The sequence below is a fragment of the Streptomyces sp. NPDC052301 genome, assembly GCF_044593395.1.
Classification (GTDB): Bacteria; Actinomycetota; Actinomycetes; order Streptomycetales; family Streptomycetaceae; genus Streptomyces.
Genome location: NZ_JBIUBE010000006.1, coordinates 308,263 through 363,240, shown reverse-complemented (window position 1 = coordinate 363,240; position 54,978 = coordinate 308,263). Strand labels below are relative to the sequence as shown.

The following is a 54,978-nucleotide window of genomic DNA, read 5'->3' as shown; positions in this document are numbered from 1 at the left end:
GTGCGGTCGGCGCGCTCGGCCAGCACGATGCCCTCGGTCACGAGCCGGTCGAGCACGCGCGTGGCGAGCCGCGGGGCCTCGGCGGCGGTGGCGTCCAGGTCGACGACGGTCTGGAAGGTGTCCCCCATGGCGCAGGACCGTAGCCGGTGCCACTGACAGGCGGGTCCTGGGTGGCGGGTCTTGATTGATGCAATCTTGCGGGAACAGGATGTGTGCTGCGTCACGTTCCAGTTGAATGAGGGCCAGTGAGCTGAAGGCCAGTGAGCGAACCGCGCGCCGTACGGGCGCCGACGCAGCCTGCAGGGGGTCCAGGTGAGTGCTTCCCGGCGGAGTGGGACCACCGACGAGCTGGGGCCGGACGACCCCGGTGAGTCCGGCGGTTCCGATCTGCTCGCCGCTCTGCTCGACGGCATGGACGCGGCGCTGTGCGCCTTCGATGCCGACGGGGTCGTGACTCATTGGAACCGGGAGGCCGAGCGGATTCTGGGCTGGACCGCCGCGGAGGCGGTCGGACGGCACGGCTTCGCCGGGTGGGCGGTGCGCAGCGCCGACGCCGAGGAGGTGCAGGCGCGGCTGATGTCCGCGATGCAGGCGCCCGGGCGGCAGGTGTACGAGTTCGCCCTGGTGACCAAGGACGGGGGACGGGTCCTGGTGCGGACGCAGTCCGCCGCCGTCCGTGGGCCCGACGGGAAGCCCGCCGGGGTGTACTGCGCGTTCAGCGAGGTGCACGCGCAGATCGATCTGGAGCGGTCGATCGCGCTGAGCGAGGCGCTGTTCGAGGACGCGGCCTGGGGTGTCGTCCTCGTGGACGCCGATCTGCGGCCCGCCGTCGTGAACGGGTACGCCGCCCGGGTGCTGGGGATCGGGCGCACCTCCGCGCTCGGCCGGCCGCTCGGTGAGCTGCTCGCGCAGGGCGTGGAGGAGTTGGAGGCCGCGCTCACGCACGTCCTGGCCGAGGGCGCGCCGCCCGCGCCGGCCGAGATGTGGGTGGCCGTGCGCACGGCCGAGGGCGACGAGCGGCGCTGCTGGCGCAACGGGTTCCTGCGGCTGGCGTCGCCGCTCGCGGAGGAGCCGGTGCCGCTGGGGGTCGGCTGGCTGTTCCAGGACGTCACCGAGGCCAAGCGGGGTGAGCAGGAGGCGGCACTGCTGCGGTTCCGTTCGAACCAGCTGCACCGTGCGGCGCGGGCCGCCGCCGAGTGCGAGGACCCGGCGGAGGCCGCCGTCGTGCACCTGGACTTCGCCCTCGCGGGCTTCGCCGACCACGCGTTGATCGACCGGGTGGCGGGCCCTGCGCGCGCGGAGGGGGAGGACACGGCCGTACGGCTGGTCCGGCTCGCGGCCACCCCCGCGGGGGCGCCGGGGCCGAGTCTGCTGACGGGGGCGGCCGGGCTGCCGGTGCGGTACGAGACGGGGCATCCGGCGCTGAGCTGTGTGGAGCGGGGCGGGTCCGTGCGCGCGGACGCCGGGGCGGTGCCGGCCGAGCGGGCGCGCGAGTGGGCGCTGGAGCGGCAGTGGCCGGACGACGTGGTGCACGCGCTGTGCGCGGTGCTGCGCAGCCGGGGGCGGACGCTGGGCGTGGTGACCTTCCTGCGCGGGGCCGGCCGGAGCCGCTTCGAGCGGTCCGACGCGGCGTACGCGGAGGACGTGGCGGTCCGGATCGCGGCGGCGCTGGATCTGGCGGAGGCGGTCCGGAAGTAGGCCGGGAGCGGGCCGGGAGCAGATCGGGACCGGTCCGGAAAGAGGGGCCGGGAAAGCGTCCGGAAGCAGGCCGGGAAGGGCCGGATGCGGGCCTCGCGGCGGTGGTGGCCGTCCGTCGGTTCAGCGGCGGTAGAAGATCCGGTCGCCGTACTCCCGCATCACCCGGCCGTTCCACTCGTGGCCGCCGTCGACGTTTCCGGAGCGCAGCAGCGGGGGCTCGATGCCGCGGTCCGCCAGGGCGGCCGCGGTGGTGGCCATGACGGCCTGCATCAGGGCGGCGGTGACGACCGTGGAGGCGGGGGCGAAGGGCGCCGGGATGGTGTCGAGGGTGAGTTCGGCGTCGCCCACGGCGATCTTCGAGTCGAGGACGAGGTCGCAGTGGTCCTTCAGGAAGGTGCCGGAGGAGTGCCGGGACGTCGTCTCCGTGGCGTACGCCACCGAGGTGACGCCGATGACCTTCACGCCGAGCGCGCGGGCGTTCACGGCCATCTCGACGGGGAGGGCGTTGCGGCCGGAGAGGGAGATGATCACGAGGGCGTCGCCGGCGCGCAGCGGGGAGCTGTCGAGGACGGCGCTCGCGAGGCCGTCGACGCGTTCGAGGGCGGAACCGAGGGTGGCCGGAGTGACGTCGACGCCGACGACGCCGGGGACGGCGAGCAGGTTCATCAGGGCGAGGCCGCCGGCGCGGTAGACGACGTCCTGGGCGGCCAGGGAGGAGTGCCCGGCGCCGAAGGCGAACAGGCGGCCGCCGGCCGCGACGGTGTCGGCGAGGAGGGTGCCGGCCGCGGCGATCGCCTCGGCCTCCTCCTCGCGGACCCGGTGCAGGAGGTTGATGGCGGCGTCGAAGAACAGGTCGGCAGGCGTGCCGTCGCTCATGCGGTGCCCCTTCGCAGCGTCTGTGTCGCGGATCACCGTGCGGTCTGGACCAGTGCGGTGTCAATACGGCGCCGGGGTATCGGGACGGCCATTCCGCCGGAGGCCCCCGCTTGTCAGTGGGATCCGGCAGAATTGACGACAGGGCCAGCGCACGCGCCGGGCTGCCGGCAGAGGTAATCGAGGGGCACGTATGTCCGGACTGATCGACACCACGGAGATGTATCTCCGCACCATCCTCGAGCTGGAGGAGGAAGGCGTCGTCCCCATGCGCGCCCGCATCGCGGAGCGGCTGGACCAGAGCGGGCCGACGGTGAGCCAGACGGTGGCGCGGATGGAGCGGGACGGACTGGTGTCCGTGGCCAGCGACCGGCATCTGGAGCTGACCGACGAGGGCCGCCGGCTGGCCACGCGCGTGATGCGCAAGCACCGGCTGGCCGAGTGTCTCCTGGTCGATGTGATCGGCCTGGAGTGGGAGCAGGTGCACGCGGAGGCGTGTCGCTGGGAGCACGTGATGAGCGAGGCCGTGGAGCGCCGCGTGCTGGAGCTGCTGCGGCACCCGACCGAGTCGCCGTACGGCAACCCGATCCCGGGCCTGGAGGAGCTGGGCGAGAAGGACGGGGCCGACCCGTTCCTGGACGAGGGCATGGTCTCGCTGGCCGATCTCGACCCGGGCGCGGACGGCAAGACGGTCGTCGTCCGCCGGATCGGCGAGCCCATCCAGACGGACGCCCAGTTGATGTACACGCTGCGGCGGGCGGGTGTGCAGCCCGGCTCGGTGGTGAGCGTGACGGAGTCGGCCGGCGGTGTCCTGGTGGGCAGCGGCGGCGAGGCGGCCGAGCTGGAGGCGGACGTCGCCTCGCACGTGTTCGTCGCCAAGCGCTGAGCAGAGGGAAGCCCCGGCGCCGTGTGGCGCCGGGGCCTGTCCTCCCCTGTGCTGACCCGGAGCCCCGAGCTCTCAGGGTCATTCCCCTCGGACCGTTTTTCCCCGAGCGGTCCGCCTCCCGCCAGTAGAGATCCCCTGGGCGGCGGCGATCATTCCTCGAGGGGTGTCACTCGAATGAGGGGTGTTGTCCGCAGAGGCACTATCTTCGAATGTGTATTCGATAGTCTGCGGCATCGAGCAGGACGTACGAGGCAGCCGGAGCTGGGGGGTACCAGGCCGATGGCACGGCGTATCGACGTGACGGGAGCGGGCGGGGTGCGCCTGGCCGCGTGGGAGTTCGTCGACCCTCCGAAGAAGGTTCCGGAAACCGTGGAACCCCCGGACCCCGCACCTCCGGACCCCACACCCCCGGACCCCGCTCCGGGAACCGCCGGCCCCGGCGTGCTCTTACTCCATGGCCTGATGGGTCGCGCCTCCCACTGGGCGGCGACCGCCCGCTGGCTCTCCGAGCGGCACCGCGCGGTCGCCCTCGACCAGCGCGGCCACGGCCAGAGCGACAAGCCCCCGCCGGCCGCCTACACCCGCGAGGCCTACGTCGAGGACGCCGAGGCCGCCCTGGAACAGCTCGGCCTCGCCCCCGCCGTCCTCATCGGCCACGCCATGGGTGCCCTGACCGCCTGGCAGCTCGCCGCCAGGCGCCCCGACCTGGTGTGCGGCCTGGTCATCTGCGACATGCGCGCCTCCGCGCTCGGCGCGGCCTCGCAGCGCGAGTGGGCCGACTGGTTCCGGTCCTGGCCCGCCCCCTTCGCCACCCTCGCCGACGTCCGCAAGTGGTTCGGCGAGGACGATCCGTGGGTGGAGCGGCCGAACCCCGCCCGCGGCGCGTTCTACGCCGAGGTCATGCACGAGTCCGCGGACGGCTGGCGCCCCGTGTTCGAGCCGGAGGAGATGCTGCGGACCCGGGAGAGCTGGGTTCACGACGCGCACTGGGAGGAACTGGCCCAGGTCCGGTGCCCCGCGCTCGTCCTGCGGGGGCTCGACGGCGAGCTGGGGCGGGCGGAGGCCCAGGAGATGGTGCGGGTGCTGCCGCTCGGCGAGTATGCCGAGGTCGCCGATGCGGGGCACCTGGTCCACTACGACCAGCCGCTCGCCTGGCGAGGCGCCGTCGAACCTTTCCTGGAGCGGGTCCTGCTGGGCTGAGGGCCCGCCGAGGCACCCCTCAGCCCTTGCTCACCGCCGCCAGGATCTCCGGCAGCCGGGCCGCCGTCCGTGGTGCCGCGAGCCGCAGGCCGAGCAGGGCGATCGTCGCCCCGTACCCGGCCCCCACCGGCAGCAGCACCCAGTTCCACGCCTCCCCGCCCGCGCTGACGTTCAGCCAGACGGTGAGGGCGATGACGGGGGAGGAGAGGAGGGCCGCCGCGACCATGCCGCCGAGGATGGAGATCCAGGCGAGCCCCGCCTGGCCGGGGACGACGTTCTTGTGGCCCTCCTGCGGGATGGAGTAGGGGAAGCGGGCCGAGGTCCACGCGCCGGTCGCCAGCATCGCGCCGAGCAGCGCGAAGGACAGCCCCAGCACCTCCGGCAGCCGCGCCCAGGCGCCCAGCAGCGCCGTCGTCAGCACCGTCACGAGCGCCGCGTACGGCAGGGTGACCAGCAGCAGGGCCAGCGCCCGGCCGCGCAGCTCGGTGTAGGCGTCCCGGGGCGAGGAGATGGTCGTGGCCACCATCCAGAACGCGGAGGTGTCCTGCCCGAACTGGTTGTACATCTGGATGCCGAGCATCCCGGCGGCGAAGCAGGCGAAGTAGGCCGACCCGGTGCCCTGCACCGCGTTGAACACCGGCACGATCAGCCCGATCGCCAGCGAGGTCACCCAGGCGGCCTTGGTCTTCGGGTCCCGCCAGACGTAGCGCAGGCTGCGCTCCATGACCGTACCCGTGCGGCCCTCCGGCAGCAGCCGCCCCAGGCCGGACGGCGCGCGGTCCCGGGCACCTCCGTCGGCGGCCTGGAGCGTGGAGCCGTCGGGTGCGGTCATCAGCCGGGTCAGGCTTCCCGCCCAGACCCGGACGAGAACCGCCAACCCGGCGGCGCAGAGGGCGAGTCGGGCCACGGCGATGCCGTACGACCCCTCGCTCGCCGCGTGCACCGCGCCCACCGCCGACGCCGGCGGCACCCAGGACAGCACGTCCGCGACCGGCTGCAGCTTCCCCAGCCCGGCCGAACCCAGCTGCTGCGCACCGAAGTTGACCACCTGCACGCCGATCGCGATCACCAGCCCGCTCAGGACGGCCAGATCCCGGCCCTTTCTGCTGGTCAACAGGCGTACGTTGGCCGTGGCGACGGCGCGGGCGAGGGCCACGCAGACCGGCAGGGCGAGGACGACGGCGACGACGGCGCACACCCATCCCGCCACGCCGTGGGCCAGGGACAGCGCGCAGCCGGTCAGGACCAGCAGCGTGAACAGCGGACCGATGCCGACCAGGGAGCCCGCGAGCAGGGCCCCTACCAGGGGCCGGGGGCGCAGCGGGAGCAGCACCAGGCGGGTGGGGTCCAGGGTCTCGTCGCCGCTGGGGAAGAACAGCGGCAGCACCGCCCAGCCCAGCGCCAGCACGGCCGTGCCGAGGACGGCGACCACGTCGGCGTGCGCCCGCCCGCGCAGCAGGAGCAGCCCCAGCAGCTGCGACAGCGCGAACAGCACCGCGACGACGGCCGAGGCGACGAACGCGGCCCGTCGGCCCCCGGACTGCCGCAGTCCGTTCCTGAGCAGGGAAAGCTTCAGCGTTACGACGGTGGAGGTGAGGTTCGTCATCGGGCCGCCCCGCCGCCCAGCCAGTCCAGGTCCGACCCGGCGTCCCGGGCCCGCGCCCCGACCAGTTCCAGGAAGGCAGCCTGCAGGGTGGGGTGTTCCCCGCGTACCTCGGCCAGCGTGCCCGTCGCCCTGATCCGGCCCGCCGCCATCACCGCGACCCAGTCGCACAGCGATTCCACCAGCTCCATCACATGGGAGGAGAAGACGACGGTGGCGCCGGAGGCGGTGTACCGCTCCAGCACGCCCCGGATGGTCTGCGCGGAGACCGGGTCGACGCCCTCGAACGGCTCGTCCAGGAACAGCACCTCGGGGTTGTGCAGGAGGGCGGCGGCGAGGCCGATCTTCTTGCGCATGCCGGTGGAGTAGTCGACGACGAGTTTGTGCTGGGACCCGGCCAGGTCGAGCACGTCCAGCAGCTGTGTGGCCCGTTTGTCGACCTCGTTCCCGGGCAGCCCGCGCAGCCGCCCCGAGTAGCCGAGCAGTTCCCGCCCCGACAGCCGCTCGAACAGCCGCAGTCCTTCGGGAAGGACGCCGATCCGCGCCTTGACGGCCACCGGGTCCCGCCACACGTCGTGGCCGACGACCTCGACGGTGCCGTCGTCGGGTCGCAGCAGTCCGGTCACCATCGACAGGGTGGTGGTCTTCCCGGCCCCGTTGGGCCCGACCAGCCCGATGAACTTACCGGCGGGCAGCTCGAGATCGATCCCCCCGACGGCGACTTGCTGCCCGAATCGTTTCCAGAGCCCTCGCACGCGCACTGCAGCATCGGTCATGCAGGAAGGCTACGGCGGCCGCGACGCTGCGAAGGAGGCGGGCGGCTACCGGTCCCGGCCGCACGCATAGGCCAGCGGCGAGATCACCTCCTCCGCGTCCGGCAACCACCGGTTCGCCGGGGTCGGCCGGCGGACCCACTGCACAGCCCCGCGCGACCCGAACCGGGTCGGAGGAGCGGCCACGTACGCACCCTCACCCAGCGCCACCAGATCCAGCGAGGACAGTGACCACCCCAGCGTGCGCACCAGCTCCGGCACCTTCGCGCAGGCCCCCGGCAGCACGAAGAAGTGCATCCGCCGATCGGGAGCGAGTGTCACGGGCCCCAGCGTCAGCTCCATCCGCTCCATCCGCGCCAGCGCCAGGAACCCCGCGCTCTCCGGGACGGACAGCGCGTCGAAGGTCCGCCCCGTCGGCAGCAGGATCGACGCCGTCGGCTGCTTCTGCCACATCCGGCGCGCGACGGTCGCACTGCCGGTCGCCTGGGTCGCCCAGTCGGGGCGCGCGGGGTGCGCACCCGGCGCAGGGCAGGAGGCGTCGCCGCACGCGCAGCGCTGCGTCCCGTCGACGGCTTCCAGCCAGGTGCCCGGGAACACGTCCCAGTGCCGCTCCTCGGCGTAGCGTACGGCGGTCTCCAGCAGCGATTCCCCGCGCTGCTGCGGAATCTGGGCGGCCTGGGTGCCGGCGATGGTCTCTTCCACGCACCTCTCAACTCCCATGCCCACCGGGAGTTACGCCCGTAGCGCGCGCGGGGGAGGAGCATCGATTCGGCAGTCGGGGCGCATGGGTGCACGTGTGGGGGCGCGCGGGAGGAGGACGGGTGTGAGGTGGGTAGCCAGGGAGGGGGTTGGCATCCATCTTTACCCCGGCAAACCGCACATGTCGTGCATTGACGGTATGTCAGCTGGGCAGTGATCTTCCGAACGGATCATCTCGGCCGGAACGTGACGCTCCGGAGGGTCACAACACGCTCCAGGGGACCGCAACGCAGGGGGTAAGCACATGGCCGCAAGGCCTCTCGTGGCGAGGCAGCCGAACGAACGGCTGCAGGCACTCATCCAGGAAGCGGGGTGCTCGAACGCCGGGCTGGCCCGGCGGGTCAACATGTGCGGTGCCGAGCACGGCCTCGACCTGCGCTACGACAAGACGTCCGTGGCCCGCTGGCTGCGCGGCCAGCAGCCGCGGGGCCGGGCCCCGGCGATCATCGCCGAGGCGCTCGGGCGCAAGCTCGGCCGTACGGTCACGATCGACGAGATCGGCATGGCCAACGGCAAGAACCTCGCCTCGGGGGTCGGTCTCCAGTTCTCGCCGACGGTACTGGGGGCCATCGAGCAGGTCTGCGAGCTGTGGCGCAGCGACGTGGGGCGCCGGGACTTCCTGTCCGGCTCCTCCGTCGCCGCCTCCGCGCTGGTCGAGCCCAGCCGCGACTGGCTGATCTCGGCGCCGGACGCCCAGGTGGCCCGGCAGGCCGGCCCGCGCGTGGGGCAGGCGGACGTGGCGGCCGTACGGTCCATGACGCAGGCGCTGACCGACCTGGACCACCAGTTCGGCAGCGGGCATGTGCGCCCGGTGGTCGTGCACTACCTCAACAGCGTCGTCTCCGGGCTGCTCGCGGGCTCGTACCGGGAGGTGGTCGGGCGGGAACTCTTCGCCGCCGTCGCACGGTTGACGGAGCTGGCGGGCTACATGGCGGTGGACACCGGTCAACCGGGCCTCGCCCAGCGGTACTACATCCAGTCGCTGCGGCTCGCGCAGGCGGCCGGGGACCGCGGGTACGGCGGTTACGTCCTCGCCGCCTCCATGAGCCATCTCGCCGCGCAGCTCGGCAACCCGCGCGAGATCTCCCAGTTGGCGCGGGCGGCGCAGGAGGGCGCGCGCGGACAGGTGACCCCGCGCGTGGAGGCGATGTTCCACGCGGCCGAGGCGCGCGGGCACGCCCTGCTCGGCGACGCGCGCGCGGCGCAGGCCTCCATCGCGCGGGCGGTGGCGGCGATGGAGCAGGCGGACGCCTCCTCCGGCGACGACCCGGCGTGGATCAGGCATTTCGACGAGGCCTATCTGGCCGACGAGTTGGCGCACTGCGCACGCGATCTCGGGCAGTCCGAGCAGGCGGCGCGGTACGCCGAGCAGTCGCTGGCCGGGCACCCCGAGGCCCGGGCCCGCCGGCGCGCCATCGGCTATGTGCTGCTCGCCACGGCCCAGGTGCAGCAGCGCGAGGTCGAACAGGCCTGCAGCACGGGCCTGAAGGCGGTCGAACTGCTGGAGACACTGCGCTCCAACCGGGGCGCCGAATACCTGGAGGACCTGCAACAGCGACTCGAACCCTTCCGGGAGGAGGCGGTGGTGAGGGAGTTCGGGGCCCGCCTCGACCTCCAGCAGGCTGCCTGAACACCGGCCCCGCGGTTGCGTGAACATGAGGAGAACGGCGCCCGGGCGCACGACGGGTGCCATGTACAGCGCACCGCGGGGCGGTTTTGTTACCACTGTCACAGGGAAGAAGATTGCGCCCTGAGCTGCGTGGCACCCGGCTCGGGGGACCCGGTAGCGTGAGCCCGATTCACAAGGTCCCCCATTAGTAGGAGTCCCGGTGACGCAGAGTGGACAGGGCGAGGAGCCCTCGGCGCAGCCCGCGCGCGAAGGCATCGTGCTGCCCTCCGACGGAGGCGAGCCCCTGCTGCCGGGCATGGCCGGCACCCCCGCACCGGCCGCCCCGGCCGGCGGGCAGGCCTGGGGCGGCTCGTGGGGCCCCGAGCAGCACGCCCCCCAGCAGGGCGGCCAGGGCTGGGCCCCCGCGCAGGCCCAGCAGTGGGGCGCCCCCGGCGCCCCGGACCAGCAGCCGCCGTCCGCCGCGAACCCCGGCCCGCTGCCCCCTGAGGGCGCCCCGGCACCGCCGTACGGCGGTCAGGCACCCTCCTACGGGGGCCAGGCACCCTCCTACGGCGCCCCGCCGCCGGCCCACGGCGCCGGCGGCGGCCAGGGCGGGTACGACGCCGGGCAGCAGCCCGGGTACGGCACGCCCGACCCGTACCAGCAGACCGGCGGGCTCCCGCAGGGCGGACCGCAGCAGCCGCCGTACCAGGCGCCGGGCGCCCCCGCCGCGCCGCTGCCGCCCGCCTACCCGGGCGCGAGCACCCCGCTGCCCCCGACCGCCGACGGCGCGACCCAGTACCTTCCGCCGGTCCCCGCCGCCCCGGCCGACGAGGGCGCCACCCAGTACCTCCCGCCCGTCCCGCCGTCCGCCTCGCCCGACGGCGCCACGCAGTACATCCCCCCGGTGACGCCCGGCGCGCTGCCGCCCGAGTCGGGAGGCGAGGAGACCCGGTTCCTCGGCCGCGTCCCGCACCAGTCGGCCGCGCCCGCCTCGGACGCGGATGCCACGCAGTACATCCCGCCCTTCCCGGGGCAGGCCCAGGGCGGTGACCGGCAGCCGCCCGCGGAGTTCGACAACCTCTTCCGCAGCGGCCCGGCGGGCGGTGACGGCCCGGCCGGAGCCACCCAGCAGCTCCCGGTCGTCCCGCAACAGGACGCCTACCCCGGCGCCGCCCAGCCCTCGTACGGCGCGCAGCAGCCCTCGTACGGCGGACCGCAGCCCTCGTACACGCGTGATCACGACGACGACGGCGGGCGGCGCGGGGGCCGCAGCGGGTCGCGGGTGCCGTTGATCGCCGCCATCGGGGTCGGCCTCATCGTGGTCGGCGTGGGTGCCGGAGCGCTGCTCAGCGGCGGGGGCGGCAAGGACCAGGGCAACGACGACAAGACCGTCGCCGCCGCGTCCCCCGCCACCGGACAGAGCTCCTCCGCGCCCGCCGCCGATCCGGCCCGGCAGCAGGCGGTGGCGCTGGACAAGCTGCTCGCCGACAGCGGCAGCAGCCGCGCCTCGGTGATCAGCGCGGTCGCCGACGTCAAGCAGTGCGACAACCTCGACCAGGCCGCCTCCAGCCTGCGCGGCGCGGCCAAGCAGCGCGGCGACCTCGTCACCCGGCTCGGCAAGCTGTCCGTGGACAAGCTGCCGAACAGCGGTGCGCTGACGTCCGCCCTGACCCAGGCCTGGCAGGCGTCCGCCGCGGCCGACAACCACTACGCGGCCTGGGCCGACCAGAGCAAGGGCCGCAAGGCCTGCCGCAAGGGCCACGCCCGCATCACCGGCGAGACCCAGGCCGGCAACAAGGCGAGCGGCACCGCCAGCGCGCAGAAGGTCAAGGCGGCGGCGCTGTGGAACGCGATCGCCACGAAGTACAGCCTCACCCAGCGCCAGCCCACCCAGCTGTAGCCCACCGGGCTGTGGCCCCTCCGGCCTGTCCGGCCGGGCGGGCGCGGGGCGTCACTGCACGTCGGCGTTCTCCAGCGTCTGCGTCATGTCGGCGATCCCGTTGATCCCGCCCATGCTCTTGCGGGCCGCGACCAGTGTGCCGTGCTGGACCATCTGCAGGCTGACGTCGGCATTGACCAGGCGGGGGAAGCCGACGCCGGCCAGCTTGCCCTCGTAGGGCCAGTGCAGGGTCGGGGTGAGTCCGCCCGTGGACACGCGCAGGCCGCCGTCGAGTGCCTGCCGCACGGTGTCGGAGCTCACCTGCCCGCCGGCGCCGATCTTCTCCAGGGCCGCCTTCAGCACGGTGTAGGCGATCCACGTGGTCTGCACGCCGGCGTCCGCGGGGTCGATGTTGTTGTCGCCGAAGGCTTCCTCGTTGATCACCTTCTTCATGGCGTCCCAGCGGGAGTCGGACGCGGGCGGGTACCAGCCCGTGATGTACGCCCCCTCGTACGGTCCGTCCGCGCCGCCGGTCGCGTTGATCACGGTCTGGTCGACGCTGCCGAGCACGGTCGCGGTGCGCACCCCGGGGAACTCCTCGCGGGCCCGCCGGAAGGAGTCCATGAAGGTGTCGGTGCGGTCCCCGAGCGCCGGCACCACGCAGCCCTTCCGGGTCACGTCCTTGGTCGCGTAGCGCAGCGCCTGATCGGCCTGGTCGTCGTACGCGGTGGCGTCCTCGGCGGCGAGCTGGTCGCCCGCCTCCGCGTGGCCGCCCGCCTTCAGCCCCGAGTCGAGCATCGTGGGCAGTTCGTCGCCGGCGATGGTGTCGGGGCGGACCAGGGAGACGTTGCCGCAGGTGGCGGCGAGGGCCTTGCCGAGACCGGCCAGGAGGGCGGGCTGGCCGCCGTTGACCGGGTAGGACAGCGTGCCCGTGAACTCGTCGTTGGTGACGCCGTAGCCGCCGATGTAGGGGATGCCGGCGCCCTCCAGCGGGGCGAGGAAGGAGTTGCCGAACTGGCTGTAGGAGCCGACGACCGCGACCACGTCCTCGTCCGCCGCGCGCCGGGCGCACTTCGCGGCGCCCACGCTGTCGTTGTGGTCGTTGCAGGTCAGGACCTCGAGCCGGCGACCCGCTATCCCGCCGTGCCCGTTGATCCACCTGGCGTAGGCGCGGGCCATCGCGGGCATGCCGGGCTTGTTCGTGGCGTCGGTGTCCTGCGGCGCCCAGGTCATCACCTTGACCGGGTCATCCCCGGAGCCCCCCGTGGCACCGGGGATGACCCCGCATCCGGCGGTGAGCGACGCACAGAGAGCCACGGCCCCGGCGGACAGGGCGGTGGCTCTGACGGGGCGGGAGGTCAGGAGCGGGAAGGTACTGCGCGTGCGTCGCCTGCCGGTCATGGACACGCACGATTCCCTCACACCACTAACCCAGGAGTGACCCTCGGTCAACGAAGGGTGACACGGAGGTGAATTACAGGGTCCTGTGTGACTGCCGGGACGGGGAACGTACGATCGATGACCGTGCAAGGTTCGGAGAACTCTTCCCGTCGCGGCCGTCGCTCCTCCACCATGGGCGGCATGCCTCTCAGCGACATGCCGTGGTGGCGCTGGCGCAGCAACGTGCGCTCGGCGCTGCACATGCTCTCCGACCCGGTGTTCCAGCAGGACGTCTGGCTGGCCGGCGTGGACGGCTACGGCGACGTCACCGACGCCGTGTACCGGCTGGTGGAGGACACCTGGCTGGACAACTGGTCGGCGGAGAAATACGTCGGCACGATCTTCCGGGACTCGCAGGAGGCGGCGCTCGTGGACACCGCCGTGCTGCGGGTGCTGCGGATCATGCACCAGGTGGGCCCGGACGCGCCGGTCGCCGTGTACCTGGACCACCCCGGATGGCCGGAGGCGGTGCGGGCGGCGCGGGACGCGCACCTGCGTCTGGCGGCGAGCGACGGCGACGATCCGGACACACCGCCGAAGAGCCTGGACGTGCTGCGGATCCTGACGCGGACCGCGTAGGCGACCGTCCCGTCCTGCGGGACGACCCCCCACGGCGGGCCTCCGGCGTGAGAACCTTTGGTGCATGAACGAGCAGTCCGCGCCCGCCGCCCCGGCCGACCAGTACGTCCTCACGCTGTCCTGCCCCGACAAAAAGGGCATCGTGCACGCCGTGTCGAGCTACCTCTTCATGACCGGCTGCAACATCGAGGACAGCCAGCAGTTCGGCGACCACGACACGGGTCTGTTCTTCATGCGCGTCCACTTCTCGGCGGAGGCGCCGGTGACGGTGGAGAAGCTGCGGGCGAGCTTCGCGGCGATCGGTGACTCCTTCCAGATGGACTGGCAGATCAACGAGGCCGACGCGAAGATGCGCATCGTGCTGATGGTCAGCAAGTTCGGGCACTGCCTGAACGACCTGCTGTTCCGGGCCCGGATCGGCGCGCTGCCGGTGGAGATCGTGGGCGTGGTGTCGAACCACACCGAGTTCGAGGAGCTGGTGGGTTCCTACAACATTCCGTTCCACCACATTCCGGTGACGCGGGAGACGAAGGCGGAGGCCGAGTCGAAGCTGCTGGAGATCGTGCGCGAGGAGGGCGTCGAACTGGTCGTCCTCGCCCGCTACATGCAGGTCCTCTCGGACGAGCTGTGCAAGCAGCTGAGCGGCCGGATCATCAACATCCACCATTCCTTCCTGCCGAGCTTCAAGGGCGCGAAGCCGTATCACCAGGCGCATGCCCGGGGTGTGAAGCTGATCGGCGCGACGGCGCACTATGTCACCGCCGACCTGGACGAGGGGCCGATCATCGAGCAGGAGGTCGAGCGGGTCGGGCACGAGGTCGGCCCGGACCAGCTGGTGGCCATCGGCCGCGATGTGGAGTGCCAGGCGCTGGCGCGGGCGGTGAAGTGGCATGCGGAGCGCCGCATCCTGCTGAACGGACGACGCACGGTGGTGTTCGCCTAGAGCCGGTCCGGGGCGCGTTTGTCGTTCGGCGGCTGCGCGTCCGTCGTGGCCGCGCGTGTCCCCACCCGGTGCAGCCGACCGCGACACCGCAACCAGCCCCTACATCCGGCTCAGCCCCGCCGCGGCGAACAGCACGTCTCTGATCGCCTCCCGGTCCCCGACCTGTCCCACCGCCGCCTCCTCCGGAGGAATGTGGCCCGCGGCCAGTCTGCAGAACTCCACGCCGTCCAGCGCGACATGGGCCACCTCCAGCTCGGCCGAGGCCACCGCCGCCGGTGAGTCCAGGGGGATCAGCCACTCGCCGCCCGCCGCGCCCTCGATCTCCAGCCGCAGGCTGCGGCCGGGTGCGCCCGCCGGGACCAGGTGAGGGGTCGTACCCGGTGCGGACAGGCCCGCGCGGCGCCGTTCGGCGAGCGCCACCGGCAGCATCCGTGCCGAGAGGTCGATCATCCTGTTCAGGTGGCGCGGCGCGGGCGGCTCGTACGGGTAGTCCACCGCCTCCGCGATGTCCTCCGCGTGCACCCAGCACTCGAAGGCGCGGTCCAGCATCGCGTCGCGCAGCGGCAGCTCGAAGTCGCCGTAGGAGACGCCGAGTCCGCCCGCGTGGCTGCCCGTGAAGGACACCGTCCGCACCAGGCTGTGGCTCTGCTCCCGCCAGGGCCCCCGTACGGAGCGGGTGGGCGGGAAGTGGGAGGTCCGCCAGAACGCCTCGGTGCGCCCGGCGGGGCCCACCGCGTCCCGCTCCGCCGCCCCGGTGATCCGGGCCAGCGGATCCGGCAGGCCGAGCGCCGTCGCGATCAGGCCGTCGACCGACAGCAGGTGCGCGATGACCCCGGCCACGGTCGTACGACGGCTCGTCGCGGTGTCGGCGTCGAACCACCGCAGCCGCACCGGCGCATGCCACTCCGCGTCCCCGAAGTCCTGCAGCAGGGCGTCCAGCCGCGCGGTCTCGGCGTCGTACGGCGCCGCCCACTCCGGCACCGGGATGTGCGGTGGCCGGCGGTCCAGGCAGCTCTTCAGGACGCGGGTGCGCAGTGCGGGGTCCAGGTCGAGGCTCTCCGGCTGGTGCAGCAGGCCGACCGCCTCGCGCAGCCGGCGGGCCTCGTCGGCGCAGCTCCCGCAGTCGCCCAGGTGCTCCTCCACGGCCGCCGTCTCCGCCGCCGAGCAGGCGGCCAGCGCCCAGGCGCCGAGCAGCGACTTCAGGACGTGGTGCGGCAGGTCGAGCGGCACGGGGGCCAGGTCTCCCAGGTCGGTGAGGTCGGGCAGGGGGCGCACGCCGTCCTCGACGGAGGCGCGGGGCAGCGGTATGCGCGGCGGGCCGTCCGGGTCCGGGCCGTCGGGTCCGTGCGGTACGTCACCCGAGCCGGTCCCGTCGCCGTCGGTTCCGCCGGTGTGCCCTCGCTCACTGCGACCGCCGCTCCTTTCCCGTCTCTCCGGCTCAGGAAGACGCTCGTTCCGCTCGTCCGGTGCCGGCTGCTCGTCGTGCGCCTCGAACCGTCCCGCGCCGCTCATGCCGCACCTCCGTGTCCCGGAGGTGTCCCGGCGTCGTGGGCGGTGGAGAGCAGTTGCAGTCCGAGGCGGAGCCGGCGGCGGGCCTCGTCCTCGGTGACGCCGAGGTCGGCGGCGGTCTGGCGGTAGTCGCGGCGCTGGAAGTAGGCCAGTTCGAGCGCGGCGCGCAGCGGGGCGGGCATGGAGTGGACGATGTAGTCGGCACGGGCGGCGACCGAGGCGCGGCGCACCTTGCCCTCCAGTTCCCGGGTGGAGGCGTCGTCCCGGCGGGGGAGCGCGGCGGTCTCGCTGTCACGCAGCCGCTGCACGGCGAGCCGGTGGGTCACGGTGGCGATCCAGGAGCGCAGGGGGCCCTGCTTGGGGTCGTAGGTCTCGGGGTGCTCCCAGACGTGGGCGAAGACCTCGCGGGTGATGGTGTCGGCGGCCTTCTCCTCGCCGAGGACACGGTGGGCGAGGCTGTGCACGAGCGAGGCGAACCTGTCGTACAGCTCGCCCAGGGCGGCCGCCTCGCCTCGGGCGAGCCGCTGCTGCATCTTGCGGTCCCAGCGGGGCGGTACGTCCGTGGTGGCCATGCGGTCCCCTCCCCTCGCGCGCGTCCCGGTCCGTCCAGCCTGTCCGCACCGTCTTCTCGAATGTAGTCGGCACGTCTGACAGTGCACGCTCCTTTGTGTCAATGTGCGCCCCCCGAAGCGCCGCAGGTGATAGTGCCCTCTTCACACAACCTTCACGCCAGGCGCGTGCATGTCAGATCGAACGGGATCGATAGTGACCGAAACAAGCCCCTTGTTGATCGCCGACGGTTTGTCGGCCGACGTTTCAGGGAACGGCCGGTGGGCAGCCGCGCGGAAAGAAACGTAGGAACTGCTTCCGTTTCCGGGCGGTTCCGCGAGATCCGGCGAGCGGAGGGGCAAGGCCGTGGCATTCAACGTGACCGGCGTCGAACAGGGCGAGTGGGCCGTGCTCCAGGTGACCGGTGAGCTGGACCTGATGACCTCACCGGTACTGCGCCAGCGGGTGCACGACGTCGTCGCCGAGGGACACCACAGTCTCGTCGTGGACCTCTCCGACGTCTTCTTCTGCGACTCCAGCGGGGTCGGCGTCCTCATCGCCGCCCGCCGGCTGATCCGCTCCTGCCAGGGCCGGCTGCGGCTGATCCTGCCCGACCGGGGCGCCGTCGACGGCTCGCACGTCAACCGGGTCCTCGGCGCGCTCGGCGTCCGCCGCCTCTTCGACGTCCGCCCCGACATCGAGTCCGCGACCACGGACGAGGCGGAGCCGCTCTCGGCCTGAACGTCCGGACGTCGCCCCTCCCGCACGCCGTGCGGAGCCGCGACTCGTCCACATTGTTGTCGCAGAATTCCCCCGGTCTTGGCACAACCGCCGGTTTCCCGCCGCCCGACGGCCATCCGCGTCGTACGCTCCCTGCCAGATCACCCCACGCACACGTAAGGCGGCCCGAACAGACATGGTCAGCACCGAGTACGAGCGCAGGATCGCCGCCCGGTTCGCCACCTTCGACCAGGACGGCAACGGCACCATCGAACGCGAGGACTTCAGCGCGGCGGCCAAGGCGCTGCTCGCCGAGTTCGCGGTGACGGCCCGCTCCGACAAGGGGCAGGCGCTGTACGCCGGCGCGGAGGCTTTCTGGCAGGGCATGGCCGGGATCGCCGACCGGGACGGCGACCAGCGCATCAGCCGTGCGGAGTTCGTCACCGGCGCGGTCAAGCGCCTGCGCGACAACCCCGAGCGGTTCGCGGAGATCGCCCGCCCCTTCCTGCACGCGGCCCTGGCGGTCGCGGACGCGGACGCCGACGGCCGGCTCACCGTCACGGACACCGCCCGCGTGCTGCGGGTCCTGCACGTCCCGGCGGAACTCGCCGAGGCGACCGCCGCCGCCCTCGACGCCGACGGCGACGGCCTGATCGGGGAATCGGAGATCGTCCCGGCCTTCGCCCGCTACTTCACGGTTCCCGAGTAGCGCTCCCGCAGCTTGTACTTGAGCACCTTGCGCAGGGTGTCGTTGCGCGGAAGAGCGTCCAGCACCTCCAGCCGTTCCGGCAGTTTGTGCACGGACAGACCCTGCGCACGCAGGTACGAGACGGCCTCCGCGAGCGTCAGCCCGGCCGCCCCGGGCCGCGGTTCCACCACCGCGCACACCAACTCACCCCGCTCCGCGTCCGGCAGTCCGATGACCGCCGCGTCCCCCACCGCCGGATGCGCCGCCAGCAGGTCCTCGATCTCCTTGGCCGAGATGTTCTCGCCCTTGCGGATGATCACGTCCTTCAGGCGCCCGGTGAGCACCAGATGTCCGGAGCCGGTGACACGGCCCAGGTCGCCGGTGCGCAGGAAACCGTCGGCGTCGAAGGCGGCCGCCGTCTGGGCCGGGTCCAGATAGCCCCGGCAGACGGCCTCGCCGCGCAGCCGGACCTCGCCGTCGACGATCCGGATCTCCATGCCGGCCGGCGGACGGCCCTCGGTCGTCGCCAGGTTCTCGGCAGTGTCCTCGGGGTCCCCCATGGTGATCATCGGGACCTCGGTCATGCCGTACCCGTGGGTGAGCTGGACGGCCATCTCGCGGACGACCGCGTGATACACCTCCGGCGGCTTCGGCGCACCGCCGCCCGCGAGGAGCCGGAGGGTCGGGATCACCTTCTCGTCCGGGCGTCTGCGCTGTTCGGCCAGGAACATCGAGTAGAAGGCCGTCGACCCCCCGGCCACCGTCACCCCGTGCCGGCGGTACTCGGCCAGCGCGTCCGGCAGTGCGAAGTGCTCGAACATCACCGCCGGGAAGCCGCGGAGCAGCAGCATCACCGTGTAGTCGGGGCCCGCTATGTGGGCGTACGGGAAGGCCATAGAGCCGACGTCGGCCGACGTCAGGCGCAGGGCGTGGGCGAGGCAGGAGCCGCCCGCGATCAGTGAGCGGTCGGTGTGCAGGACGCCCTTGGGGTCGGAGGTGGTGCCCGAGGTCCAGTAGATCCAGCGGACCGCGGTGCCGTCGGCGGGCGGGGCGGGCAGGACGGACGGGTCGCCGTCGGGCAGGGTGTCGTACGCCTCGAAGACGCCCTTGGCGCCGAGCCGGTGGGCCAGCTCCGTGTGGTCGTAGCCGCGCCACACGCCCGGTACGGCGAAGAACTCCGCCTTCGACTCCCGCAGCGCGAAGCCCACCTCGCGGTCCCGGTAGAAGGGGATCACCGGTGACTGCACGGCGCCCAGACGGGCCAGGGCGAAGGACAGCAGGGCGGTCTCGATGCGGGTGGGCAGCTGCCAGGCGACCACCGTGCCGGGGCGGACCCCCATGCCGTACAGGCCGGCCGCGACCCGCTCGGCGCCGTCCCGCAGGCCGCCGAAGGTGAGCGTCCGGTCGCCCTGGAGCAGCACGGGGCGGTCGGGGGTGAGCCGGGCGCGCCGGTCGACCAGCTCCCACATCGTGCGGGCGGAACTCAAGGAGTGCGCGGTCTCGTTCACCTGTGCCCCCTGCTTGGCTGACGACTCGTCAGGTGCCATGCTATCTGACGGCCCATCAGATAAATATCGTCCGACAGGCACCGGCCGGCGGAGGGGACCCATGGCGACCGAACTGCCCCGCATCATCAGCGTCGACGACCACGTGATCGAGCCCGCCCACCTCTTCGAGACCTGGCTGCCGGCCAAGTACCGGGACCGTGGGCCGCAGCCGCTGACCGCCGGTATCGGGGACCTGGCCTACGTCGGCGGGAAGTACCAGATCACCATGGACCCGGAGGGACAGCCGACGGACTGGTGGATCTACGAGGACCTGAAGTTCCCCTACAAGCGCAACATCGCCGCCGTCGGCTTCGACCGGGACGAGATGACGCTGGAGGGGATCACCAGGGAGCAGATGCGCCCGGGGTGCTGGGATCCCGTCGAACGCCTCAAGGACATGGACCTCAACCACGTCGAGGCCAGCCTCTGCTTCCCGACCTTCCCCCGCTTCTGCGGGCAGACCTTCGCCGAGGCGCACGACAAGGAGGTCGCCCTCGCCTGCGTGCGCGCCTACAACGACTGGATGGTGGAGGAGTGGTGCGGGGACAGCGGCGGACGGCTGATCCCGCTGTGCCTGATCCCGCTGTGGGACGTGGAGCTGGCCGTCGCCGAGATCCGGCGCAACGCCGCGCGCGGGGTGCGGGCCGTGACCTTCTCCGAGATCCCCACCCACCTCGGACTGCCGTCCATCCACTCCGGGTACTGGGACCCCTTCTTCGCCGTCTGCCAGGACACGGGCACGGTCGTCAACATGCACATCGGCAGCAGCTCCCAGATGCCCGCCGCCTCCCCCGACGCGCCGCCCGCCGTGCAGGCCTCGCTCAGCTTCAACAACGCGATGGCCTCGATGATGGACTACCTCTTCAGCGGGGTCCTGGTGAAGTTCCCGCGCCTCACCCTCGCCTACTCCGAGGGGCAGATGGGCTGGGTGCCCTACGCCCTGGAGCGCGCCGACGACGTGTGGGAGGAGCACCGCGCCTGGGGCGGGGTGCGGGACCTGATCCCGGAGCCGCCGTCGACGTACTACTACCGGCAGATCTACTGCTGCTTCTTCCGCGACAAGCACGGCGTCGCCTCGATCGACGTCGTCGGCCGCGACAACGCCACCTTCGAGACCGACTACCCGCACGTCGACTCGACCTTCCCGCACACCAAGGAGGTCGCCCTCGACCATGTGAAGGGCCTGGACGACGAGACGGTCCACAAGCTGATGCGGGGCAACGCCATCCGCATGCTGGGCCTGGACCTCGACCGGTGATGGACCTCTCCTACACGCCCGAGGAGGAGGAGTTCCGGGCCCGGCTGCGCGAGTGGCTCGCCAAGGTGCTGCCCACCCTGCCGGCCAAGCCGCCCCCGGACGACTGGCCCGGCCGCCGCGCCCACGACCTCGGCTGGCAGCGGATGCTGTTCGACGCCGGGTACGCCGACGTCCACTGGGACGCCTCCCCGACCCTCCGGCTGATCTTCCTGGAGGAGACCGAGAAGGCGGGCGCGCCCTATGTGGGGGCCAACTTCGTGGGGCTGCTGCACGCGGGCCCGACCATCGCCGCCGAGGGCACGCCCGGGCAGCGGGCCCGCTGGCTGCCGCCGATCCTGCGGGGCGAGGAGGTGTGGTGCCAGGGGTTCAGCGAACCGGGCGCCGGCTCCGACCTCGCCGCGCTGCGCACGCGCGCGTGGCGCGACGGCGACGACTATGTGGTGACCGGGTCCAAGATCTGGACCTCCCACGCCGAGGTCGCCGACTGGTGCGAACTGCTGGTCCGCACCGACCCCGAGGCGCCCAGGCACCGGGGCATCACCTGGCTCGCCCTGCCCATGGACGCCGAGGGCATCACCGTACGGCCGCTGCGTACGCTCGCCGGGTCGGCGGAGTTCGCCGAGGTGTTCCTCGACGAGGTGCGGGTGCCGGCCGCCAACCGGGTGGGCGCGGAGAACGACGGCTGGCGTGTGACCATGGTGACCCTGTCCTTCGAGCGCGGCACCGCGTTCGTCGGCGAGGTGGTCGCCTGCCGCCGGGTGCTGGGCGAACTCGCCCGCGCGGCCTGGGAGAACGGGCGCTGGGACGACCCTGTGCTGCGCCGCCGGCTCGGACGGCTGGACGCGGAGTTCCGGGCGCTGTGGCGACTGACCCAGTGGAACGTGAGCGAGGCCGAGGCGAGCGGCGGGGTGCCGGGGGTGGGCGGCTCGGTCTTCAAGCTCCGCTACTCGCACGCCCGACAGGAGCTGTACGACGCCGCGGCCGACGTCCTCGGGCCCGACGCCCTCGACCTGGACCGGCCGTGGGTCCTCGACCGCCTGTCGTCGCTGTCGTACACCATCGCCGCCGGCACCTCGCAGATCCAGCGGAACATCGTGGCCGAGCGCATTCTGGGGCTGCCGAAGGGGAGATGAGCGTGCGATTCCGACTCAGCGAGGAGCAGCGGGCGTTGCGGGCCGGGGTACGGCAGGTGCTGGCCCGGCGGTTCGGGCGGGAGGCGCTGCGCGCGGCCGTGGACGCGCCGGGGCGGCTCGACCGGGGGTTGTGGCGGGCGCTCGGGGAGGCCGGGTTCTTCGCGCTGCGGCTGCCCGAGGCGGACGGCGGGGTGGGACTGGGGCTGCCGGAGGCGGTGCTGGTCTTCGAGGAGGCGGGCCGGGCGCTGCTGCCGGGTCCGCTCGTGGCCACGCATCTCGCCGCCGGGGCCGTGCCCGGAGCGGCCACCGGGGAGACCGTCGTGGCCGGCGTGGACGGGGAGCTGGTGGAGTGGCTGGACGCGGCGGACGTCGTGTGCGGGGACACCTCCGGGGCCGTACCGCTGCGCTCGCTGGACCCGCTCACCCCCGTGCATCGCGTGCCGCGGCCCGGCCGGCTCGTTCCGGAGGCGGTCCTGCTCACCGCCGCCGAGCAGCTCGGCACCGCCGCACGCGTGTGCGAGCTGGCCGTGGAACACGCCCGGGCCCGCGAGCAGTTCGGGCAGCCGATCGGGGCCTTCCAGGCGGTCAAACACCTGTGCGCGGACCTGTTGGTGCGGGCCGAGACGGCCCGCGCCGCCGTCTACGCGGCCTCCGTCACCGCCGACCCGGCCGACATCGCCGCCGCCCGGCTGCTCGCCGACGAGGCCGCCGTGCGCGGCGCGCGGGACTGCCTCCAGGTGCACGGCGGCATGGGGTTCACCTGGGAGGCGGAGGTCCATCTGCACCTGAAACGCGCCTGGGTGCGGGCCCTGCGCGGCGGTGGCGGTGCGGAGAGTGAGGAGCTTCTGGCCGCGCGTCTGGCCGCCTGACCGGCCGTCGACGCCCTGCGCTGCGCCGCAGGAGCCCGGGGCGGCTCAGCCACCCAAGACCTTTGGCCCAAGATGTCGCGGATCGTGGCGCACCGGTATCACGGAGCGTCGATACCGGCTTGTGTCCATCGTGTGACTCGTCACGGCCCGGAGTCGGGGGCCCGCTCGGGTACCTTGTGTGGGATGCGAGTGGCTGCGAGCTCGAGCCGTGCCGGCGGTGCCCCTGGGGCGGTGCCGGACCGCGCGGTGCGCGCCGCTGCTCGCGAGGCGATCGGGGCCCTCGCCCCTGCCTGTTCGACTCCCCGGCACGAGCGTCGCACAGTATGGCGCACGCGTACTCCTTCGCGCGGGAATATGCCCGAAGCGCTTGTTGGGGTGACTGTACGTCAACCATGCTGTCTCTTAAGGGAATCACGTTCCGTGACCCCTGCTCTGGCCGTTGTTCTGGGCATGCAGAAAATGGCTACGATCGTGGCCCTCGTCATGTCGGCCGCCACGGCTCCCGCCGTGGTGCTCCGGCGGCGTCGGGTCATGTGTCCGCCGGTTCGGATGGTGTGAGCGGTGCAGGTGCTTCAAGTGCAGCTGGAGATCCGACCCGACCCCGCGGAGGTGGGACGGGCCAGGAGGTGGGCCCGCTCGCGACTCCCCGGGCTCGGCATAGAGGTCGACGAGCCGTTGGCCGAGACCCTGATCCTGCTCGTCTCCGAGCTGGTGACCAACGCCGTGGTGCACACCGGCCGTCCGGCCGTGCTGCGGCTCTCCGTGCCGGTCCCGCAGGCCGAGGCCGCCCCCTCGACCACGCTGCGGCTGGAGGTGGCCGACACCAGCTCCCGCGCCCCCGTGCCGCGCTGCGCCGCCGGTGACGCCACCGGCGGCCGGGGTCTTGCTCTCGTGGACTGCCTCGCCGACCGCTGGGGCTGGAGCCGCGAGGACGCCGGGAAGAGCATCTGGTGTGAACTGGACCGGTGTTCCCCGCCCGGGGAGAGCGCGGCGGTGGCGTACGGCGGCGGTCTGTCCGCGTACGAGGACCTCGCCTTCGAAGCGGTGTAGACCCCCGGTGCGGTCGTGCGCCGGGGGTGCACCCGTGCGCGGGCGCCACGAACCAGGTGCACGCGGCACATGCCCGTTCCGGCGTTGACGACAGGTGACCGGCCGAACACCCTGGTGGGCGACGATTCGCAGCGAGGGGACGACGAGGGCCCGATGACGGCGGTCCTCGTCGAGTGTGGGTCGCACCGGCCTGCGGCGCGTGCGCGCGACGGTGGGGGGAGGCGCGCCGCCGGCCGGTTCCACGACGGGGAGTCGTCTCAGAGCACCGCCACCGGCGCCACCGGTGTCCCCGTCCCCCCGACGAACGGCTCGGGCATCGCCGACAGCAGGAACGCGTACCGCCCGTGTTGTCCACAGGCTGTGGACAACTCTTCGAGATTCCAGTTCTGCCCCTGCAGCATCCCCATCTCCACCAGGTCCAGGGCGTGCACGGGCAGCCACAGATCGTCGATCTTGGGCGGAAAGATCTCGAAGGTCAGCGTGTCGTTGGCGACCGCGGCGACGTCGCGCGCGTGGAACCACTCCGGACAGCGCACCGACAACCCCGGCGACGGGTGGCCGTACCCGTGCTTGTCCCCGGCCAGGTACACCTGCACCTGGCCGGTGCGGACGAGTACGACGTCCCCGCCCCGCACCCGGACCCCGCCGAACTCCTCCGCCGCCTCCAGGTCCTCCGGCGTGACCGCGTGGCCACCCTCCAGCCGGTCCACGCCCCGCGCGCGTGCCACGTCCAGCAGCACCCCGCGCGAGACGATGTGCCGGACCTTGTCGATCCCGCAGAACCCGGCCCCGCCGTGCGCGGTGACCGTGTGCGCCGGGCGGCCGTTGTAGAGCCTGCCGGAGTGCGAGACGTGGGAGAGCGCGTCCCAGTGGGTGCCGGCCTGCAGCCCGAGGGTCACGGCGTCGTCGCTGCACGCCACCGTGCCGGGGCCGAAGATCTCCTGGTTGATCTGCACCATGACGTGCAGCGGGTTGACCCGCCCGGGGATCATCCCGGTCTGCACCCCGTCCTGCCGCAGCGGCAGCGCGAGGGGGACGCGGCGCCCGGTACGGACCTCGGCGACGGCCTGCCGCACGACCTCGTCGGTGACGAGGTTCAGGGTGCCGATCTCGTCGTCGGCCCCCCAACGCCCCCAGTTGTTCACGCGCTTGGCGATCTCGTGGAACTCCTCCGGCAGTGCCATCCGGTGCCTCCCCGGGGCTTGTGTCCGCGCGTCCGACGGGCCATAAAATCTAACGGACCGTCAGAAACCACGGGAAGGGGCCGGACGTGGGGAACTTCTTGGCAGGCAAGGTGGTCGCCGTGACGGGCGCCGGGCGCGGTATCGGGCGGGCGGTCGCGCGCGCCGCCGCCGCCGAGGGCGCGAAGGTCGTCGTCAACGACTACGGCGTCTCGACCGACGGCACCTCACCGACCAGCGAGGTCGCCGACGCGGTCGTCAAGGAGATCGAGGCGGCGGGCGGCGAGGCGGTCGCGGTCGCCGACGACATCTCCACGATGGCGGGCGGACAACGGGTCGTGGACACGGCCCTGGCGGCGTACGGCCGCCTCGACGGGGTGGTGTGCGTCGCCGGCATCCTGCGCGAACGCATGCTGTTCAACATGACCGAGGAGGAGTGGGACCCCGTCGTCGCCACCCACCTCAAGGGCACGTTCACCGTCTTCCGGGCGGCCTCGGCGGTGATGCGCGCCCAGCGGTCCGGCACGCTGATCGGCTTCACCAGCGGCAACCACCAGGGGTCGGCGTCCCAGGCCAACTACAGCGCGGCGAAGGGCGGGATCATCTCGCTCGTCCGCAGCGCGGCCCTCGGTCTGCACAAGTACGGGGTGACCGCGAACGCGGTGGCGCCGGTGGCCCGGACCCGGATGTCGGCCGGTGTCCCCATCGAGCTGGCGGAGATCGGCGAGCCGGAGGACGTGGCCGCGCTGGTGGTGTACCTGCTGTCCGAGCGGGCCGTCGCACAGGGCATCACGGGGCAGGTGTACACGATCGCCGGGCCGAAGATCGCGGTGTGGGCGCAGCCGAGGGAGTTGCGGGCTGCGTATGCCTCCGGCGGTTGGACACCGGAGACGATCGCGGAGTTCCTGCCGGGGTCGGTGGGGGTGGATCCGATGCCGATGCTGTCCCGGCTCTCGGCGATGGAGTCGGCGGCGAGGGCGGGGGATCGGCCGAACGCCCGTTAGCCCTGGCCGCGTTGTGGTCCGGCGGCCGCGGGTGCGTCGTGGTTGCTCGCGCCTCGCGGCGGAGCCGCATATGGACACAGCCCCCGCGCCCCTACGGGGCGCACCCCCGGCACCCGACTCGAAGGCGGACCCGTGGATTTCGGACACACCGCAGAAGACGAAGAGTTCCGCACGGAAGCCCGCGCGTGGCTCGCCGCGTACGCGGCCCCCTCCGCCCCCCGCCGTACCTGGGAGCGCACCCTCGGCCGTGCCGGGTGGATAGGCCTCGGCTGGCCCGAGCCGGGCTACGGCAACCGCACCGCCACCCTCACCCAACAGGTCGCCTGGGCCGAGGAGTACGCCCGCTCGCCCGCGCCCCCGCGCTCCGGGCACATCGGGGAGAACCTGCTCGCGCCCACGCTTCTCGCCCACGGCAGCGAGGACCAGAAGAAGCGCTTCCTGCCGCCGATCGCCGCCGGCGAGGAGCTGTGGTGCCAGGGGTACAGCGAACCGGGCGCCGGGTCCGACCTGGCCGGTGTGCGCACGACGGCAGTGCGCCACGGGGCGCACTACCGGATCACCGGGCAGAAGATCTGGACCTCCCTCGCCCACGAGGCCGACTGGTGCTTCGTGCTGGCCCGGACCGACCCGGCGTCCCGTCGGCACCACGGGCTGAGCTTCCTGCTCGTCCCCATGGACCAGCCCGGCCGCATCGAGGTGCGGCCCATCCGCCAGATGACCGGCACCAGCGACTTCAACGAGGTCTTCCTCGACGGCGCACGCGCGCGCGTGGAACACGTCGTCGGGGGAGAGGGGCAGGGCTGGCGGGTCGCCATGAGCCTGCTCGGGTTCGAGCGGGGCGTGTCCACCCTCGCCCAGCAGATCGGGTTCGTCGAGGAGCTGGGCCGGGTCGTCGGGACCGCCGTACGTGCCGGTGCCGTCACCGACCCCGTCGTACGCGAGCGTCTCGTCCGCCAGTGGGCCGAGCTGCGCACCATGCGCTGGCACGCCCTGCGCACCCTCGGCGGCTCCGGTGATCCGGGCGCGCCCAGCGTGGCCAAGCTGCTCTGGGCCGGCTGGCATCAGCGGCTGGGGGAGCTGGCGGTGCGGGTGCGGGGTGGTGAGGGCGGCGTGGGGCCGGTGGACTGGTCGCCGGGCGCGCCGTACGAGCTGGACGCGGACCAGCACCTCTTCCTCTTCTCCCGGGCCGACACGATCTACGGCGGCTCGGACCAGGTCCAGCGCACGATCATCGCCGAGCGCGTGCTCGGTCTGCCCAGAGAGCCCAAGGGGGCCGTGTGATGCGTGGAGTGGTGTTCGACGGCGAACAGGTCCAGGTCGTGGACGATCTGGAGGTGCGCGAGCCGGGACCCGGCGAGGTGCTGGTGGCGATCGCGGCGGCCGGGCTGTGCCACAGCGACCTGTCCGTGGTGGACGGCACCATCCCCTTCCCGGTGCCGGTGGTGCTGGGGCACGAGGGGGCGGGCGTGGTCGAAGCGGTCGGCGCGGGCGTCACCCATGTCGCGCCCGGCGACCATGTGGCGCTGTCCACGCTCGCCAACTGCGGCACGTGCGCGGAGTGCGACCGTGGCCGGCCGACGATGTGCCGGCAGGCGATCGGACGGCCGGGGAAGCCGTTCACCCGGGGTGGTGTCGATCCGGTCCACCAGTTCGCCTCGAACTCGGCCTTCGCGGAGCGCACGGTGGTCAAGGCCGTGCAGGCGGTACGGATACCGAAGGACATCCCCCTCCCGTCCGCCGCGCTGATCGGATGCGGGGTGCTCACGGGCGTGGGCGCGGTGCTGAACCGGGCGCGGGTGGACCGCGGGGACAGCGTCGTCGTCATCGGGACCGGCGGGATCGGACTGAACGTGCTGCAGGGCGCCCGGCTCGCGGGCGCGCTCAGGATCGTCGCCGTGGACGCCAATCCGGCCAAGGAGGAGGTGGCCCGGCAGTTCGGCGCCACCGACTTCCTGACCTCGGCACAGGACGTGCGGGACCTCCTGCCCACGGGCGCCGACCACGCCTTCGAGTGCGTCGGCCGGGTCGAGCTGATCCGGCAGGCGATCGACCTCCTCGACCGGCACGGCCAGGCGGTCCTGCTCGGCGTGCCCCCGGCCACGGCCGAGGCGTCCTTCCTCGTCTCCTCCCTCTACCTGGACAAGTCGGTCCTGGGCTGCCGCTACGGCTCCTCGCGCCCCCAGCGGGACATCGCCCTGTACGCCGACCTGTACCGCCGAGGCCGCCTGCTGCTGGACGAGTTGGTCACGGCCGTCCACCCGGTGGAGGACTTCGACAAGGCCCGCGCCGAAGCGGAGGCGGGACGGGTGGCGCGGGCGGTGCTCACCTTCTGAGCCGGGTGGCCGGCGGGGCGCGCCCGGGAGTCGACGAACGGGCTCGGCTCCTGGGCGCCGCCTCGTTCACCTCAGAAGACAAGACAGCCCGGTCAGCTGTGACATGGGAGGGGAAAGAGGCCGGAAGAAGTGCCCCCGCGGCCTCAGCGCCTCCCGCTCGCCCCACCGTGCTCGCCAGCCCCGTGCGCCGCCGTCCGGAAGGTCCGCCGGTACGTCGTCGGGGTGACCCCCAGCGCCTGCTGCAGATGCTGGCGCATCGACTGGGCCGTGCCGAAGCCCGCGTCCCGGGCCACCTGGTCGATGGACAGGCCGGTGGACTCCAGCAGATGCCGGGCCCGCTCCACGCGCTGCTGGGTGAGCCACTGGCCGGGGCTGACGCCGACCTCCTCCCGGAACCGGCGGGTGAAGGTGCGCACCGACATGGCCTCCTGCTCGGCCATGTCCCGCAGCTGGACGGGCTCGTGGAGCCGGCCGAGCGCCCAGGCGCGGGCGGCCCGGGTCGTGGCCTGCTGCGGATCCGGGACCGGGCGGTGGATGTACTGCGCCTGGCCGCCGTCGCGGTGCGGCGGTACGACCGTGCGGCGGGCCACGTCGTTGGCGATCGCCGTGCCGAAGTCGCGGCGCACCATGTGCAGGCACAGGTCGATACCGGCAGCCACTCCGGCCGAGGTGAGCACGTCGCCGTCGTCGATGAACAGCACGTCCGCGTCGACCTTGACGTTCGGGAACATCCGCTGGAAGCGGTCGGCGTCCGCCCAGTGCGTGGTCGCCGGGCGGCCGTCGAGGCGGCCGGCGGCGGCGAGGACGTAGACACCGGTGCAGATGGAGGCGAGCCGGGTGCCGGGGCGGACGCGGGCGAGCGCGGCGGCGAGCTCCTCGGTGAGCCTGCCCTCCTCGTAGACGGGGCCGAGTTCGTACGACGCCGGGACGACGACCGTGTCGGCGGTGGCGAGGACCTCGGGGCCGTGCGGGATCTGCACGGCGAAGTCGGCGTCCGTCTCGACCGGGCCGGGCGGCCGTACCGAGCAGGTCACGACCTCGTACAGGTGCCGCCCCCGCGCGTCCGTCGGACGGCCGAAGATGCGGTGCGGGATGCCGAGTTCGAACGGCAGCAGCCCGTCCAGGGCAAGGACGACGACGCGGTGCGGACGGAATTCCCCGGAGGAGGCCATGGCCCGATCCTAGCGAATGCTGTCCTTCGGGCCACTCGATGCCCGGGCGCGTACGACGGACGCTGTATGACGTGACTCAGACAAGCCCAGCCGCAACCCCTGTCCAGGCCCCGCCCGCCCGGCGCCCCCGAGTGCACCGCGCCTGGTTCGTCGCCGCCGTCACCTTCGTCACGATCATCGGCGCCGCCGCCTTCCGTTCCCTGCCCGGACTGCTCATCGACCCGCTGCACCGGGAGTTCGGCTGGTCGCGCGGCACGATCGGCGCGGCCGTCTCCCTCAACCTCGCCCTCTACGGCCTCACCGCCCCCTTCGCGGCGGCGCTGATGGACCGCTTCGGCATCCGCCGGGTGGTCGCCGTCGCGCTGAGTGTGATCGCGCTCGGGTCCGGGCTGACCGTGTGGATGACGGCGGCCTGGCAGCTGTGGCTGTGCTGGGGTCTGCTGGTCGGTCTGGGCTCCGGCTCGATGGCCCTCGCCTTCGCCGCGACGGTCACCAACCGCTGGTTCACCGAACGGCGCGGCCTGGTCAGCGGCATCCTCACCGCCGCGTCCGCCTCCGGGCAGCTGATCTTCCTGCCGGTGCTGTCCTGGCTGACCGAGCACCACGGCTGGCGCCCGGCCGCCGTGACGGTCTCCCTGGCCGCCCTCGCCGTCGTGCCCTTCGTGTGGATCCTGCTGCGTGACCACCCGGCCGACGTCGGCCAGAAGCCGTACGGCGCGGTCGCGTTCACACCCAAGCCGGCCCCGGTCACCGGCGCCGCCCGCCGTACCGTGCGGGTCCTCTCGTCGTCCGTCCGCACCGGCACCTTCTGGCTGCTCGCCGGGACCTTCGCGATCTGCGGCGCCTCCACCAACGGCCTCATCCAGACCCACTTCGTGCCCGCCGAGCACGACCACGGCATGCCCGTCACGACGGCGGCCTCGCTGCTCGCGGTCGTCGGCGTGTTCGACGTGGCCGGCACGATCGCCTCCGGCTGGTTCACCGACCGCTTCGAGCCGCGCCGTCTGCTCGCCGTCTACTACGCGCTGCGCGGCATCTCCCTGGTCTTCCTCCCGATGCTGCTGGGCCCCGCCGTCCACCCCCCGATGATCTTCTTCATCGTCTTCTACGGCCTGGACTGGGTGGCCACCGTCCCGCCCACCCTCGCCCTGTGCCGCGAGCAGTTCGGTGAGGACAGCGCCATCGTCTTCGGCTGGGTCCTCGCCTCGCACCAGGTCGGCGCGGCCCTCGTCGCCTACCTCGGCGGCGTGGCCCGTGACGTCTTCGGCTCCTACGACCTCGTCTGGTACGCCTCCGGCACGCTGTGCGCGGCGGCGGCCCTGATGGCGCTGGTGATCCGGCGGACGGCACCGGCGGCCCCGCTGCCCGCCGTCTCCTGAACGCGCCGCAACGCTGTCCCGCCAACACGCCGCAACGCTGTCCCGCCGCACCGCCCGCAAGGCACCGCGCACGGCCCTGCTGCCCCTAGTCCCACCAGAAGGACCACACGCGCTTGCCCAGGATGCGGTTGGCCGCGTAGGCCCGGAGGGTCTCGTCGTAGCCCTGGGTGATGTTGTCGGGTGCGAACGCGAAGTGTTCGGCGGCGATGGCCTCGGCCTCGCCGATCGTCCGCACGGGTGCCGCCACCGAGACGGTCACGAGCTCGTCCGTCAGCCCGATCAGGCGGGTGGCGAAGCGCTCCTCCCAGGACCGCAGGACCGTGCACATCTCCGCCATGTCATGAGGCCAGCAGCCTCCCCCACGCTCCTCGGCCAGGACCGGCAGATCCGTGCTGCGAAACGCCCTCGTCAGGAGGCCTGCCTCCGCGACAGCGTCTTCGTCGTCCAGCAGGCCGGCCAGCACCTGCGCCGCCACCTCCTCGGCGTCCGCCCAGGGCTCGGCCGGCGACGCCGCCAGCCCGGGCCACTCGGCGCCGAAGGGGGCGACCACCTCCTCGAAGGGAGCGGGTTCGCCGAAGAGTTCGACGACCCTGTCCCGGCCGGGACAGTCCTCGCCGGCCCGCGCGATGCTCTCCTGGGCGAAGCTCTCCCAGCTCCGGCCCAGGATCTGGTCCACTGTGAGTTCGTGCACGGCTCGTCCCACCCTCCCAGTCCGTGAAAGCGTCGGGACGCTACCAGCCGCCTCCGACAGTGCCTGCGCAATGCCGGGCGCGGGCGGCGGCGAGGGCCAGGACGCGCAGGGCGCGTTCAGTGGCTGATCCGCCCGAACCGCCCCCGGTGGAAGAGCAGCGGATCGCCCGGCCCGTCGGTGCCCAGGGCCGTCACCCGGCCCACGACGATCAGGTGGTCGCCGCCGGTGTGGACGGCGTGCACCGTGCAGTCGATCCAGGCGGTGGCGTCGGCGAGGCGCGGCGAGCCCGAGACGGGGGCCGCGTCGTACGCCACCCCGGCGAACTTGTCGGCGCCGCTCACCGCGAAGCCCCGGCACAGCTCGCCCTGCTCGGCGCTGAGCACATTGACGCAGAAGACGCCGGCGCGGGCGATGCGGGGCCAGGTGGTCGACAGACGGCCCACCATGAAGCAGACCAGGGGAGGCTCCAGGGAGAGGGAGGCGAAGGACTGGCAGGCGAAGCCGGCGGGGCCCTGCTCTCCCTCGGCGCCCGGTGCCGTGATCACCGTCACACCGCTCGCGAAGCTCCCCAGCACCCGCCGGAACTCGGCCGGCTCCACCGGAGCCCGCTCGTCCTCCCGCACGCGCCGCAACTCCGGTCGCGGCAAAGGCTCCACGCATCCCGGCGGCGGTGCGGACCTGAGGTACCGGACGGCGGCGGCCGCCGCCCCTGCGTGTCCCATCACGCCGTCCATTGAAGCTGACGGAGCGTCAGTTCGGAAGGGGTATGGACGGCCTCGTGCGGGCACTTCGTAGGCTGCGGCCATGGGGTGGGCGAAGAGACGCGAAAGGTTCCGTGGCGCGGGGGCGGCGCTTCGGACGCTGCGGAGTGATCTGGCCGCGGCGATTCCCGTGAACGCGGTGCAGCTGCCGGCGGCCGGGTTGCTGTGGTGGGTCTGGACCACCAGCCAGGACCAGTACGAGTCCGGTTACGGCGGCGCCTGGGGGATCTTCTGCCTCCTCGTCTTCTCGCCGCTGCTGCTGCCCCTGCTCGGGCTGCTCGTCTCGGCCGTGCTGACGCTGCCTGCGATCCTGCTGGCCCGCCCCCTGCTCAGGTGGTCCGGCGGCCCGGAGTGGGCCTGCCGCACGCTCGCGGCCGTGGCCACGGCCATCGGCTGGGCCCTGGTGGCGACGGTGACCCTCCACCGGCCGTTCGTCACCACGTCCTCGGTCCTCACCGCGTTCGGCCTGCTGCCCGCGCTGGGCATCACCTACGTCCGCACGCGCTCCTGGTCGGCGTGGGGAGTCTGGTGGCGCTCCGCACTCGCCTGCGCCGCCCTGTTCGTCCTGACGATCGGAGGTGCGCTCGCGGCCTCCGCGACCGGACTGATCCCGCAGTACCAGCCCCCCGAGCTGACCCCCGCCCAGCTCAGCGGGGTCTGGCGAGGCGAGGGCGGCGCCGAGCTGCGCCTGCGCCGCGACGGCCGGGCCGAGGCCCACGGGCTCCCCACCGAATCCGCGGACGGCTACTGGGCGTCCCCCGGCGACGACGCCTACAAAACCTGCGCGGGCACCGGCACCTGGAAGCCCGACCCCGGAACGGACGACACCGGCCGCCCCGGCATCCTCCTGCACCTTACGACCGACTGCGGCCTGGAAACCCGTTGGTCGATCAGCGGCACCGAGGACGCCCCCCAGCTGTACGCCGTCTTCGGAGACCCGGACGCGGGCACCCTGCGCACCCTGGAGCGAGCGGGGGACTGACTTTCACCGCCCCCGGAACTCCGCCCCCCTGCGCTCCGCGAACGCCCGCAGGCCCTCCCCGGCGTCCTCGGTCGTCATGTTGATCTCCTGGGCCGCTGCCTCCGCCGTGAAGGCGGTCGGGCGGTCGGTGTCGAGGGAGGCGTTGACCAGTTGCTTGGTCAGGGCGAGAGCCCGGGTGGGGGCGGATGACAGGCGGGCCGACCACTCGCGGGTCGTCCTGTCCAGCTCGCCGTCCGGCACCACCCGGTTGACCAGGCCCAGCCGTTCCGCGTCCGCCGCCGGGAGCGCGTCGCCGAAGAACATCAGCTCCTTCGCCCGCTGGGGACCCAGCAGCCGGGGCAGCAGATAGGCGCCGCCGCCGTCCGGGACGAGTCCGCGGCGTACGAACACCTCGATGAACCGGGCCGACTCGGCGGCCAGGACCAGGTCGCAGGCGAGCGCCAGATGCGCGCCGAGGCCGGCCGCCGTGCCGTTCACCGCGGCCAGCACCGGCTTCTCGCAGTCCAGCACGGCCGCGATCAGCCGCTGTGCGCCGAGGCGCAGGGTGCGGGCCACGTCCCCGGCGAGACGCTCGCCCCGCGCGGCGCCGCCCCGCAGATCGGCCCCCGCGCAGAAGCCGCGCCCGGTCCCGGTCACGACGACCGCCCGTACGGCGGGGTCGGCCGACGCCTCCGCCAGCAGCTCGATGATCCGGTCCCGCATGGCGGGGGTGAGGGCGTTCAGCGACTCCGGACGGGACAGGGTGATGCAGGAGACCTGGTCGCGGAGCTCGTGGACGATGTCGCTCACCGGCACACCACCAGCGCGTCCAGCGCCACCGCGCCCTGCCCCCGGGGCAGCACCATCAGCGGGTTGATGTCCAGCTCCGCGATCCGGTCGCCCAGTTCCAGTGCCATGCGCTGCACCCGCAGCACGACCTCCACCAGGGCGTCCAGGTCGGCGGGCGGGCGCCCCCGTACCCCGCCCAGCAGGGCCCGTCCGCGCAGCTCGGTGAGCATGGCGCGGGCCTGGTCCTCGCCGAACGGCGGGACGCGTACGGCGGCGTCCCGCAGGACCTCCACCAGCACCCCGCCCAGGCCGACGGTGACCGTCGGCCCGAACAGCTCGTCGTGCGTGACCCCGACGACCATCTCCACGCCCTGCTCGACCATCTGGCACACCAGGACCCCGTCCAGCGACACCCCCTCGTAGCGGGCGATGTCGGTCAGCTCCCGGTAGGCGTCCCGGACCTGGCTGGCCGAGGTCAGGCCGATCTTCACCAGGCCCAGCTCGGTCTTGTGGGCGATCTGCGCGCCCGAGGCCTTCATCACCACCGGGTAGCCGACCTGCGCGGCGGCGCGTACGGCCCCCGCCGCGCTGGTCACCAGCTGCTCGCGCGGCACCCGGATGCCGTAGGCGCGCAGCAGTTGCTTGGCCCCGTGCTCGCTGAGCTGCTGCCCGGGGTGCATCAGGGCCTCGGCCTTGCGGAAGGACGGGGACGGGGTGCGCGGGGCCTCGTCGAAGGGGGAGCGGTAGTCGGCGGTGAAGCGGTGGTGGTCCAGCCAGGCGCGGACGGCGGTCAGGCAGTTGCCGACCGTGCGGAAGGTGGCCACGCGGGAGGATCCGAGCAGAACCTCCCGGTAGGCCGCCTCGGTGCCGACCGGCGACCCCCACACCACGCACACCAGCTTGTCCGTCTCCTCGGCGGCCGCGACCAGGTCCGCCACCAGCTTGTCGCTCAGCGGCGGGAAGGGACCGGTCACCGGGCAGATCAGCACCCCGATCGACGGGTCGGCCAGCAGCGCGTCGATGATCTTGCGGCCGCGCTCGTCACCGACCGGGTGGCCGCCGTTGTCCACCGGGTTGGCCACATTCAGGTACTCCGGTATCCACTGGTGCAGCTCGGCCTGCCGGGCCTCGGACAGCTGGGGCAGCCGTAGTCCCGCAGCGGTGGCGAGGTCGGCGACATGGGCGCCGGTGCCGCCGGAGATGGAGTACACCGCGACCCCCTCCGCCAGCGGGGCCCGCGCCCGCGCCAGCAGGGCGGCCGTGTCCTGGAGTTCGTCCAGGCCGTCGACGCGTACCACCCCGAACTGGCGCATGGCCGCGTCCACCACGTCGTCGGCACCGGTGAGCTTGCCGGTGTGCGAGGCGGCCGTACGGGCCCCGGCCTCGGTCCGGCCCACCTTCACGGCGACCACCGGCACCTTGCGGCGGGCGGCGCGGTCGGCGGCCAGCAGGAAGGCGCGGCCGTCCTTCAGGCCCTCCACGTAGCAGGCGATGGCGCCGACCTCGGGCTGTTCGGCGAACCAGGAGAGGAAGTCGGCGGTCTCCAGGTCGGCCTCGTTGCCGGTGGGCGCCCAGTGCGAGAGCCGGATGCCCAGCTCCTGGAGGGCGAAGACGGGGCGGCCCTGGTGGCCGGACTGGGTGATGAGGGCGATCGCCGGGCCGGTCAGGTCCTCCCGGAAGCGTTCGAAGGCGTTGAGGTTGGTGTTCGGGCCGAGCAGCCGCAGGCCCGAGCGCCGTACGGCCTGCGCGAGCCGTTGCTGCGCCTCGGCGCCGGCCTCCCCGGTCTCCGCGAACCCGGAGGCGAAGGCGACCGCGAACTTCACCTTGGACTCGGCGAGTTGCTCGATCACCGGCAGCGGGTCGGCCACCAGCAGGACGGCCAGGTCGACCTGCTCGGGCAGCTCGGCGACGGAGGCGGCACAGGGGACGCCGAAGACCGTGGGGCGGGTCGGATGCACCGGGTGCACCCGCGCCCCGACCCGCTCGGCCCACGCCAGCAACTGCCGGGTGATCCCGGTGTTGGGCCGCCCCGCGGCGTCCGAGGCGCCGATCACGGCGACGGACTCGGGCCGGAAGAACCGGGAGAGGTCCGGCACGTCCGCGTACAGCGGGCGCCCGCTGACGTCGAGATCGTCGACCTGGCCGTGGACGGCCGGTCCGGGCCGCTGCTCGCCGCAGGCGATCACCCGGGCCCGGCGGGAGTCGGTGGTGAGGGTGCCGTGGGTTGATCCAAGCATCGGTCCGCCCCGCTCCTGTGAGACAGCAAAGTAAACTGACGCTCTGTCAGATTACTGAACTGACCTGCTGTCAGGAACGGGTGGGACCGGCAAAGTTACCGTCGGGTGCGCAACCCCTTGGCCACGGCGCGCGCGATCTTCCCGGCGTCCAGCGCCAGCTCGCGGAGCATCCCGCTGATCGGATCGGTGAACCCGGTGAAGTACAGGCCGGGTGCCTGGGAAGGTGTACGGCCGCCCCGCACCACCGGTCTGCCGCGCCCGTCCAGCACCTCGAGATGTCCGACCAGACCCTCCAGCGCCCGCCCGTACCCGGTCGCCGCGATCACCACGTCCGGCTCGATCCGGCTGCCGTCGGCGAGGACGACCTTGCCGGGGGCCCCGCCCTCGAACGCCTCGACGGCGGCCACGATCTCCACCTTCCCCGTGCGGACGGCGTCGATCAGGCCGACGTCCTGGACCGGGACGGCCCCCTGCTTCACCCTGCTGTACAGGCCGGTGTCCGGCCGGGGCAGGCCGTGGGCGGACAGGTCCGGCACCCCGACCCGGGCCTGCAGCCGGCCCAGCCGGTCCACGAGCCCCACCGGCAGGCGCCGCACGAGCACGCCCGAGTACTGCGCGGGCCAGCCGAGGGTCGAGCGGCGCACGAGGTGCGGGACGGTCCGCACGGCCAGCCGCACCCGGGCGGCCCCGCCCTCCACCAGGTCCACGGCGATCTCCGCGCCGGTGTTGCCGGCACCCACGACGAGCACGTCACGGCCGGCGTACGGCCTGGCGTTGCGGTAGGCGCCGGCGTGCAGGAACTCCCCGGCGTAGTCCGCGCGTCCCGGCCAGTCGGGCAGGTGCGGGGTGTGGTTGTGGCCGGTGGCGACGACCACGGCGCTGCCGGTCAGTTCCCGCCCGCCGGAGGCGTGCAGCAGCCAGCCGGTGCCGTCCTCGGTCCGCTCCAGGCGGAAGACCTCCACACCGGTGACGATCTCCAGCTCATGGTGCTCGGCGTACTTCTCCAGGTAGCACACCAGGTCGTCCCGGGACACCCAACGACCGTACTTGCGTGGGATCTTCAGGCCCGGCAGCGCCGACAGCCGCCGGGTGGTGTGCAGCCGGAGCCGGTCGTAGTGGCCGCGCCAGGAGGCGCCCACCCCGTCGGCCTTGTCCAGGACCACGGCCCGTATGCCCCGCGCCCGCAGCGCGTACGCGGCGGCCAGGCCGCCCGGACCGGCACCGATGACATAGACCGGGCGGTCGGCGGGGGTTGCGGTGAGCTGGACGGAAGCGGAACGGGAGACGGCCATGCTCCGGAGCGTAATCACGCACCCGGTTGATGGGTCTCGGTCAAGACCGGAATTGGTTGCGGATTGATCACGGGTGTAGGGGGAGTGGGTGGGGCCGGTGACGCAGGACGCCCGGTTGTGGTCGTACGGCGTCCTTGTGGCCGTACGGCGGCCGGCCCGACCCGGGCGACTTCGTCACCTGGATCGCGAAGTCGCGCCGTGGCCCCGGTCCCAGTGGTGGAGGTGGTCGACCTCGTCGCCGAGGGCCGCCGCGGCGGCGGCCTGGTTCGCCGAGACGACGTGCGAGGTGTAGGTGTCGTTGCTGCCGAGCCGGATCCACCAGTGCGACCCGCCTCGTGCTCAGCCCGGTGGTGTCGTGCTCGGCACCGTATGTCGTGAAGTGACGGTTCTCCGTGGACCCGGTAGGCCGTGCGGACGGAGTCCGTGAGGGAAGGGTCGTGCCGACAAGATCGTCGACAATACGTGGATGATTCAAGGCGGACTCACAGGTGGGCTTTGCCTGCTACCTGACGTACCGTCAGATTCATGGACTCCATATGGCTGGACGGCGCCCGGTGGCTGGCGGTGCTGCGGATCGGTCTCGGTCTGTGGTGGCTGGAGAGCTGGCGGCACAAGGACAAGAAGGCCTGGTTCGAGCGGGGGAGCGGCATCGCCTGGGCGGCGGACGTGGCGGCGAAGCACCGCTGGACGCCGGTGCGGACGGGCTTCGAGACGGTGGTGAAACCCCACCCGAAACTGATGGCGTACGTCGTCGCCTACGCCGAACTCGCCCTCGGCCTCGGCCTGATCCTCGGCTTCCTCACCCCGGTGGCCCTGATCGGCGGTCTGCTGCTGAACGCGATCTACTTCGTCCTGATGGTCCACGACTGGGCGGAACAGGGCCAGAACTCGATGATGGCGCTGATCTCGCTGGTCGGGCTCTTCGGCATGTCCTGGCAGACGTGGTCGCTGGACGCGTGGACGGGGTGGTTCTGATGGGCGCGGCGCGCCACGACGTCCCCGAGCCCGACGCCTTCACGCGCCCCTACTGGGAGGCGGCGGCCGAGGGGGTCCTGCTCCTGCGCCGCTGCGGCACCTGCGGCCGGGCGCACCACTACCCGCGTGAGTTCTGCCCGCACTGCTGGAGCGACGACGTCTCCTGGGAGGAGGCGAGCGGCCGTGCCACCCTCTACACCTGGTCCACGGTCCACCGGAACGACCTCCCCCCCTTCACCACCCGCACGCCCTACGTCGCAGCGGTGGTCGACCTGGCGGAGGGCCCCCGGATGATGACGGAACTGACGGACTGCGAGGAGACACACCTGGTCCCCGGGACGGCGCTCCGGGTGACGTTCCGGGAGGGCGTACCGGTCTTCCGCCCCGCGGTCCCTTTCTCGGCCGCGGAAGAGCAATGACGGGCTGTCACGGCCACAGCAACCCCCTGCTCCAGCCGAACTCCGTGCGGCGGTACTCCAGGCGGACGTGCTGCCTCTCGGGGTGGCCCTGGAAGAACTCCACCGTCTCCGGGTGGAGGCGGTACAGGGTCCAGGTGGGGGAGGGCTCGGTCGGGTTCCGGCGGGCCCTGGTCCAGGCCGCCTCCGAGGACTGCCGCAGCTCCTCCAGGGAGGCCAGCTCCTCGCTCTGGCGTCCGGTCAGGGCCGCGGCCAGTGCGCCCGTGGAGCGGGCGTGCAGGTCCGCCTGGCTCTCCTTCGACGGGGCGGACGTCACCGGGCCCCGGACCCTGACCTGCCGGCCCAGCACCGGCCAGTAGAAGGCGAGGGCCGCGTACGGGCGGGTCCGCAGCGCCCTGCCCTTGCGGCTCGTGGCGTGCGTGGCGAAGGACCAGCCGTCCGCGTCGGCGCCGTGCAGCATCACGATCCGTACGTCCGGCCGCCCCTCCTCGTCCACCGTGGCCAGCGACATCGTGTGCGGCTCCGGCTGCCCGGCCCGCACCGCGTCCGCGAACCAGCTCGTGAACAGGGGCAACGGCGTGGGCGGCGCCGTGTCCGGGGCGAACTGGCGCAGGTCCGTGACGTCCGGGTCCCATACCCGCAGCGACCTCAGCAGTGCGTGAAGATCCGTTTCCATGCTCCGAGTATCGCCACCGGTCGCCTGTCGGTGCGGGCGCGGGCGACCCGGCCGCGTCATCCGTTCGGCAGCCCTCCCGCGACGCACACGAGTGCTTCCGGGTGCGGGTGCGCCGCAGGGCGAGGACGCTCGGAGCCACGGGCTTCGGGACTGACGGTGAGGGGCGATGATCGTAACGGTGGTGGCGATGCCGGAGGTGACCGTCACCCGTACGGATGTCTCGCAGGCGCGTGCACGGCTGGCCGAGGCCCCTTTCTTGGTCGTCGACATCGAGCTGCCGGAGGGGGAGCCGGCGCCTGAGACGCCGATCGCCGACCAGCTGGGCCTGGACACCGGGGAACTGGACTGGTTCGGCAGGGAGGGGGAGCCGACGCGGGCGGAGTTCCTGGGGGACCGGGCCGGTCTCGTCGTGCCCGTGGTGCACGAGGACGGGATCGACCACGTCCACGCGGTGGTGACCGAGCGGTTCCTGGTCACCGTGCACCGGGGGCACGTCGGCCTGGCCGACAACCTCACCGCCGCGTTCCGGCACGAGCGGCCCGACGACATCGTGGCCGCGCTCTTCCTCGTGCTCCAGGAGGCCTTGGAGACCTTCCGCCGGGCCGCCGTGCGGGCCCTGCTGGAGACCGAGGAGCTCGAGGACGACATGTTCGAGGACCGGCAGCCCGAGCAGGCCCACCGCCTGACGCTCCTGCGCCGGCGCTCAGCCGTGATGCACCACGCGCTGTTGCCCTACCTCCAGGTGGTCGACGGAATCCTCACCCGGAGGATGATGAGCCCCACCTTTCCCGAGGCGCGGCAGCGGGCCGCCCAGGGGTTCCAGCACGCCGGACGGCTGGTGCTCGCCGACATCGAGTCCCTGCAGGACGCCACCCGCCGGGCCTTCGCCAGCTACTCCTCCCTCGTCGCGGGGGAACAGAACGGAGTGATCAACCGGCTGGCCATCGTGTCCGTGATCTTCCTGCCGCTGACGTTCATCACCGGTTTCTTCGGCATGAACTTCGATTTCCTGACGAACAAGCTGGATACCCGGGACGAGTTCTGGCTGCTCGCCGTGGGACTCCAGGTGGTAGTCCTGGGCGCCTCCCTCTACGTGCTGCACCGCACCAAGGTCTGGCGCAGCCTGCGGGACTCGGACTGACCGGGCCGGGACGCCCGGCGGGTCAGCGGGCCAGGACCACGGTTCCGGAGGAGCAGAACCAGCCCCCCGTGCCGGAAGCCACCCCCAGCCGCGGCAGCTCCCCGTCCCGTGCCCGCACCTGGCGCTCCCCGCCCTCCCCGCGCAGCTGCCGTACCGCCTCCACCAGCAGGAACAGCCCACGCATCCCCGGGTGCTGGGCCGACAGGCCGCCCCCGTCCGTGTTCACCGGCAGCTCCCCGCCCCGCACCAGCAGCCGTCCCTTCTCCACGAACGCCCCGCCCTCGCCCTTGGCGCAGAAGCCCAGGTCCTCCAGGGTGACCAGGGTCATGTAGGTGAAGGCGTCGTAGAGCTCCGCGAAGTCGATCTCCGAGGGGCGGACGCCGGCCCGCTCGAAGGCGAGGCGGCCGCTGACCGCCGCGGGGGAGACCGTGAAGTCGGGCCACTCGGACATCGTCGCGTGGGAGACGTGCTCGCCGGTGCCGAGGACCCAGACGGGGGCCGTACGGCAGTCCCGTACGTACTCCTCGGCCGCCAGCAGGACCGCCGCCCCGCCGTCCGAGCGGATGCAGCAGTGCAGCTTGGTGAAGGGGTCGGCGATCATCGGGCCCGCCAGCACCTCGTCCACCGTGAGCGGCTCGCGGAACATCGCCCCGGGGTTCAGCCCCGCGTTCGCCCGGGCCTGGACCGCCACCTCCGCGAGCTGCTCGATCGTCGTGCCGTACTCGATCATGTGGCGGCGGGCCGCCATCGCGTACTTGGCGATCAGCGTGTGGCCGTAGGGCACCTCGAACTGCAACGGGCCCCGCGCGCCGAACGAGAGGTCGCCCGTCCTGCGGCCCGCCCTGATGTCCGCCCGTGCGGTCGAGCCGTAGACCAGCAGGACCGCGTTCGCGTGGCCCCGCGCGATCGCGTCCGCCGCGTGCGCCGCCATGACCTCCCAGGTCGAGCCGCCGACCGAGGTGGAGTCCACCCAGGTGGGGCGCAGGCCCAGGTACTCGGCGACCTCGACCGGGGCCAGGGTGCCGAGGCCGGCGGAGGCGAAACCGTCGAGGACGGTGCGGTCCAGGCCCGCGTCGGCGAGGGCCCGGCGGGCGGCCTGGGCGTGCAGGGCGAACGGCGTCGCGTCGTCCACGCGCCCGCAGTCGGACAGGGCCACGCCGACCACGGCGACCTCCCGGTTCCCGCGACTCATGAGCAGGCTCCTCCCTCTGGGCATCTTGTTCCAGGCCCCCTAATATGACGCCCCGTCAGATATGGAGGGAAGGCCATGGACACGCGCCTCACCGCCGAGCAGGACGGGATCCGCCGGGCCCTGCGCGAGCTGCTGCACAAGCGCTGCGGTTCACCGGAGCTGCGGGCCGCCGTCGACACCCCGGCCGGGCACGACCCCCTCCTGTGGTCCGCCCTCGCCGAGCAGCTCGGCCTGCCGGGGCTCGCCCTGCCCGAGCGGTACGGCGGTGTCGGCTGCTCGGTCACCGAACTGGCCCTGGCCTGCGAGGAGACCGGCCGGGTGCTGGCCCCCTCCCCGCTGCTCGCCACCGCCGTCCTCGCCGCCCCGCTGATCCTCGCCCTGGGCACGGAGGCCCAGCGCGCCGAGCTGCTGCCCCGGCTGGCCGCCGGCACCCTCACCGCCGCCCTCGCCGTCCCCGGCCCCGCCCTCGCCACGGCCCTCGCCCTGACCGGCGGCAACGGTGAATTCTCCGCCGGGGGCGGGCGGGCCGGTGGTGTGCAGGCCCGGCGCGTGGCGGGGGCGTGGCTGCTGTACGGGCAGGTCGACCAGGTACTGGACGGGCACAGTGCGGGGCTGCTGGTCGTCGCCGCGCACACCGGGGGGTTCGCCCGGTCGCGGACGTGCCTGTTCCTGGTGGCGGGGGACGCCGAAGGGGTCGTACGGGACCGGCGGACCGCCCTCGACGCGACCCGGCCGCAGGGGAGGGTGCAACTGCGGGACGTGCGGGCCGAGTTGCTGGGAGAGGAGGACACCGACGCGCTCCCCGCCCTGGCCGGCCTCGGGGACGGCCTCGCCGTCGTCCTGGCCTGCGAGGCCGTGGGGGCGGCCGACCGGGTGCTGGAGCGGACCGTGGAGTACGTCGGACAGCGCGAGCAGTTCGGGCGGCCCGTCGGGTCCTTCCAGGCCGTCAAACACCGGCTGGCGGACGTGTACGTGGGAGTACAGGCGGCGCGTTCGGCCGCGTACTACGCCGCCTGGGCCACCACGCACGCGTCAGGGGACGCGGGCGGCACCGGCGGGCCGGTCGGCGGGCTCGCGCTCGCGCAGGCCCTGGAGGCGCTGCGCCGCGCCGCCGCCGAGGGCGTCCAGCTGCACGGCGGGATCGGCTTCACCTGGGAGCACGACGCCCATCTGTACTTCAAACGCGCCGCCGGGGACGAGCTGCTCTTCGGGCCGGTGCACCGGCTGCGGGACCGGGCCGCCGAGACGGCCGGACTGTTCATGGGCGCGGAGGTGGCCGTCTGATGGCCGCCGCCCTCGGTGTCCGGCTGGTGCAGAAGGTGTCGTCCGCGCGGACGTTCGCGAAGGTCGCCCCGCACGTGATCCCGGCCCTCGACCGGGCCGTGCACCGGCTGAGCGGGGGCCGGTTCCTGCTCAGCGCACAGCTGCTGCCCGGCGTGATCCTCACCTCCACCGGTGCCCGCAGCGGGCTGCCCCGCCGGACCCCCCTGGCCTGCATGCCCGAGCAGGACGGCACGAGCTGGCTGCTCGTCGGCTCCAACTTCGGCCGGACCGGTCACCCGGCCTGGACGCACAACCTCCTGGCCCACCCGGACGCCGCGATCAACTGGAGGGGGCGGGACATCCCGGTCACGGCGCGGCTGCTGACGGGACAGGAGCGGGCGGCGGCGTGGCGGGCCGTCCTCGCGTTCTGGCCGCCGTACGCCGCGTACCAGAGCCGGGTGACGAGGGAGATCCGCCTGTTCCGGATCACGACCCGCTAGCGCGCCCCTAGATCGTCGCCAGCCGCTCCACCAGGAGGAACGCCCCGATCCCCAGCATCGCCGCCCCCGACGTCCGGGTCACCGCCCGGGCCGCCGTGGGGCGCGCGGCGAGCAGCGCGCGGGCCAGCACGCCGACCGTCAGATAGACGGCCGCGCAGCACGCCATGTGGAGCAGGCCGAGCGCCGCCGTCTGGACGGGGACGGGCAGGTGGGCGCCGCGCAGGGTGAGGAACTGGGGGAGCACGGAGAGGTAGAGCAGCAGCCCCTTGGGGTTCAGGCCGCTGATCGTGGCGCCGCGCAGGAACAGCCGCCCCTCCGTGGCGTACGCCGCGTCCGCGGCCCCCGGGATCGCCGGGCGCCGCAGCACCCCCCACCCGAGCCACAGCAGGTACCCGGCACCGGCCACCGTCAGGGCCGTCAGCACCTGCGGCGAACCCGCCACCAGGACCGCGAGCCCCGCCGTCGCCAGCGCGGTGTGCAGCGCGTACCCGCAGACCAGGCCCGCGACCGCGCGCGGCACCAAGGCCCCGCGCAGGGCGGTGGCGATGACGTACGCCCAGTCGGCACCCGGTACGCACACCAGCAGCAGATCCAGGCCGAGGAAGGAGAGAAGCAGTCCCGAGTCCATGTGGGCGACATTAGGCGTGAATGGCCCGAAAGTGTTCCTGAAGTTTGCCCATGATCCCGTCTTCCGGGGGAGAATCTTCCCCATGGACGACGTGGACCGGAAAATCCTTGCCGAGCTGCAGCAGGACGGGCGGCTGACCGTGACCGAGCTGGCCGCCCGGGTGCGCCTGAGCGTCTCGCCCTGCCACCGCCGGCTGCGCGAGCTGGAGCGCTCCGGCGCCATCCAGGGCTACCGGGCGGTGGTGGACGCGGCGGCGCTCGGGCTGACCTTCGAGGCGCTGGTCTTCGTGTCCATGCGGCAGGAGGACCGGGACACGGTCGCCGAGTTCGAGCGGGCGGTCAGCGAGCTGGAGCACGTGCTGGACGCCCAGCGGCTGTTCGGCGAGCCCGACTATCTGCTGCGGGTCGCCACCGCCGACCTCGCCGCCTTCCAGCGGCTGTACGACGAGCGGCTCGCCACCCTGCCGGGGGTGCAGCGGCTGACCTCGACGCTGGTGATGAAACACGTGGTGCAGGACCGGCCGCTGCCCGCATAGCAGCGCAGGCGGTGGCTCACCGGGAGGTGAACCACCGCCTGCCAGACAGGACTTGGGGACTGGATAAAGCCGGGAAGGGCTGGGGAGCCCGGCGTGCGCTACTTGCTCGGCTTCTTGCCGGTCACGCCGAGGTGCACCAACAGGGCGAGATTCGGCTTGAGTTCGGCCTGCTTCACGCCCCAGGACGAGAAACCCTTCTGGTGCGCCGCCACCGCCGCGAGCATCGCGACCAGTGAGCCGGCCACCGCCGCCGGGTTCACGTCCTTGTCGACCCTGCCCTTGGCCTGCAGTTCGGTGATGGAGTCGGCGAGGGAATTGTTCACCGAGTTCAGGATCTTCATGCGGATCTTGTAGAACCGCTTGTCCCCCTCGGCCGCTCCCAGATCGACCACGCGCAGGATCGCGTCGTTCTTCCGCCAGAACTCCAGGAAGCCGTCGACCAGTTCCTGCGCGGTCTGCCAGCCCGACTTGCCGGCCCAGCTGCGGCCCGCGAGCAGCTCGGTCAACCCGGCTCCCTCCGCGGCCATTTGCTCGGCGATCTCCAGGACGGCACCTTCGACGTCCGGGAAGTACTGGTAAAAGGTCGCGGGCGAAGTGCCCGCTTTCCGGGCGACATCGATGACCTTGACGTCCCGGTACGGGGAGGAGCTGAGCATCTCGCTGAGGCAGTCGAGCAGCTTCTGCCGGGTCGCCTGCCCACGCCGGCCGGCCACGCGGCCGTCGACGGTACGCACTTGTCCTGTCATGCCGTCAGCTTACCGAGGGGTGATCGGAGCGCGATTCGGCCGACTGCAAATGGGGTGCACGGGTGCTCTGGGGGTGGTGTGCCTGGTCTGCGGGGTGGCTGCGGCCCGGTTACTTTGGCGGCATGGCCGAAAACAGGGCATCCGGGAACGAAGAGGCATACGCGGAGGGCGTCCCCTGCTGGGTGGACGCCGAGCTTCCCGATGTCGAGGCGGGCAAGCGGTTCTACGGCGAGCTCTTCGGGTGGACCTTCGAGGAGGCGTACGGCTCCTCCGTGTGGGCCCTGCTGGAGGGGGAGCCCGTCGCCTCGCTGGCCCCCAAGACCGACGGCCGTATGCCCACCGTCTGGACCGTCTCCTTCGCCACTCCCGACGCCGTGGCCCTCGGCCGGCGGATCATCGCGGCCGGCGGGCAGGTGGTCATGGCCCCGTTCCTGGTGGGCGAACTCGGTGTCGCCGCCCTGGCCGCCGACACCGAGGGCGCGGTCTTCGGGCTGTGGCAGCCGGGCGCCCACCCGGGCTTCGGCCGGCGGCACGACCCCGGCACCTTCGTCTGGGCCGAGCTGTACACCCGGGACACCGCCGCGGCCAACACCTTCTACGGCGGCCTCTTCCACGACGCCCTGTTCGGCACCGACGCCGAGCCCGACTTCGGCCGTGCGGCCGTCACGGAGATCTTCCCGGCCGAGATGCCCCCGCACTTCGTCACCCACTTCCGGGTCACCGATCTGGACGACGCGCTCGGGGCGGTGCAGCGGCTGGACGGGCGGGTCCAGGTGCCACCCTTCGAGACGTCGTACGGACGAGTGGCCGTCGTCACCGACAATCAGGGGGCGTCGTTCGCACTGCTGCAGCGCTGATCCGTCCGCTTTGGGGGGATTGAGTACGAGACACCCCGAGTGTCACCCGGTTCGCAACCAGCGGCCCGGCCAGGAAGAATCGGGGTGCGTGCCGCCTCGGCGGTGCGGTGGTGAGACGCTGCACTTCGGTCGCGTACATATGTGGGTGGCGCGGCTCGTACGGGGAGGTGGCAGGCAAGTGGTGGATCAGCTGACGCAGCACGATCCGCGGCGGATCGGGCCGTTCGAGGTGCTGGGCCGGCTGGGCGCCGGCGGCATGGGGCTGGTCTATCTCGCGCGGTCGGCGTCCGGCCGGCGCGTGGCGATCAAGACGGTGCGCACCGAGCTGGCCGAGGACCAGCTGTTCCGGGTCCGCTTCACCCGCGAGGTGGAGGCGGCCCGCGCGGTCTCCGGCTTCTACACGGCCGCCGTGGTCGACGCCGACCCGCGCGCCGCCGTGCCCTGGCTGGCCACGGCCTACGTCCCCGCGCCCTCCCTCGAGGAGATAGTGAACGAGTGCGGGCCCCTCCCGGCCCAGGCCGTGCGCTGGCTCGCGGCGGGCGTCGCCGAGGCCCTGCAGTCCATCCACGGCGCGGGCCTGGTCCACCGCGACCTCAAGCCGTCCAACGTGCTCGTGGTCGAGGACGGCCCCCGAGTGATCGACTTCGGTATCGCGTCGGGTGTCTCGAACACGCGCCTGACCATGACCAACGTCGCCGTCGGCACCCCCGCCTACATGTCCCCGGAGCAGGCCAAGGACTCCCGCAGCGTCACCGGCGCCAGCGACGTCTTCTCGCTCGGCTCGATGCTGGTCTTCGCGGCCACCGGTCACCCGCCGTTCCACGGCGCCAACCCGGTCGAGACCGTCTTCATGCTGCTCCGCGAGGGCCCGGACCTCACCGGCCTGCCCGACGAGCTGCGTCCGCTGATCGAGCTCTGCATGCAGATGGAGGCCCCGGGCCGCCCCTCCCCGGCCGACCTCCAGGCCCAGCTCGCCCCGCACCTGTTCGGCTCCGGCTCCGACGACAGCGGCACCGCCTCCGCCTGGCTGCCCGAGAAGGCCGTCGCCCTCATCGAGTCCCGCCGCGGCGGGCGCCCCGCCGCCAAGCCGGCCCCGGCCCCGGCCGGCGGCCCCCGCAGTGGCGGCCGGGCGGCCGTACCCCCGCCGCCGTCGTACGACCCCGTCGTCCCGGCCCCCGCCCCGGTGGGCGCCCCCGACACCGGCCCGGTCCGGCTGGCCGGCGCCCAGGTGCCCATCGGCCCCGGCCCCCGGGTCGCCGACGCCCGCGCCGCCGCCGTCAAGGCGCCCCCGCCGGAGGCCGGCCTGGTCGCCAGCTGGTCCCGCCCGCGCCCCGGCCCGGCCGGCGCCGACCCCGCCGTACCGGCCGCCCCGCCGGTGCCCCCGGAGCCCGCGAACGGCTGGCGCCCCTGGCGTTTCCGCATGTCCAACGACGTCTGGGGCACCCCTGCCGTCGACGGCGACCTGGTCTACGTCACCTCCTTCGAGGTGCACGCCCTCGACGTGGCCTCCGGCCGCCGCCGCTTCAAGACCCGGGACGTGGCCTGGTCCATGGCGGTCGCCGACGGCCGGATCCACGCCTCCGACGGTCCCACCCTGTTCGCCCTGGACGCTCGCGAGGGCACCGACCTGTGGCGGCTGTCCACGGACGCCTGGGTGTACTCCCTCCACGCCGACCACGGCACGGTCGTCACCGGCACCCGCGGCGGCGGCGTCCAGGCCTGGGAGGCCGCCGGCGGGCAGAAGCTGTGGGAGATCACCGGCTGCCAGACCGACTTCGAGTCCCCCGAGGCCGGGCCCGTCGTCCACGACGGCACGGTCTACGTCTGGCAGGACGCCCGGCTGCGCGCCCTGGAGGCCCGCACCGGCGAGGAGCGCTGGTCGTACCCCATCGGCGACGCCGCCTCCTGCGGCGGTGTGCCGGTCCGCCTCGCCCCGGCCGCCGACGGCTACGTCTACGTCTCCGCCGGCACCCGCGTCCTCGCCGTCGAGGCGGTCAGCGGCATGGTGCGCTGGCACTTCGAGGCCCCGGCGGTCTTCCTCTGCCCGCCGGCCTTCGTGCCGGGCCCGGCCGTCACCGGCGGCGGCGTCTACCTCGCCGACTACCTCGGCACGGTCTACGCCCTCGACGCCACCGACGGCCGCGACCGCTGGCGCATCGCCACCGAGGCCCGCTCCTCCATCGAGCCGGTCCTGGTCGCCGCCGGGCACGTCCACGTCGGCAGCGGCAAGGGCCTGTACACCCTGGACGCGGTCACCGGCACGCCCAAGTGGCGCTTCCAGGCGGGCGGTGACGTGGTGGGCGCGCCCGCGGTGGCCGAGGGACGCATCCACTTCGGCTCGACGGACCATCTCCTGTACACGTTGAAGGCCGACGACGGCCGGCTCAGGTGGAAGCTGGCCACGGGTGGCGAGATCACCGGCTCCCCGGTCGTCAAGGACGGCGTGGTGTACGCGTGCAGCAAGGACCGGTGCGTCTACGCGCTGGACGCGGAGAAGGGGACGGGCACGGCACGGACGGCATGAGGGGTGTGCGACGGCCGTCGTACCGGTGTGTCACGGAAGGGCTCCAGACGGCGGCCGTCCCAGGGCTGACGCTACCCCCGGCGCACCGTGGCCGCCACGTGGTGTCACCCGGTCGGTAAGGTCATGGGCATGCCCATGCCGACACGGACGCGCACGCTCAGGCTCACGGCCGTACTGACCCTCGTGGTCCTCAGCCTCACCGGTTTCTCCACCGGCCGGCACCACAGCCGCCACGGCGGCGGAGGGGGCGGGTGCAGCAGCTCCCACCAGGACCACGACACCTCGTCCTCGTCCGGCTCGGGTGGTTCGTACGGCGGCCCGGACGACGACAGCTACAGCGGCGGCGCCACGAGCACCGGTGGCGGCACGACCGGCGGTACCCACCGTCGCCGCCCCACGCACCGCGCCACCTCCACGCCGTCCGGCAGCGGCACGACGCCGGTTGACGGGACGGCGAAGCTGGTCAGCTGCGCGACCGCCCGGAAGCCGTACGCGACGGTACAGGTGAGCAACCCCAACACCCGCACGGCCACCTTCGAGGCCGAGGTCAGCTACATGGCCGACAGCGAAACCGTACTCCGCACGGAGTACGCGAAGGTCTCGGTGCCGGCCAAGGGCGTCAGGACCGTCAGGGTCCCGTTCGACAAGAACAACATCGACCTGCTCGACCACTGCGAGACGGACCCCAGGGCGCGGCTCGCCGACTAGCGCAGCCGGAACTCCCGCCGTCTCCCGGTGAACAGTTCCCTTTGACGCGCGGGCGGGAGATTGCCGAGGGCGACCAGATGCGGGGCCTGGGCGAACGCCTGGGCCAGGGCCGCCTCCCGGGCCGCCCACAGCGCCCGCACGGTCCCCTGCACCCCCTCCGGCGGGCAAGCGGCGACGGCGGTGGCGCAGCGCACGGCGGCCGCCAACGCCCCGCCCGGCTCGGTGACTTCCGTGACCAGGCCGATCTCGTGGGCCCGCCGGGCGGAGAGGCGCTCGGCGGTGCCCATGAGCATCATCCGGGCCACCTCCCCGTACGGCATCCGCGCGGCCATCAGCATGGACTCGTAGGCGCTGACCATGCCGTACGTGGTGTGCGGATCGAAGAACTCGGCCGTCGGGTCGGCGACGACGAACTCGCTCTCGCCCAGCAGATAGAAGGCGCCCCCGCAGGCCATCCCGCGCACGGCGGCCACCACCGGCTTCCACAGGTCGTTCGCCTTCGGCCCGATCCGCAGCAGCGGATCGTCCTGCATGTACGGCGACGAGGGCTGTGGTACGACGGCGTCCCGGTCGATCCCGGTGCAGAACGCCCGCTCGCCGCTCCCGGTGAGCACGACGGCCCGCACGGAGTCGTGGAACCGCAACTCCCGCCACACCCCGACGAGTTCGCGCACCATCTCCAGATCGACGGCGTTGAGCCGCTCGGGCCGGTTCAGGGTGACGACGGCGACACCGCTGTCCTGGTCGGTGTCCAGCCGCACTGTGCTCACGCGGGCACCCACCGCGGCAGCCCGTCGTCGCCGAACACCACCCGCACCCGGGCACCGATCCTGATGCGCCCCGGATCGACGGAGTCGAGGGGTGCCCCCGCGTGACTGACCAGATTCCCGACCAGCCGGATGCGCGGATGGTCCTCCAGCTCCACGACGATCACGTTGTACGGCGCCTGCGCCGCGTAGTCGGGCAGCAGCGGCGGATGCGGCACGACGTACGACCACACGCGCCCGCGCCCCGTCACCGGCCGCCACTCGGCCGCGAAGGACTGGCAGTGCGGGCAGCAGGGCCGGGGCGGGAACCGCGGCTCGGCGCAGCCCCCGCAGACCTGGACGCGCAGCTCGCCCCGGGCGGCGAACTCCCAGAAGGGGGCGCCGTCGGTGTCGGTGACGGGACTCAGCATCGCGGATCAACTCCTCAGCAGCAGAGCGGAGGTGGGCACGCCCTCACCGGCGGTGACGAGGCAGGTGCCGGCGCCGGGCACCTGGGCGGTACTGGTCCCGCGCAGCTGCTTCACGCCCTCGTTGATGAGGTTGAAGCCGTGCACGTAGGCCTCGCTGAGCCCACCGCCGCTGGTGTTGAGGGGCAGCCGCCCCCCGATCTCCAGGGCCCCCTGTTCCGTGAACGCCCCGCCCTCACCCCGCCCGCAGAAGCCGTACCCCTCCAGGGACAGCGGGACGAGGGCGGTGAAGGCGTCGTAGATCTGCGCCACGTCCACGTCGTCCGGCGTGAGGTCGGCGTGCTTCCACAGATGCCGGGCGGCGGTCCAGGCGGGCCCGGTGAGGGGGTCGTCGTTCCAGTAGTTGACCATGCCGTGGTGCTGGGCCGGCAGCCCCTGGGCGGCGGAGTGGACGTACACGGGTGCGCGGCGGCAGTCCCGGGCGCGCTCCCGGCCGACGATCACACACGCGAGGGCGCCGTCCGTCTCCAGGCAGTTGTCGAAGAGGCAGAGCGGCTCGCTGATCCACCGGGAGGTCATGTACATCTCCCGCGTCAGCGGCCGTTCGTACATCATCGCCGCCGGGTTCTGATTGGCCCGGTTACGGCAGGCGAGGGCGACGTTGAACAGGTGATCGCGGGTGGCGCCGTACTCGTGCATGTAGCGGCGCGCGAGCATGGCTATCTCGTCGGCGGGCCGGAGCAGCCCGAAGGGCCGGGTCCACTGCCCCGGGGTGGGCAGCTGCACCGTCGTGTTGGTCCACGGCCGGGGCCCCGAACCGCGTTTGCGCGACCGCCAGGCGACACCGACGGTGGCCTGCCCCGCGGCGATGGCGGCGGCGAGGTGGGCGACGGTGGCGCAGGACCCACCGCCCCCGTACCCCACCTTGCTGAAGAAGGTCAGATCCCCGAACCCGACGGCCTTCGCCAGCTCCACCTCGTCGGTCTCCTCCATGGTGTAGGAGGCGAGGCCGTCGACCTCACCGGGCGCTATGCCGGCGTCGTCGAGCGCGGCCAGCACGGCCCGGCAGGCGAGCGTCTTCTCGTCCTCCGGGAGGTGCTTGGCGAAGGCCGTCTGCCCGATCCCGACGATGGCGGTGGCGTCCTTCAGCCCGGTTCCTGCCATGGTCGTCCCCCTCTCCTGACAGGACGTCAGGTTACAGCTAATCTGACGGTCAGTCAGCTATGCCGTACAGGGGGCCTGCGATGAGCGACTGGGAGACCATCCCCGACCTGGTCCGATGGTCGGCCGAGCGGTACGCGGACGCCGAGGCCGTGGTCGAAGGCCGCACGAGGGTCACGTACGCCGAACTGGGCGCCCGGGTCGAGCGCGCGGCGGCGGCCTGCCTCGCGAGCGGCGTGCGGACCGGCGACCGGGTCGCGGTCTGGGCACCCAACTCCCTGGACTGGATCGTCGCGGCCCTGGGCGCGGTGACGGCGGGCGCGGTGCTTGTCCCCCTCAACACCCGCTTCAAGGGCGCGGAAGCGGCGGACGTACTGCGCCGCAGCGGCGCCCGGCTGCTGTTCGTGACCGGCACCTTCCTGGGCACGTCGTACGTGGCCTCCCTGCGCCGCGCGGCGGGCGAGGGAGTCCCGACGGGCGGGTCCCCCCTCCCGGCCCTGCCGGCCCTGAAGGAGGTGGTGGTCCTGTCGGACGACGCGCCCCCGGACTTCCGCACGTGGAAGGAGTTCCTGGTGGCAGGCGAGGGGGTGCCCGCGCCGGAAGTGCGTGCGCGCGCGGCGGAACTGGACGGGCGGTCGACATCGGACATCATCTACACCTCGGGCACGACGGGCCGCCCCAAGGGCGCGGTGATCACACACGCGCAGACGCTGCGGGCGTACGAGATCTGGACGGACCTGGCGGGCCTCCGCACGACGGACCGCTACCTGATCGTGAACCCCTTCTTCCACACCTTCGGCTACAAGGCCGGGGTGATCGCCTGTCTGATGCGCGGGGCGACGATGATCCCGCAGCCGGTGTTCAACGTGGAGACGGCACTGGCGAACATAGCCGCGGAACGGATCTCGGTCCTGCCCGGCCCACCCACCCTGCACCAGTCGTTGCTGGACCACCCTTCCCGCGACACCCACGACCTCTCCGCGCTGCGGCTGGTGGTCACGGGCGCGGCGGTGGTCCCGCTCCGCCTGGTGGAACGCCTGCGCGGCGAGCTCGGCGTCGAGACGGTCCTCACGGCCTACGGCCTGTCGGAGGCGAGCGGCATCGTCACGATGTGCCGCCGCGGCGACGACCCGTCGGTGATCGCCTCCACCTCGGGCCGGGCGATCCCCGGTACGGAGGTGAGGGTGGCGGACGCGACGGGCGCGCCCGTACCGCCCGGTGAGGCGGGCGAGGTCATGGTCCGCGGCTTCAACGTGATGCGCGGCTACTACGACGACCCGACGGCGACGGCCGAGACGGTGACCCCGGACGGCTGGCTGCACACGGGTGACGTGGGCGTCCTCGACGCGTCCGGCAACCTGCGCATCACGGACCGCATCAAGGACATGTTCATCGTCGGGGGCTTCAACGCCTACCCGGCCGAGATAGAGCAACTCCTGGGCGTCCACCCCGACGTGGCGGACGTGGCGGTGATCGGCGTCCCCGACCCCCGCCTGGGCGAGGTCGGCAAGGCCTTCGTGGTCCGCCGCCCGCACTCCCTCCTCACAGCCGACGACCTGATCGCCTGGTCCCGCCGCGAGATGGCGAACTACAAGGTGCCGAGAGCGGTGGAGTTCGTGGCCGAACTACCGCGAAACGCGAGCGGAAAGGTGGTGAAGGGGGTGCTGCGGGGGCGCGGTTAGGCGCATGAGGCGGCGAGAGCCGGCTGGGGCGTGCTTGTGCCCAGGGGGCTGGGAGGTTGTTGCCGGTGGGCTGGGGGGCGCGTCGCCGGGGTGCTGGGAGGTTGCCGGTGGGTTGGGGGGTTCGCGTCGTTGGGGGGTGCTGGGAGGTTGCCGGTGGGTTGGGGGGTTCGCGTCGTCGGGGGGTGCTGGGAGGTTGCTGTCGGGCCGGAGGGTTCCCGTCGCCGAGGGTGCTGGAAGGCTGCCGTCGGGCCGGGAGGCGCCCGTCGTCGAGGGGTGCTGGAAGGCTGCCGTCGGGCCGCTCGCTTCTCGGCCAGTGTCGTGCTTCCACGGCCCGCGTCAAGGGCGCTACGCGTCGGCTGCGCCGATGGCCCTCCGGGCCACCCTTGACCCGGCCCGCTCCAGCACGGGGAAGAAGCGAGCGAGCGGCCCGGAGAGGCGGTGGCCCAGGCGGTGTCGGGCCCTTGGGGTGACTGGGTTGCGTGGGTGGGGTGGGTGCGCGCTCGCGCCTCGCCTGCACGCCGGGTGGGGGAAGCGGCTTGCGGGTCGGTGGGCGGGTGCGCGGGCGCGCCTCGCATGGACGCCGGGTGGGGGAAGCGGCTTGCGGGTCGGTGGGCGGGTGCGCGGGCGCGCCTCGCATGGACGCCGGGTAGCGGAGGCGGCATGCGGATGGGAGGGGGTGCGCGGGCGCGACTGGCATGGACATCGGGTGGTTTGGCGGGTGGGGGTGGCCGGAGGTGCGCGGGCTCGGCACGCATGTACGCGGGGTGGGTGTGGCGGGTGCGGGTCGGTGGCCGGGGGCGCGCGGTCTCACCACGCCTGCACGCCGGGTGGGTGTGGCGGCTTGCGGTGGTGGGTTGGCCCGCCAGCGATCCACCGGCGCGGGCTGTGGGTGGAAGCTGACGGAGGTGTCCGGCAGGCCGTTAGGTGGGCTGGGTGGTCAATTGGCAGATTCGTTCCATGCGGGCCGAAGGGCCGAGGCCTCTCATCTGGTCTCTGGGCTTGGGCGACCTGGGTCGGTGGAACACATCTGCCAATTGCGCCCTTCCTGTTGCCAGCGAGGCACATGTGGCACCTCCCCGGCCGTCCACCGGCCTTAGCCCCGGTCCATCCCTGCTCGGCACACCACCCACCAGACACATGCCGCGCTGCGCCCATCCGGTACGCAAGCAACACCCGCCACGGGCCCGCCCGCGCGCAGCCACCTAATCGTTCCCGGCGGGCCGCCACCGCGTGGACGCGCTTCCCGCTTCAACGTTCCACTTGCCCACAAGCCGCAACCACCTGCCCGGCGAGGCGCGCCCGCGCACCACCCACCAGCTCGCAGACCACCGAACCCACGAGGTGGGCTGCACATGTGGCAGGCGCGCCCCCACCATCCCGCACCCGCCACATGCACCCGGCGTGCAGGCGAGGCGTGCCCGCGCATCCGTCC

51 protein-coding genes (1 of these 51 only partly in view) are annotated in these 54,978 nt (G+C 73.0%); 28 read left to right on the top strand and 23 right to left on the bottom strand.

Going from position 1 to position 54,978, the window contains the following annotated elements:
* On the bottom strand, positions 1-128 hold the beginning of the coding sequence (locus ACIHEJ_RS19355) for a hypothetical protein (RefSeq protein ID WP_400136913.1). Its footprint begins 445 nt before the window's first position; 128 of the gene's 573 nt are visible here — the first part of the coding sequence; the start codon lies at positions 126-128; the stop codon falls past the left edge of the window.
* A gap of 184 nt (positions 129-312) precedes the next feature.
* On the opposite strand from ACIHEJ_RS19355, the gene ACIHEJ_RS19350 reads away from it, so the two are divergent.
* Positions 313-1,698, top strand: a complete 1,386-nt coding sequence (locus ACIHEJ_RS19350) for a PAS domain S-box protein (RefSeq protein WP_400136910.1) — start codon at positions 313-315, stop codon at positions 1,696-1,698.
* Between the two features lie 120 nt (positions 1,699-1,818).
* Here the strand turns inward: ACIHEJ_RS19350 and ACIHEJ_RS19345 are convergent, their stop codons facing one another.
* Positions 1,819-2,574, bottom strand: coding sequence for an SIS domain-containing protein (locus tag ACIHEJ_RS19345; protein WP_400136908.1), 756 nt, complete (start codon positions 2,572-2,574; stop codon positions 1,819-1,821).
* A gap of 190 nt (positions 2,575-2,764) precedes the next feature.
* Here ACIHEJ_RS19345 and ACIHEJ_RS19340 point away from each other — a divergent pair, with 190 nt between their 5' ends.
* Positions 2,765-3,457, top strand: coding sequence for a metal-dependent transcriptional regulator (locus ACIHEJ_RS19340; RefSeq protein ID WP_123976148.1), 693 nt, complete (start codon positions 2,765-2,767; stop codon positions 3,455-3,457).
* 279 nt (positions 3,458-3,736) lie between these two features.
* Positions 3,737-4,657 carry an alpha/beta fold hydrolase gene (locus tag ACIHEJ_RS19335; RefSeq protein WP_400136905.1) on the top strand — a complete coding sequence of 307 codons (921 nt, stop codon included), beginning with the start codon at positions 3,737-3,739 and terminating at the stop codon, positions 4,655-4,657.
* A 19-nt stretch (positions 4,658-4,676) separates the two neighbouring features.
* Here the strand turns inward: ACIHEJ_RS19335 and ACIHEJ_RS19330 are convergent, their stop codons facing one another.
* Genes ACIHEJ_RS19330 through ACIHEJ_RS19320 form a run of 3 tightly spaced genes read right to left on the bottom strand, consistent with a single transcriptional unit; the run spans position 4,677 to position 7,735 of the window.
* Entirely contained in the window at positions 4,677-6,263 is a 1,587-nt protein-coding gene (locus ACIHEJ_RS19330; RefSeq protein WP_400136902.1) for a transporter, read from the bottom strand.
* A complete protein-coding gene (locus tag ACIHEJ_RS19325) occupies positions 6,260-7,036 on the bottom strand; it encodes an ABC transporter ATP-binding protein (RefSeq protein WP_400136899.1) in 777 nt (258 codons plus the stop codon). Before ACIHEJ_RS19325 ends, ACIHEJ_RS19330 begins: the two co-directional genes overlap by 4 nt.
* Positions 7,037-7,081: 45 nt before the next feature.
* The gene (locus ACIHEJ_RS19320; RefSeq protein WP_400136896.1) at positions 7,082-7,735 is read right to left on the bottom strand and encodes a bifunctional DNA primase/polymerase; all 654 of its coding nucleotides are present in this window, start codon (positions 7,733-7,735) and stop codon (positions 7,082-7,084) included.
* Positions 7,736-8,036: 301 nt separating this feature from the next.
* Between ACIHEJ_RS19320 and ACIHEJ_RS19315 the strand changes: the two genes are divergently transcribed.
* Together ACIHEJ_RS19315 and ACIHEJ_RS19310 are read left to right on the top strand one after the other, a co-directional pair.
* Positions 8,037-9,422: a transcriptional regulator gene (locus ACIHEJ_RS19315; protein WP_400136893.1), complete on the top strand. Its 1,386-nt coding sequence runs from the start codon at positions 8,037-8,039 to the stop codon at positions 9,420-9,422.
* A gap of 199 nt (positions 9,423-9,621) precedes the next feature.
* Positions 9,622-11,304: a hypothetical protein gene (locus ACIHEJ_RS19310; RefSeq protein ID WP_400136891.1), complete on the top strand. Its 1,683-nt coding sequence runs from the start codon at positions 9,622-9,624 to the stop codon at positions 11,302-11,304.
* Between the two features lie 51 nt (positions 11,305-11,355).
* Here ACIHEJ_RS19310 and ACIHEJ_RS19305 read toward each other — a convergent pair whose 3' ends face one another.
* The gene (locus ACIHEJ_RS19305) at positions 11,356-12,684 is read right to left on the bottom strand and encodes an ABC transporter substrate-binding protein (protein WP_400136888.1); all 1,329 of its coding nucleotides are present in this window, start codon (positions 12,682-12,684) and stop codon (positions 11,356-11,358) included.
* Between the two features lie 117 nt (positions 12,685-12,801).
* Between ACIHEJ_RS19305 and ACIHEJ_RS19300 the strand changes: the two genes are divergently transcribed.
* Complete coding sequence (locus tag ACIHEJ_RS19300; RefSeq protein WP_400136886.1) at positions 12,802-13,302, top strand: hypothetical protein; 501 nt, start codon at positions 12,802-12,804, stop codon at positions 13,300-13,302.
* 64 nt (positions 13,303-13,366) lie between these two features.
* Positions 13,367-14,245 (top strand): formyltetrahydrofolate deformylase, encoded by an 879-nt coding sequence (gene purU / locus ACIHEJ_RS19295; RefSeq protein WP_400136883.1) that lies wholly within the window; start codon positions 13,367-13,369, stop codon positions 14,243-14,245.
* 99 nt (positions 14,246-14,344) lie between these two features.
* Here the strand turns inward: purU and ACIHEJ_RS19290 are convergent, their stop codons facing one another.
* Together ACIHEJ_RS19290 and ACIHEJ_RS19285 are read right to left on the bottom strand one after the other, a co-directional pair.
* Positions 14,345-15,757 (bottom strand): zf-HC2 domain-containing protein, encoded by a 1,413-nt coding sequence (locus ACIHEJ_RS19290; protein ID WP_400136881.1) that lies wholly within the window; start codon positions 15,755-15,757, stop codon positions 14,345-14,347.
* A complete protein-coding gene (locus ACIHEJ_RS19285; RefSeq protein WP_400136878.1) occupies positions 15,754-16,326 on the bottom strand; it encodes a sigma-70 family RNA polymerase sigma factor in 573 nt (190 codons plus the stop codon). The genes ACIHEJ_RS19290 and ACIHEJ_RS19285 overlap by 4 nt, the downstream gene beginning before the upstream one ends.
* Before the next feature lie 343 nt (positions 16,327-16,669).
* Between ACIHEJ_RS19285 and ACIHEJ_RS19280 the strand changes: the two genes are divergently transcribed.
* On the top strand, positions 16,670-17,044 hold the full coding sequence (locus ACIHEJ_RS19280) for an STAS domain-containing protein (RefSeq protein WP_400136875.1): 375 nt from the start codon (positions 16,670-16,672) through the stop codon (positions 17,042-17,044).
* Positions 17,045-17,219: 175 nt separating this feature from the next.
* Positions 17,220-17,732 carry an EF-hand domain-containing protein gene (locus tag ACIHEJ_RS19275; RefSeq protein WP_400136872.1) on the top strand — a complete coding sequence of 171 codons (513 nt, stop codon included), beginning with the start codon at positions 17,220-17,222 and terminating at the stop codon, positions 17,730-17,732.
* Here the strand turns inward: ACIHEJ_RS19275 and ACIHEJ_RS19270 are convergent.
* Positions 17,711-19,219, bottom strand: a complete 1,509-nt coding sequence (locus ACIHEJ_RS19270) for a class I adenylate-forming enzyme family protein (RefSeq protein ID WP_400136869.1) — start codon at positions 19,217-19,219, stop codon at positions 17,711-17,713. The genes ACIHEJ_RS19275 and ACIHEJ_RS19270 overlap by 22 nt on opposite strands.
* Positions 19,220-19,319: 100 nt before the next feature.
* Between ACIHEJ_RS19270 and ACIHEJ_RS19265 the strand changes: the two genes are divergently transcribed.
* The 4 genes from ACIHEJ_RS19265 to ACIHEJ_RS19250 all read left to right on the top strand — a co-directional run bounded on the left by ACIHEJ_RS19265 (position 19,320) and on the right by ACIHEJ_RS19250 (position 23,568).
* Positions 19,320-20,516 carry an amidohydrolase family protein gene (locus ACIHEJ_RS19265; RefSeq protein WP_400136866.1) on the top strand — a complete coding sequence of 399 codons (1,197 nt, stop codon included), beginning with the start codon at positions 19,320-19,322 and terminating at the stop codon, positions 20,514-20,516.
* Positions 20,516-21,649, top strand: coding sequence for an acyl-CoA dehydrogenase family protein (locus ACIHEJ_RS19260; protein ID WP_400136863.1), 1,134 nt, complete (start codon positions 20,516-20,518; stop codon positions 21,647-21,649). The genes ACIHEJ_RS19265 and ACIHEJ_RS19260 overlap by 1 nt, the downstream gene beginning before the upstream one ends.
* Positions 21,650-21,651: 2 nt before the next feature.
* On the top strand, positions 21,652-22,518 hold the full coding sequence (locus tag ACIHEJ_RS19255; protein ID WP_400136860.1) for an acyl-CoA dehydrogenase family protein: 867 nt from the start codon (positions 21,652-21,654) through the stop codon (positions 22,516-22,518).
* Between the two features lie 576 nt (positions 22,519-23,094).
* Positions 23,095-23,568 (top strand): ATP-binding protein, encoded by a 474-nt coding sequence (locus ACIHEJ_RS19250; protein ID WP_400137510.1) that lies wholly within the window; start codon positions 23,095-23,097, stop codon positions 23,566-23,568.
* A gap of 257 nt (positions 23,569-23,825) precedes the next feature.
* Here ACIHEJ_RS19250 and ACIHEJ_RS19245 read toward each other — a convergent pair whose 3' ends face one another.
* On the bottom strand, positions 23,826-24,752 hold the full coding sequence (locus ACIHEJ_RS19245; RefSeq protein ID WP_400136857.1) for a cyclase family protein: 927 nt from the start codon (positions 24,750-24,752) through the stop codon (positions 23,826-23,828).
* Between the two features lie 86 nt (positions 24,753-24,838).
* On the opposite strand from ACIHEJ_RS19245, the gene ACIHEJ_RS19240 reads away from it, so the two are divergent.
* The 3 genes from ACIHEJ_RS19240 to ACIHEJ_RS19230 all read left to right on the top strand — a co-directional run bounded on the left by ACIHEJ_RS19240 (position 24,839) and on the right by ACIHEJ_RS19230 (position 28,086).
* Entirely contained in the window at positions 24,839-25,753 is a 915-nt protein-coding gene (locus ACIHEJ_RS19240; RefSeq protein ID WP_400136854.1) for an SDR family NAD(P)-dependent oxidoreductase, read from the top strand.
* Between the two features lie 132 nt (positions 25,754-25,885).
* Positions 25,886-27,034: an acyl-CoA dehydrogenase family protein gene (locus tag ACIHEJ_RS19235; RefSeq protein ID WP_400136851.1), complete on the top strand. Its 1,149-nt coding sequence runs from the start codon at positions 25,886-25,888 to the stop codon at positions 27,032-27,034.
* The gene (locus ACIHEJ_RS19230) at positions 27,034-28,086 is read left to right on the top strand and encodes a Zn-dependent alcohol dehydrogenase (protein WP_400136848.1); all 1,053 of its coding nucleotides are present in this window, start codon (positions 27,034-27,036) and stop codon (positions 28,084-28,086) included. Before ACIHEJ_RS19235 ends, ACIHEJ_RS19230 begins: the two co-directional genes overlap by 1 nt.
* Positions 28,087-28,229: 143 nt before the next feature.
* Here the strand turns inward: ACIHEJ_RS19230 and ACIHEJ_RS19225 are convergent, their stop codons facing one another.
* Entirely contained in the window at positions 28,230-29,258 is a 1,029-nt protein-coding gene (locus ACIHEJ_RS19225; RefSeq protein ID WP_400136845.1) for a GlxA family transcriptional regulator, read from the bottom strand.
* 71 nt (positions 29,259-29,329) lie between these two features.
* Between ACIHEJ_RS19225 and ACIHEJ_RS19220 the strand changes: the two genes are divergently transcribed.
* Positions 29,330-30,637 (top strand): MFS transporter, encoded by a 1,308-nt coding sequence (locus tag ACIHEJ_RS19220; RefSeq protein WP_400136842.1) that lies wholly within the window; start codon positions 29,330-29,332, stop codon positions 30,635-30,637.
* Positions 30,638-30,722: 85 nt separating this feature from the next.
* Here ACIHEJ_RS19220 and ACIHEJ_RS19215 read toward each other — a convergent pair whose 3' ends face one another.
* Together ACIHEJ_RS19215 and ACIHEJ_RS19210 are read right to left on the bottom strand one after the other, a co-directional pair.
* Complete coding sequence (locus tag ACIHEJ_RS19215; RefSeq protein WP_400136839.1) at positions 30,723-31,328, bottom strand: DUF4253 domain-containing protein; 606 nt, start codon at positions 31,326-31,328, stop codon at positions 30,723-30,725.
* Between the two features lie 116 nt (positions 31,329-31,444).
* On the bottom strand, positions 31,445-32,050 hold the full coding sequence (locus ACIHEJ_RS19210) for a flavin reductase family protein (protein ID WP_400137507.1): 606 nt from the start codon (positions 32,048-32,050) through the stop codon (positions 31,445-31,447).
* Between the two features lie 169 nt (positions 32,051-32,219).
* Between ACIHEJ_RS19210 and ACIHEJ_RS19205 the strand changes: the two genes are divergently transcribed.
* Positions 32,220-33,071, top strand: coding sequence for a hypothetical protein (locus ACIHEJ_RS19205; RefSeq protein WP_400136837.1), 852 nt, complete (start codon positions 32,220-32,222; stop codon positions 33,069-33,071).
* 3 nt (positions 33,072-33,074) lie between these two features.
* Here the strand turns inward: ACIHEJ_RS19205 and ACIHEJ_RS19200 are convergent, their stop codons facing one another.
* The 3 genes from ACIHEJ_RS19200 to ACIHEJ_RS19190 form a co-directional block, all read right to left on the bottom strand.
* Positions 33,075-33,866: an enoyl-CoA hydratase/isomerase family protein gene (locus ACIHEJ_RS19200; RefSeq protein ID WP_400136835.1), complete on the bottom strand. Its 792-nt coding sequence runs from the start codon at positions 33,864-33,866 to the stop codon at positions 33,075-33,077.
* Positions 33,857-36,076, bottom strand: a complete 2,220-nt coding sequence (locus ACIHEJ_RS19195) for an acetate--CoA ligase family protein (protein ID WP_400136832.1) — start codon at positions 36,074-36,076, stop codon at positions 33,857-33,859. The genes ACIHEJ_RS19200 and ACIHEJ_RS19195 overlap by 10 nt, the downstream gene beginning before the upstream one ends.
* A 95-nt stretch (positions 36,077-36,171) precedes the next feature.
* Entirely contained in the window at positions 36,172-37,368 is a 1,197-nt protein-coding gene (locus ACIHEJ_RS19190) for a flavin-containing monooxygenase (RefSeq protein ID WP_400136830.1), read from the bottom strand.
* 525 nt (positions 37,369-37,893) lie between these two features.
* Here ACIHEJ_RS19190 and ACIHEJ_RS19185 point away from each other — a divergent pair.
* Together ACIHEJ_RS19185 and ACIHEJ_RS19180 are read left to right on the top strand one after the other, a co-directional pair.
* On the top strand, positions 37,894-38,343 hold the full coding sequence (locus tag ACIHEJ_RS19185; RefSeq protein ID WP_400136827.1) for a DoxX family membrane protein: 450 nt from the start codon (positions 37,894-37,896) through the stop codon (positions 38,341-38,343).
* Positions 38,343-38,762: a Zn-ribbon domain-containing OB-fold protein gene (locus tag ACIHEJ_RS19180; protein ID WP_400137505.1), complete on the top strand. Its 420-nt coding sequence runs from the start codon at positions 38,343-38,345 to the stop codon at positions 38,760-38,762. The genes ACIHEJ_RS19185 and ACIHEJ_RS19180 overlap by 1 nt, the downstream gene beginning before the upstream one ends.
* A gap of 7 nt (positions 38,763-38,769) precedes the next feature.
* Here the strand turns inward: ACIHEJ_RS19180 and ACIHEJ_RS19175 are convergent, their stop codons facing one another.
* Positions 38,770-39,435 carry a pyridoxal 5'-phosphate synthase gene (locus ACIHEJ_RS19175; RefSeq protein ID WP_400136824.1) on the bottom strand — a complete coding sequence of 222 codons (666 nt, stop codon included), beginning with the start codon at positions 39,433-39,435 and terminating at the stop codon, positions 38,770-38,772.
* A gap of 166 nt (positions 39,436-39,601) precedes the next feature.
* On the opposite strand from ACIHEJ_RS19175, the gene ACIHEJ_RS19170 reads away from it, so the two are divergent.
* Positions 39,602-40,576, top strand: coding sequence for a CorA family divalent cation transporter (locus tag ACIHEJ_RS19170; protein WP_400136822.1), 975 nt, complete (start codon positions 39,602-39,604; stop codon positions 40,574-40,576).
* 22 nt (positions 40,577-40,598) lie between these two features.
* On the opposite strand, the gene ACIHEJ_RS19165 is transcribed toward ACIHEJ_RS19170, so the two are convergent.
* Entirely contained in the window at positions 40,599-41,768 is a 1,170-nt protein-coding gene (locus ACIHEJ_RS19165; RefSeq protein WP_400136819.1) for a thiolase C-terminal domain-containing protein, read from the bottom strand.
* A gap of 75 nt (positions 41,769-41,843) precedes the next feature.
* Here ACIHEJ_RS19165 and ACIHEJ_RS19160 point away from each other — a divergent pair, with 75 nt between their 5' ends.
* Both ACIHEJ_RS19160 and ACIHEJ_RS19155 read left to right on the top strand, forming a co-directional pair.
* Positions 41,844-43,052, top strand: a complete 1,209-nt coding sequence (locus ACIHEJ_RS19160) for an acyl-CoA dehydrogenase family protein (protein ID WP_400136816.1) — start codon at positions 41,844-41,846, stop codon at positions 43,050-43,052.
* On the top strand, positions 43,052-43,531 hold the full coding sequence (locus ACIHEJ_RS19155) for a nitroreductase family deazaflavin-dependent oxidoreductase (protein ID WP_400136813.1): 480 nt from the start codon (positions 43,052-43,054) through the stop codon (positions 43,529-43,531). The genes ACIHEJ_RS19160 and ACIHEJ_RS19155 overlap by 1 nt, the downstream gene beginning before the upstream one ends.
* A 7-nt stretch (positions 43,532-43,538) precedes the next feature.
* Here the strand turns inward: ACIHEJ_RS19155 and ACIHEJ_RS19150 are convergent, their stop codons facing one another.
* Positions 43,539-44,159: a LysE family translocator gene (locus ACIHEJ_RS19150; protein WP_400136810.1), complete on the bottom strand. Its 621-nt coding sequence runs from the start codon at positions 44,157-44,159 to the stop codon at positions 43,539-43,541.
* 82 nt (positions 44,160-44,241) lie between these two features.
* Here ACIHEJ_RS19150 and ACIHEJ_RS19145 point away from each other — a divergent pair, with 82 nt between their 5' ends.
* Entirely contained in the window at positions 44,242-44,694 is a 453-nt protein-coding gene (locus tag ACIHEJ_RS19145) for an Lrp/AsnC family transcriptional regulator (RefSeq protein WP_366011237.1), read from the top strand.
* A gap of 98 nt (positions 44,695-44,792) precedes the next feature.
* On the opposite strand, the gene ACIHEJ_RS19140 is transcribed toward ACIHEJ_RS19145, so the two are convergent.
* Positions 44,793-45,440: a TetR family transcriptional regulator gene (locus tag ACIHEJ_RS19140; protein WP_400136806.1), complete on the bottom strand. Its 648-nt coding sequence runs from the start codon at positions 45,438-45,440 to the stop codon at positions 44,793-44,795.
* A 122-nt stretch (positions 45,441-45,562) separates the two neighbouring features.
* On the opposite strand from ACIHEJ_RS19140, the gene ACIHEJ_RS19135 reads away from it, so the two are divergent.
* From ACIHEJ_RS19135 to ACIHEJ_RS19125, 3 genes are all read left to right on the top strand, one after another.
* Positions 45,563-46,297: a VOC family protein gene (locus tag ACIHEJ_RS19135; protein WP_400136803.1), complete on the top strand. Its 735-nt coding sequence runs from the start codon at positions 45,563-45,565 to the stop codon at positions 46,295-46,297.
* A 178-nt stretch (positions 46,298-46,475) separates the two neighbouring features.
* On the top strand, positions 46,476-48,821 hold the full coding sequence (locus ACIHEJ_RS19130) for a PQQ-binding-like beta-propeller repeat protein (protein ID WP_400136801.1): 2,346 nt from the start codon (positions 46,476-46,478) through the stop codon (positions 48,819-48,821).
* Positions 48,822-48,950: 129 nt separating this feature from the next.
* A complete protein-coding gene (locus tag ACIHEJ_RS19125; RefSeq protein ID WP_400136798.1) occupies positions 48,951-49,529 on the top strand; it encodes a hypothetical protein in 579 nt (192 codons plus the stop codon).
* Here the strand turns inward: ACIHEJ_RS19125 and ACIHEJ_RS19120 are convergent.
* From ACIHEJ_RS19120 to ACIHEJ_RS19110, 3 genes are read right to left on the bottom strand one after another with little or no spacing between them, the layout of a single operon-like run.
* Positions 49,526-50,311, bottom strand: coding sequence for an enoyl-CoA hydratase/isomerase family protein (locus tag ACIHEJ_RS19120; RefSeq protein ID WP_400136795.1), 786 nt, complete (start codon positions 50,309-50,311; stop codon positions 49,526-49,528). The two genes, ACIHEJ_RS19125 and ACIHEJ_RS19120, sit on opposite strands and share 4 nt — an antisense overlap.
* Positions 50,296-50,706 carry a Zn-ribbon domain-containing OB-fold protein gene (locus ACIHEJ_RS19115; protein WP_400136793.1) on the bottom strand — a complete coding sequence of 137 codons (411 nt, stop codon included), beginning with the start codon at positions 50,704-50,706 and terminating at the stop codon, positions 50,296-50,298. Before ACIHEJ_RS19115 ends, ACIHEJ_RS19120 begins: the two co-directional genes overlap by 16 nt.
* Before the next feature lie 6 nt (positions 50,707-50,712).
* Positions 50,713-51,867, bottom strand: coding sequence for a lipid-transfer protein (locus tag ACIHEJ_RS19110; RefSeq protein ID WP_400136791.1), 1,155 nt, complete (start codon positions 51,865-51,867; stop codon positions 50,713-50,715).
* 80 nt (positions 51,868-51,947) lie between these two features.
* On the opposite strand from ACIHEJ_RS19110, the gene ACIHEJ_RS19105 reads away from it, so the two are divergent.
* Positions 51,948-53,546: a FadD3 family acyl-CoA ligase gene (locus ACIHEJ_RS19105; protein ID WP_400136788.1), complete on the top strand. Its 1,599-nt coding sequence runs from the start codon at positions 51,948-51,950 to the stop codon at positions 53,544-53,546.
* The last annotated feature ends 1,432 nt before the right edge of the window (positions 53,547-54,978 follow it).

What these genes read in the sequence shown, in the direction of transcription:
- ACIHEJ_RS19345 (WP_400136908.1), bottom strand. Translation starts at nt 2,574, where the DNA reads ATGAGCGACGGCACGCCTGCCGACCTGTTCTTCGACGCCGCCATCAAC.
- ACIHEJ_RS19340 (WP_123976148.1), top strand. Translation starts at nt 2,765, where the DNA reads ATGTCCGGACTGATCGACACCACGGAGATGTATCTCCGCACCATCCTC.
- ACIHEJ_RS19335 (WP_400136905.1), top strand. Translation starts at nt 3,737, where the DNA reads ATGGCACGGCGTATCGACGTGACGGGAGCGGGCGGGGTGCGCCTGGCC.
- ACIHEJ_RS19330 (WP_400136902.1), bottom strand. Translation starts at nt 6,263, where the DNA reads ATGACGAACCTCACCTCCACCGTCGTAACGCTGAAGCTTTCCCTGCTC.
- ACIHEJ_RS19325 (WP_400136899.1), bottom strand. Translation starts at nt 7,036, where the DNA reads ATGACCGATGCTGCAGTGCGCGTGCGAGGGCTCTGGAAACGATTCGGG.
- ACIHEJ_RS19315 (WP_400136893.1), top strand. Translation starts at nt 8,037, where the DNA reads ATGGCCGCAAGGCCTCTCGTGGCGAGGCAGCCGAACGAACGGCTGCAG.
- ACIHEJ_RS19305 (WP_400136888.1), bottom strand. Translation starts at nt 12,684, where the DNA reads ATGACCGGCAGGCGACGCACGCGCAGTACCTTCCCGCTCCTGACCTCC.
- ACIHEJ_RS19300 (WP_400136886.1), top strand. Translation starts at nt 12,802, where the DNA reads ATGACCGTGCAAGGTTCGGAGAACTCTTCCCGTCGCGGCCGTCGCTCC.
- purU (WP_400136883.1), top strand. Translation starts at nt 13,367, where the DNA reads ATGAACGAGCAGTCCGCGCCCGCCGCCCCGGCCGACCAGTACGTCCTC.
- ACIHEJ_RS19290 (WP_400136881.1), bottom strand. Translation starts at nt 15,757, where the DNA reads ATGAGCGGCGCGGGACGGTTCGAGGCGCACGACGAGCAGCCGGCACCG.
- ACIHEJ_RS19285 (WP_400136878.1), bottom strand. Translation starts at nt 16,326, where the DNA reads ATGGCCACCACGGACGTACCGCCCCGCTGGGACCGCAAGATGCAGCAG.
- ACIHEJ_RS19275 (WP_400136872.1), top strand. Translation starts at nt 17,220, where the DNA reads ATGGTCAGCACCGAGTACGAGCGCAGGATCGCCGCCCGGTTCGCCACC.
- ACIHEJ_RS19265 (WP_400136866.1), top strand. Translation starts at nt 19,320, where the DNA reads ATGGCGACCGAACTGCCCCGCATCATCAGCGTCGACGACCACGTGATC.
- ACIHEJ_RS19260 (WP_400136863.1), top strand. Translation starts at nt 20,516, where the DNA reads ATGGACCTCTCCTACACGCCCGAGGAGGAGGAGTTCCGGGCCCGGCTG.
- ACIHEJ_RS19245 (WP_400136857.1), bottom strand. Translation starts at nt 24,752, where the DNA reads ATGGCACTGCCGGAGGAGTTCCACGAGATCGCCAAGCGCGTGAACAAC.
- ACIHEJ_RS19230 (WP_400136848.1), top strand. Translation starts at nt 27,034, where the DNA reads ATGCGTGGAGTGGTGTTCGACGGCGAACAGGTCCAGGTCGTGGACGAT.
- ACIHEJ_RS19225 (WP_400136845.1), bottom strand. Translation starts at nt 29,258, where the DNA reads ATGGCCTCCTCCGGGGAATTCCGTCCGCACCGCGTCGTCGTCCTTGCC.
- ACIHEJ_RS19210 (WP_400137507.1), bottom strand. Translation starts at nt 32,050, where the DNA reads ATGGGACACGCAGGGGCGGCGGCCGCCGCCGTCCGGTACCTCAGGTCC.
- ACIHEJ_RS19195 (WP_400136832.1), bottom strand. Translation starts at nt 36,076, where the DNA reads ATGCTTGGATCAACCCACGGCACCCTCACCACCGACTCCCGCCGGGCC.
- ACIHEJ_RS19190 (WP_400136830.1), bottom strand. Translation starts at nt 37,368, where the DNA reads ATGGCCGTCTCCCGTTCCGCTTCCGTCCAGCTCACCGCAACCCCCGCC.
- ACIHEJ_RS19185 (WP_400136827.1), top strand. Translation starts at nt 37,894, where the DNA reads ATGGACTCCATATGGCTGGACGGCGCCCGGTGGCTGGCGGTGCTGCGG.
- ACIHEJ_RS19180 (WP_400137505.1), top strand. Translation starts at nt 38,343, where the DNA reads ATGGGCGCGGCGCGCCACGACGTCCCCGAGCCCGACGCCTTCACGCGC.
- ACIHEJ_RS19175 (WP_400136824.1), bottom strand. Translation starts at nt 39,435, where the DNA reads ATGGAAACGGATCTTCACGCACTGCTGAGGTCGCTGCGGGTATGGGAC.
- ACIHEJ_RS19170 (WP_400136822.1), top strand. Translation starts at nt 39,602, where the DNA reads ATGATCGTAACGGTGGTGGCGATGCCGGAGGTGACCGTCACCCGTACG.
- ACIHEJ_RS19165 (WP_400136819.1), bottom strand. Translation starts at nt 41,768, where the DNA reads ATGAGTCGCGGGAACCGGGAGGTCGCCGTGGTCGGCGTGGCCCTGTCC.
- ACIHEJ_RS19160 (WP_400136816.1), top strand. Translation starts at nt 41,844, where the DNA reads ATGGACACGCGCCTCACCGCCGAGCAGGACGGGATCCGCCGGGCCCTG.
- ACIHEJ_RS19155 (WP_400136813.1), top strand. Translation starts at nt 43,052, where the DNA reads ATGGCCGCCGCCCTCGGTGTCCGGCTGGTGCAGAAGGTGTCGTCCGCG.
- ACIHEJ_RS19150 (WP_400136810.1), bottom strand. Translation starts at nt 44,159, where the DNA reads ATGGACTCGGGACTGCTTCTCTCCTTCCTCGGCCTGGATCTGCTGCTG.
- ACIHEJ_RS19145 (WP_366011237.1), top strand. Translation starts at nt 44,242, where the DNA reads ATGGACGACGTGGACCGGAAAATCCTTGCCGAGCTGCAGCAGGACGGG.
- ACIHEJ_RS19140 (WP_400136806.1), bottom strand. Translation starts at nt 45,440, where the DNA reads ATGACAGGACAAGTGCGTACCGTCGACGGCCGCGTGGCCGGCCGGCGT.
- ACIHEJ_RS19135 (WP_400136803.1), top strand. Translation starts at nt 45,563, where the DNA reads ATGGCCGAAAACAGGGCATCCGGGAACGAAGAGGCATACGCGGAGGGC.
- ACIHEJ_RS19125 (WP_400136798.1), top strand. Translation starts at nt 48,951, where the DNA reads ATGCCCATGCCGACACGGACGCGCACGCTCAGGCTCACGGCCGTACTG.
- ACIHEJ_RS19115 (WP_400136793.1), bottom strand. Translation starts at nt 50,706, where the DNA reads ATGCTGAGTCCCGTCACCGACACCGACGGCGCCCCCTTCTGGGAGTTC.
- ACIHEJ_RS19110 (WP_400136791.1), bottom strand. Translation starts at nt 51,867, where the DNA reads ATGGCAGGAACCGGGCTGAAGGACGCCACCGCCATCGTCGGGATCGGG.
- ACIHEJ_RS19105 (WP_400136788.1), top strand. Translation starts at nt 51,948, where the DNA reads ATGAGCGACTGGGAGACCATCCCCGACCTGGTCCGATGGTCGGCCGAG.